The organism is Ensifer sp. Root954 (assembly GCF_001429005.1).
Classification (GTDB): domain Bacteria; phylum Pseudomonadota; class Alphaproteobacteria; order Rhizobiales; family Rhizobiaceae; genus Ensifer; species Ensifer adhaerens.
In genome coordinates, this window is sequence record NZ_LMJM01000001.1 from 281,748 (window position 1) to 324,486 (window position 42,739).

The 42,739-nt window shown below is 63.5% G+C and carries 39 protein-coding genes; 22 read left to right on the plus strand and 17 right to left on the minus strand.

Going from position 1 to position 42,739, the window contains the following annotated elements:
- Positions 1–168 precede the first annotated feature (168 nt).
- Both ASE71_RS01160 and ASE71_RS01165 read left to right on the plus strand, forming a co-directional pair.
- Positions 169–879: a GntR family transcriptional regulator gene (locus tag ASE71_RS01160; RefSeq protein WP_034798498.1), complete on the plus strand. Its 711-nt coding sequence runs from the start codon at positions 169–171 to the stop codon at positions 877–879.
- A gap of 113 nt (positions 880–992) precedes the next feature.
- Complete coding sequence (locus ASE71_RS01165) at positions 993–1,955, plus strand: dihydrodipicolinate synthase family protein (protein WP_034798428.1); 963 nt, start codon at positions 993–995, stop codon at positions 1,953–1,955.
- Between the two features lie 102 nt (positions 1,956–2,057).
- Here the strand turns inward: ASE71_RS01165 and ASE71_RS01170 are convergent, their stop codons facing one another.
- Positions 2,058–3,095 (minus strand): Ldh family oxidoreductase, encoded by a 1,038-nt coding sequence (locus tag ASE71_RS01170; protein ID WP_034798426.1) that lies wholly within the window; start codon positions 3,093–3,095, stop codon positions 2,058–2,060.
- Positions 3,096–3,251: 156 nt separating this feature from the next.
- Here ASE71_RS01170 and ASE71_RS01175 point away from each other — a divergent pair, with 156 nt between their 5' ends.
- From ASE71_RS01175 to ASE71_RS01225, 12 genes are all read left to right on the plus strand, one after another.
- Entirely contained in the window at positions 3,252–4,769 is a 1,518-nt protein-coding gene (locus ASE71_RS01175; RefSeq protein WP_060521883.1) for an aldehyde dehydrogenase (NADP(+)), read from the plus strand.
- 223 nt (positions 4,770–4,992) lie between these two features.
- Positions 4,993–5,799, plus strand: coding sequence for a transporter substrate-binding domain-containing protein (locus ASE71_RS01180; protein ID WP_034798420.1), 807 nt, complete (start codon positions 4,993–4,995; stop codon positions 5,797–5,799).
- A gap of 71 nt (positions 5,800–5,870) precedes the next feature.
- Entirely contained in the window at positions 5,871–6,536 is a 666-nt protein-coding gene (locus ASE71_RS01185; RefSeq protein WP_034798417.1) for an amino acid ABC transporter permease, read from the plus strand.
- 13 nt (positions 6,537–6,549) lie between these two features.
- Positions 6,550–7,200 carry an amino acid ABC transporter permease gene (locus ASE71_RS01190; RefSeq protein ID WP_060521882.1) on the plus strand — a complete coding sequence of 217 codons (651 nt, stop codon included), beginning with the start codon at positions 6,550–6,552 and terminating at the stop codon, positions 7,198–7,200.
- On the plus strand, positions 7,193–7,915 hold the full coding sequence (locus ASE71_RS01195) for an amino acid ABC transporter ATP-binding protein (RefSeq protein ID WP_034798411.1): 723 nt from the start codon (positions 7,193–7,195) through the stop codon (positions 7,913–7,915). Before ASE71_RS01190 ends, ASE71_RS01195 begins: the two co-directional genes overlap by 8 nt.
- 7 nt (positions 7,916–7,922) lie before the next feature.
- Positions 7,923–9,170 carry an NAD(P)/FAD-dependent oxidoreductase gene (locus tag ASE71_RS01200; protein ID WP_060521881.1) on the plus strand — a complete coding sequence of 416 codons (1,248 nt, stop codon included), beginning with the start codon at positions 7,923–7,925 and terminating at the stop codon, positions 9,168–9,170.
- Between the two features lie 13 nt (positions 9,171–9,183).
- Entirely contained in the window at positions 9,184–10,185 is a 1,002-nt protein-coding gene (locus tag ASE71_RS01205) for a 4-hydroxyproline epimerase (RefSeq protein WP_060521880.1), read from the plus strand.
- Positions 10,182–11,873 (plus strand): aconitase X, encoded by a 1,692-nt coding sequence (locus tag ASE71_RS01210; protein WP_060521879.1) that lies wholly within the window; start codon positions 10,182–10,184, stop codon positions 11,871–11,873. Before ASE71_RS01205 ends, ASE71_RS01210 begins: the two co-directional genes overlap by 4 nt.
- A gap of 85 nt (positions 11,874–11,958) precedes the next feature.
- A complete protein-coding gene (locus ASE71_RS35535; RefSeq protein ID WP_034798404.1) occupies positions 11,959–12,162 on the plus strand; it encodes a hypothetical protein in 204 nt (67 codons plus the stop codon).
- Positions 12,163–12,431: 269 nt separating this feature from the next.
- Complete coding sequence (locus ASE71_RS01215) at positions 12,432–14,381, plus strand: PrkA family serine protein kinase (protein ID WP_034798403.1); 1,950 nt, start codon at positions 12,432–12,434, stop codon at positions 14,379–14,381.
- Between the two features lie 25 nt (positions 14,382–14,406).
- On the plus strand, positions 14,407–15,726 hold the full coding sequence (locus ASE71_RS01220; RefSeq protein WP_060521878.1) for a YeaH/YhbH family protein: 1,320 nt from the start codon (positions 14,407–14,409) through the stop codon (positions 15,724–15,726).
- A 12-nt stretch (positions 15,727–15,738) separates the two neighbouring features.
- Positions 15,739–17,286 carry a SpoVR family protein gene (locus tag ASE71_RS01225; protein ID WP_034798401.1) on the plus strand — a complete coding sequence of 516 codons (1,548 nt, stop codon included), beginning with the start codon at positions 15,739–15,741 and terminating at the stop codon, positions 17,284–17,286.
- 132 nt (positions 17,287–17,418) lie between these two features.
- Here the strand turns inward: ASE71_RS01225 and ASE71_RS01230 are convergent, their stop codons facing one another.
- Positions 17,419–18,336: a LysR family transcriptional regulator gene (locus tag ASE71_RS01230; RefSeq protein ID WP_051659435.1), complete on the minus strand. Its 918-nt coding sequence runs from the start codon at positions 18,334–18,336 to the stop codon at positions 17,419–17,421.
- A gap of 322 nt (positions 18,337–18,658) precedes the next feature.
- Between ASE71_RS01230 and ASE71_RS01235 the strand changes: the two genes are divergently transcribed.
- Positions 18,659–21,115 (plus strand): penicillin-binding protein 1A, encoded by a 2,457-nt coding sequence (locus ASE71_RS01235; RefSeq protein ID WP_060521877.1) that lies wholly within the window; start codon positions 18,659–18,661, stop codon positions 21,113–21,115.
- Between the two features lies 1 nt (position 21,116).
- On the plus strand, positions 21,117–22,853 hold the full coding sequence (locus ASE71_RS01240) for a peptidoglycan D,D-transpeptidase FtsI family protein (RefSeq protein WP_051659434.1): 1,737 nt from the start codon (positions 21,117–21,119) through the stop codon (positions 22,851–22,853).
- Positions 22,854–22,905: 52 nt separating this feature from the next.
- Here the strand turns inward: ASE71_RS01240 and ASE71_RS01245 are convergent, their stop codons facing one another.
- A complete protein-coding gene (locus ASE71_RS01245) occupies positions 22,906–23,592 on the minus strand; it encodes a TetR/AcrR family transcriptional regulator (RefSeq protein ID WP_034798399.1) in 687 nt (228 codons plus the stop codon).
- 144 nt (positions 23,593–23,736) lie between these two features.
- Between ASE71_RS01245 and ASE71_RS01250 the strand changes: the two genes are divergently transcribed.
- The 3 genes from ASE71_RS01250 to ASE71_RS01260 are packed head-to-tail and all read left to right on the plus strand — an operon-like array spanning position 23,737 to position 26,715.
- Positions 23,737–24,747 (plus strand): efflux RND transporter periplasmic adaptor subunit, encoded by a 1,011-nt coding sequence (locus ASE71_RS01250; RefSeq protein ID WP_034798492.1) that lies wholly within the window; start codon positions 23,737–23,739, stop codon positions 24,745–24,747.
- A gap of 7 nt (positions 24,748–24,754) precedes the next feature.
- Entirely contained in the window at positions 24,755–25,996 is a 1,242-nt protein-coding gene (locus ASE71_RS01255) for an ABC transporter permease (protein ID WP_034798398.1), read from the plus strand.
- Entirely contained in the window at positions 25,993–26,715 is a 723-nt protein-coding gene (locus ASE71_RS01260) for an ABC transporter ATP-binding protein (protein ID WP_060521876.1), read from the plus strand. Before ASE71_RS01255 ends, ASE71_RS01260 begins: the two co-directional genes overlap by 4 nt.
- Before the next feature lie 11 nt (positions 26,716–26,726).
- Here the strand turns inward: ASE71_RS01260 and ASE71_RS01265 are convergent, their stop codons facing one another.
- The 4 genes from ASE71_RS01265 to ASE71_RS01285 form a co-directional block, all read right to left on the minus strand.
- A complete protein-coding gene (locus ASE71_RS01265) occupies positions 26,727–28,775 on the minus strand; it encodes a calcium-binding protein (RefSeq protein WP_060521875.1) in 2,049 nt (682 codons plus the stop codon).
- 311 nt (positions 28,776–29,086) lie between these two features.
- A complete protein-coding gene (locus ASE71_RS01270; RefSeq protein WP_034798394.1) occupies positions 29,087–29,482 on the minus strand; it encodes a cupin domain-containing protein in 396 nt (131 codons plus the stop codon).
- Between the two features lie 187 nt (positions 29,483–29,669).
- Positions 29,670–30,074 (minus strand): DUF1236 domain-containing protein, encoded by a 405-nt coding sequence (locus tag ASE71_RS01275; protein WP_060521874.1) that lies wholly within the window; start codon positions 30,072–30,074, stop codon positions 29,670–29,672.
- A gap of 607 nt (positions 30,075–30,681) precedes the next feature.
- Positions 30,682–30,867, minus strand: coding sequence for a hypothetical protein (locus ASE71_RS01285; protein WP_034798488.1), 186 nt, complete (start codon positions 30,865–30,867; stop codon positions 30,682–30,684).
- A 328-nt stretch (positions 30,868–31,195) separates the two neighbouring features.
- Between ASE71_RS01285 and minC the strand changes: the two genes are divergently transcribed.
- The 3 genes from minC to minE all read left to right on the plus strand — a co-directional run bounded on the left by minC (position 31,196) and on the right by minE (position 33,136).
- Complete coding sequence (gene minC, locus ASE71_RS01290) at positions 31,196–31,948, plus strand: septum site-determining protein MinC (protein ID WP_060521873.1); 753 nt, start codon at positions 31,196–31,198, stop codon at positions 31,946–31,948.
- Between the two features lie 115 nt (positions 31,949–32,063).
- Positions 32,064–32,879, plus strand: coding sequence for a septum site-determining protein MinD (gene minD / locus ASE71_RS01295; RefSeq protein ID WP_034798389.1), 816 nt, complete (start codon positions 32,064–32,066; stop codon positions 32,877–32,879).
- Entirely contained in the window at positions 32,876–33,136 is a 261-nt protein-coding gene (gene minE, locus ASE71_RS01300) for a cell division topological specificity factor MinE (RefSeq protein WP_034798387.1), read from the plus strand. Before minD ends, minE begins: the two co-directional genes overlap by 4 nt.
- A 100-nt stretch (positions 33,137–33,236) precedes the next feature.
- Here the strand turns inward: minE and ASE71_RS01305 are convergent, their stop codons facing one another.
- From ASE71_RS01305 to ASE71_RS01350, 10 genes are all read right to left on the minus strand, one after another.
- Complete coding sequence (locus tag ASE71_RS01305) at positions 33,237–34,088, minus strand: cupin domain-containing protein (RefSeq protein WP_060521872.1); 852 nt, start codon at positions 34,086–34,088, stop codon at positions 33,237–33,239.
- Between the two features lie 68 nt (positions 34,089–34,156).
- Complete coding sequence (locus tag ASE71_RS01310) at positions 34,157–34,723, minus strand: TetR/AcrR family transcriptional regulator (RefSeq protein ID WP_043618747.1); 567 nt, start codon at positions 34,721–34,723, stop codon at positions 34,157–34,159.
- Positions 34,724–34,757: 34 nt separating this feature from the next.
- Positions 34,758–35,843 carry a Gfo/Idh/MocA family protein gene (locus ASE71_RS01315; RefSeq protein ID WP_060521871.1) on the minus strand — a complete coding sequence of 362 codons (1,086 nt, stop codon included), beginning with the start codon at positions 35,841–35,843 and terminating at the stop codon, positions 34,758–34,760.
- 34 nt (positions 35,844–35,877) lie between these two features.
- Positions 35,878–36,717 (minus strand): carbohydrate ABC transporter permease, encoded by an 840-nt coding sequence (locus ASE71_RS01320; RefSeq protein ID WP_060521870.1) that lies wholly within the window; start codon positions 36,715–36,717, stop codon positions 35,878–35,880.
- Position 36,718: 1 nt separating this feature from the next.
- On the minus strand, positions 36,719–37,624 hold the full coding sequence (locus ASE71_RS01325) for a carbohydrate ABC transporter permease (protein ID WP_113544750.1): 906 nt from the start codon (positions 37,622–37,624) through the stop codon (positions 36,719–36,721).
- 7 nt (positions 37,625–37,631) lie between these two features.
- Complete coding sequence (locus tag ASE71_RS01330) at positions 37,632–38,705, minus strand: ABC transporter ATP-binding protein (protein WP_060521868.1); 1,074 nt, start codon at positions 38,703–38,705, stop codon at positions 37,632–37,634.
- Positions 38,702–39,628 carry an ROK family protein gene (locus ASE71_RS01335; protein ID WP_060521867.1) on the minus strand — a complete coding sequence of 309 codons (927 nt, stop codon included), beginning with the start codon at positions 39,626–39,628 and terminating at the stop codon, positions 38,702–38,704. Before ASE71_RS01335 ends, ASE71_RS01330 begins: the two co-directional genes overlap by 4 nt.
- A complete protein-coding gene (locus ASE71_RS01340) occupies positions 39,628–40,425 on the minus strand; it encodes a 6-phosphogluconolactonase (protein ID WP_060521866.1) in 798 nt (265 codons plus the stop codon). The genes ASE71_RS01335 and ASE71_RS01340 overlap by 1 nt, the downstream gene beginning before the upstream one ends.
- Positions 40,422–41,297: a sugar phosphate isomerase/epimerase family protein gene (locus ASE71_RS01345; RefSeq protein WP_060521865.1), complete on the minus strand. Its 876-nt coding sequence runs from the start codon at positions 41,295–41,297 to the stop codon at positions 40,422–40,424. The genes ASE71_RS01340 and ASE71_RS01345 overlap by 4 nt, the downstream gene beginning before the upstream one ends.
- A gap of 66 nt (positions 41,298–41,363) precedes the next feature.
- The gene (locus ASE71_RS01350) at positions 41,364–42,623 is read right to left on the minus strand and encodes an ABC transporter substrate-binding protein (protein ID WP_060522064.1); all 1,260 of its coding nucleotides are present in this window, start codon (positions 42,621–42,623) and stop codon (positions 41,364–41,366) included.
- Positions 42,624–42,739 lie beyond the last annotated feature (116 nt).

Consider the following 42,739-nt stretch of genomic DNA (forward strand, 5'->3'; position numbering starts at 1 on the left):
GTAAGTTGCAGCGCTCAAAACTCAGCGCTCCCATGTGGGAAATGCATGGGTCGCCACAACAACCTGTGCACGCAGATGCGGATAACAGCTTCGCGCAATGACAGCAGCGGAAACTGTTGATCCCGGCGACAGAGACAAGTATTTCTTTTGTCGACAAAGGAATCTGACATGACCGATATCGACACCGACAACAGCCCCATCCCCGAGCGCAAGCGCGGCTCCGGCGTAAAGATGGTCTATGACCTCTTGCGCGACGAGATCCTCGACCTGGTGCTGCCGCCGGGCAGCCCGATCGACGAAGTGCAGCTTGCCGAGCGGCTGAAGATGTCGCGCACGCCGATCCGCGAGGCGCTGGTGCGTCTTGCCGGCGAAGGGCTGATCGACACGCTGCCGAACCGCTCGACGATGGTGGCGAACATCGACTTCCTCAATCTCAATCCGTTCTTCGACGCGCTGGTGCTGATGTACCGCGTCACCACGCGGCTTGCGGCGCAGAACCACCGCCCGGAAGACCTGGCGATCATTCGCGGCTTCCACGAAGACTATGCGGCAGCCGTGCAGACGCGCGACCCGCTCACGATGATCGCCACCAACGCCGCCTTCCATGCGGCAATCGCGGAAAGCGGACGCAACCCCTATTTCACCAGCCTGTTCCGCCGGCTGCTGGACGAAGGGCGGCGCATTCTCCGTCTCTATTATCAGTCCTATGACGAGCAGTTCCCCCAGCGCTTCGTCGACGAGCATGCGGCCATGATCGCCGCGATCGCCGCGCGCGACGTCGAGGCTGCGGATCGGCTGGGCAAGGCGCATGCGGAGCAGATCGTCGAGCAGGTGCAGAAGCTTTTTGCCCGCAACAACAAGCTCGATATCGCTTTGTAGCGACCTTTGTATTTTTCTTGTCGACAAATAAAATACAAACAGCTATTGTCTGGATCAAAGGCGAGGGCGCAGGTGCGCCGCTGCCCTGAAGACAAAGCCGAGAGGAGTTTCAGATGAAGGCTCAGATTTTCACCGGCGTCATCCCGGCGCTGATGACCCCCTGCAAGGAAGACCGCACCCCAGATTTCGACGCGCTGGTGCGCAAGGGCAAGGAGCTGATCGCTCAAGGCATGTCCGCCGTCGTCTACTGCGGCTCGATGGGTGACTGGCCGCTCCTGACCGACGAACAGCGCATGGAAGGCGTCGAGCGCCTCGTCAAGGCCGGCATTCCGGTTATCGTCGGCACCGGCGCCGTCAACACCGCTTCGGCCGTCGCTCACGCGGCACATGCCGAGAAGGTCGGCGCCCAGGGCCTGATGGTCATCCCCCGCGTGCTTTCGCGCGGCTCGGTTGTCGCTGCCCAGAAGAACCACTTCAAGGCCATTCTCTCGGCCGCCCCGAGCCTGCCGGCTGTCATCTACAACAGCCCGTACTACGGCTTCGCCACCCGCGCCGACCTGTTCTTCGCGCTGCGCGCCGAACATCCGAACCTCGTCGGCTTCAAGGAGTTCGGCGGCGCTGCCGACATGCGCTATGCGGCCGAGAACATCACCAGCCGTGACGATGGCGTCTCGCTGATGATCGGTGTCGACACGGCCGTTTTCCACGGCTTCGTCAACTGCGGCGCAACCGGTGCCATCACCGGCATCGGCTGCGTTCTGCCGAAGGAAGTCATCCACATGTGCAACCTGTCGCGTGCCGCCGCCGAAGGCGACGTCGACGCACGTCTGCGCGCACTGGAACTGGAACAGGCGCTCGCCGTTCTCTCGTCCTTCGACGAAGGTCCGGACCTCGTTCTCTACTTCAAGCATATGATGGTGCTGAAGGGCGACAAGGAATACACGCTGCACTTCAACGAGAGCGACGTTCTCTCCGACAGCCAGCGCGGCTACGTCGAAGCCCAGTTCAAGCTGTTCAACAGCTGGTACGCCGAGTGGAGCAAGCTCCCGGGCGCGGTGCAGAAGTACAAGGCCTGATCGCTCGATCGGCACTCAAATAGAAAAGGCCCTCCGGTTGGAGGGCCTTTTTCGTTTGGCAGTCTCGACGGGTCGATGACCGACGAAAAGGTTAGCCGTCGCTTACGCGACGGCGTCCAGTCCAAGAGCAAGCAGCCGCTCGAGCTGCTCGATTTCAGCCGTGTTGAGAACGACACCTTCGACTTCCGACTTGGCGCGCGCCACGAAGCGACGCTGCGACGGCAGGCGGGCGCCCTGGCCGACGATCGCCTCAAACAGCACTTCCGCACGGGCGAAGGGATTGCCCGGGCGTCCGGCTGCAAATTTCTCCGGCGAGAAGGCGACGATCAGTTCGCCGTGGAACGGTGCAAGCGTCGTGGTGCCGAGATAGTCGAGCACTTCCGGGCTCGTCAGGTCGCCGATCATGATGCCGGCAAGAAGCTCGACCATGGTGCCGATCGCCGAACCCTTGTGGCCGCCGAAGGGCAGCATGGCGCCGGCAAGCGCTGCTTCCGGATCGGTCGTCGGATTGCCTTCGGCATCGATCGCCCAGCCCTCCGGCAAGGGCTTGCCGGCACGGCGGTGCAGTTCGATCTCACCGCGGGCGGCAACCGAGGTGGCGAAGTCGAAGACGTAAGGCGGCTTGTTTTCGCGCGGCCAGCCGAAGGCGAAGGGGTTGGTGCCGAGCAGCGGCTTGTTGCCGCCGGTCGGCGCAACGGTCGCATAGCTCGGGCACATCACGAGGCCGGCAAGTCCCTCGCCGGTCAGGCCTTCGACCTCAGGCCAGAGCGCCGAAAAATGGGTGCAATCATTGATGACGAGCGCGGCGATGCCCAGCGAGCGAGCGCGTTCGGCGAGAACCGGCAGGCCGAGCTCGAAGGCGGGATTGGCAAAACCGCCCTTGGCGTTGACCTTGACGATAGCGGAACCTTCGCCCGCTTCGAGCTCCGGTGTTGCATCCGGCTTCACCTTGCCCGCCTTGACGGTGCGAAGCGCTCCTTCGATGCGGTAGATGCCATGCGACTTGCAGGCATCCCGCTCGCCGGCGACGATCACGCGGGCCAGTGCACCGGCCTGAATGGCGTTGAGCCCCGCCTTCAGGAAGATCGCCTCAACGCGCTCGAAAAGTGCTGCGATCGTCAGGGTGTTGGTTTCGCTCATCTCTCTCCCTCTCAAATGCTGCGCCTGATCCGGAAGGGCCAGTCAGGCGATTGATGTTCTGCATACATATAGTATACAAAGATCCGACAAGTGCAATTCAGCCATGATCCCCTCTGCTAGAAAAGGCAATCCGGGATCGAACGAAAGGATCGGCAGATGGCCTTCACCCCCAAAGGAAAACACCTTGTCGCCGGCGAATGGCTCGACGGCGCGGGCACCTTCGCATCGGCACCCGCCCACGGTCCGGTCCATCAGTTCGCCACCGGCACCGTGGAACTGGTCAACCGCGCGGCTGAAGCCGCCGAAGAAGCCTTCCTGAGCTATGGCTATTCGACCCGGACCGAGCGCGCCGCCTTCCTGCGCGCCATCGCCGACGAGATCGAGGCACGCGCGGAGGCCATTACCGAGATCGGCACCCAGGAAACCGGCCTGCCGGAAGCGCGCCTGCAGGGCGAACGCGGCCGCACCACCGGCCAGCTCCGTCTCTTTGCCGACCACATCGAAAAGGGTGAATATCTCGACCGCCGTTTCGATGCGGCCCTGCCCGAGCGTCAGCCAGCGCCGCGCCCGGAAATCCGCCTTATCCAGCGCCCGATCGGCCCGGTCGCAGTCTTCGGCGCCTCGAACTTCCCGCTGGCCTTCTCGACCGCCGGCGGCGACACGGCTGCCGCCCTTGCTGCCGGCTGCCCCGTGGTCGTCAAGGGCCACTCGGCCCATCCGGGCACCGGTGAGATCGTTGCGCAGGCCGTCGAGGCCGCGATCCGCAAGACCGGCGTTCACCCGGGCGTCTTCTCGCTGATCCAGGGCGGCAACCGCCAGGTCGGCGAAGCACTTGTCCAGCATCCGCTGATCAAGGCCGTCGGCTTCACCGGTTCGCTCGCCGGTGGCCGCGCGCTCTTCAATCTCTGCGCCGCACGTCCGGAGCCGATCCCGTTCTTCGGCGAGCTCGGCTCGGTCAATCCGATGTTCCTGCTGCCGGAAGCACTGAAGGCACGCGCCGAGACACTCGGCCAGGGTTGGGCCGGTTCGCTGACCATGGGTGCCGGCCAGTTCTGCACCAACCCCGGCATCGCCGTGGTTGTCGAAGGTGCTGACGCCGATCGCTTCACCACGGCCGCCGTCGAAGCGCTCGGCAAGGTCGCGCCGCAGACGATGCTGACGGACGGCATCGCCAAGGCCTATCACGACGGCCAGGCGCGCTTTGAAAGCCGCAACACGGTGAAGCCGCTTCTGACGACCGAATCGTCCGGCCGTTCGGTCTCGCCGAACCTGTTCGAAACGACCGGCGACCAGTTCCTGGCCGACCATGCGCTCGGCGAAGAGGTGTTCGGTCCGCTCGGCCTCGTCGTTCGCGTCGGTTCGACCTCTGAAATGGAACAGCTTGCCCGCGGCTTCGAGGGACAGCTGACCACCACCATCCACATGGAGGCGGCCGATCTCGAGACCGCCCGTCGTCTGCGCCCGATCCTTGAGCGCAAGGCAGGCCGGGTGCTCGTCAACGGCTTCCCGACCGGCGTCGAGGTGGTGGATTCGATGGTGCATGGCGGGCCCTATCCGGCCTCGACCAACTTCGGCGCAACCAGCGTCGGCACCCTGTCGATCCGCCGTTTCCTGCGCCCGGTCGCCTACCAGAACATGCCGGAAGGCCTGCTGCCCGAGGACTTCCAGGGCTAAGGCACTCGCCGACAGCTGCGGGCGCCTGCCGCCCGCAGCCGCAAGACACGACAGATCGCTGCGCAGGCATCCCATTTGACGAAACAAATGGGATGCCTGCGCGCGTTCTGCGTTACGAACTTATACTTTTTGTATACTAATTGTATTTTTCTATTGATTTGTGCTGTCTAAAACGGAATAGTGCCTCAGCCGTCAAACGGCACTCATTTCAGGGAGAGAGAAAATGAAGACTTCGGTGCTCGCGCTCGGCCTCGTTGCGGCCGCTGCTCTGACCAGCCAGGCCCATGCCGACAAGCTGGATGACGTCATCGGCTCGGGTACGCTGCGTTGCGCAGTCGTGCTCGACTTCCCGCCGATGGGTTCTCGCGACGAGAACAACAACCCGATCGGTTTTGACGTCGACTACTGCAACGACCTCGCAAAGGCACTCGGCGTCACCGCCGAAATCGTCGAGACCCCGTTCCCGGAGCGCATTCCCGCTCTGATGTCGGGCCGCGTCGACGTCGGCGTTGCCTCGACCTCCGACACGCTTGAGCGCGCCAAGACCGTCGGCATGACGATCCCCTACTTCGCCTTCGAAATGGCCGTCACTGCCAACGAGAAGTCGGGCGTCAAGTCCTTCGAAGACATGAAGGGCAAGGTTGTCGGCGCGACCGCCGGCACGTTCGAAGCGATCGCTCTCGAAAAGCAGGTCAAGGAATGGGGCGCCGGTGAGTTCCGTCCGTACCAGACCCAGGCAGACGTCTTCCTCGCGCTCAGCCAGGGCCAGATCGACGCTACGGTTTCGACCTCGACCGTCGCCCAGGCCAACGTGAAGGGCGGCAAGTTCGCCGGCATCTCCGTCGTTGGCAAGGCTCCGTTCGACACCGACTACGTCGCGCTCTTCACCAACCGCGAAGAATACGGCTTCATCAACTTCCTCAACCTCTTCATCAACCAGCAGGTCCGCACCGGCCGCTACGCTGAACTTTACGAAAAGTGGGTCGGCGGCGAACTTCCGGACCTTACGGCTAAGGGCGTTTACCGCTAATATGCCGTTTATCTGGCGGCGCGAAGTTTAGCTTCGCGCCGCTATTCGTTTCCGAAGAGGTGAGACGAAACATGTTCAGCTATACCTTTCATTGGAACCAGGCGCTGAAAGCCCTGCCACAGATGCTCGATGGAGCGCTGGTCACCCTGCAGGTGGCTCTGCTCTCGATGGTCATCGGCCTGGCACTGGCGCTCGCGCTGACGGCTTGCCGCCTGTCGGGCAATCGCATCCTCGGTGGTTTTGCCACCGCCTGGGTCGAAATCGCCCGCAACACGCCGGCGCTGTTCCAGATCTACATGGCCCATTTCGGCCTCGGCAATTTCGGTATCCACCTGAGCCCCTATACGGCGCTGCTCGCGGGGATCGCCTTCAACAATGCCGGTTATCTCGCGGAAAACTTCCGCGGCGCCCTCAAGGCCATTCCCGATACCCAGGCGCGGGCCGGCCGCTCGCTCGGCATGACCCCGGTGCAGGCCTTCCGCTACATCGTGCTGCCGCAGATGCTGCGCATCGCCTTCCTGCCCGTCACCAACCAGATGGTCTGGGCGATCCTGATGACCTCGCTTGGCGTTACCGTCGGCATGAACACCGACCTTGCCGGCATCACCCAGGAACTGAACGCCCGTTCGTTCCGCACCTTCGAATTCTTCGCGATCGCGGCGATCATCTACTACCTGATCGCCAAGGCCGTGACGCTGGGCGCGCGCCTGCTCGCCGCGCGCATGTTCCGCTACTAAGGAGAGGTGAGAGATGTTCAATACCGCCCTCACCCTCGCTGATCTCGGCTTCCTGCTGCAGGGCGCCTTGATGACGCTCGCGGTCACCGCCGTCTCGGTTACCGCCGGCACCGTGCTCGGCATCATCTTCGGCGTCGTGCGCAACCAGGTCGGCCCCTATTGGGCCTCCCCGCTCACCTTCGTGCTCGACATCTTCCGTTCGGTGCCGCTGCTGATCCAGCTGGTTCTTGCCAATGCCTTCCAGGCGATCGCCAAGCTCGGCTGGGCACCGTTCACGACCTCCTGCGTGGTGCTGTCGCTCTATACGGCCGCCTATTGCACTGAGATCGTTCGTGGCGGCATCTCTTCCGTGCCACCGACGACGCGCCGCGCCGCCCGCTCGCTCGGCATGACCTGGTGGCAGGACATGCGCTACATCGTGGCGCCGCTTGCGACCCGCGTTTCGCTGCCGTCCTGGATCGGCCTGACGCTCGGCGTCATGAAGGACTCCGCACTCGTCCTCTGGCTCGGCCTGATCGAACTCTTGCGCGCCTCGCAGGTGCTCGTCACCCGCCTGCAGGAACCGCTGCTGATCCTTCTGATCTGCGGCGCCATCTACTTCCTTATCAGCTTCCCGATCGCCCGGCTCGGCGGTTACCTTGAAAAACGGTGGTCCAATGATTGAGATCCAGAACGTTCGCAAATCCTTCGGCTCGCTGGAGGTTCTCAAAGGCATCGACCTCACCGTCAACAAGGGCGAGGTGCTGACCATCATTGGCGGCTCCGGTTCCGGCAAGTCGACCCTGCTGACCTGCATCAACGGTCTCGAGCCGATCGATGCCGGCCGCATCCTCGTCGACGGCACCGAGGTCCACGCGAAATCAACAAACCTCAACAAGCTGCGCAGCAAGCTCGGCATCGTTTTCCAGCAGTTCAATGCTTTCCCGCACCTGACCGTGCTTGAAAACGTCATGCTGGCGCCGCGCAAGGTGCTCGGCCTCTCCAAGGAAAAGGCCGAGGAGAACGCCGTCAAGCAGCTCACGCACGTCGGCCTCGGCGAGAAGCTCGGCGTCTATCCAACCCGCATGTCGGGCGGCCAGCAGCAGCGCATGGCGATCGCCCGCGCACTCGCAATGTCGCCGGAATACATGCTGTTTGACGAAGTGACCTCGGCGCTCGATCCGCAGCTCGTCGGCGAAGTGCTCGACACGCTGCGCATGCTGGCCTCCGAGGGCATGACGATGATCTGCGTCACCCATGAAATGAAGTTTGCCCGCGAAGTTTCCGACCGCGTCGCCTTCTTCCACAAGGGCGTGATGGCGGAAATCGCCGCACCGGAAGCGCTCTTCGGCGCGCCGAAGGATCCGGAACTCCAAAAGTTCCTCGCAGCGACGCACTGAGCCGATCATGAAGGATGCAGTTCAGCCTGACGTCATCGTCATCGGCGCCGGCGTTGTCGGCCTTTCTGCGGCGATCGCCGCCCAGGCACGGGGACTTTCCGTCACCGTGCTCGACCGGGAAGGCCCGGCAGCAGGTGCCTCGGCGGGCAATGCCGGGGCCTTCGCCTTCACCGACATCCTGCCGCTCGCGTCACCCGGCATCCTGAAGAAGGCGCCGAAGTGGCTGCTCGACCCGCTTGGGCCCTTGAGCGTGCCACCGGCCTATGCGGCACAGATCGCGCCGTGGATGTTCCGCTTCTGGCGCGCCTGCTCGGCAAGCCGCGTGGCCCATTCGACGACCGCCCAGACGGCGATGATGGACCTCTCCAAGGCCGAGCTCGAACCTTTCCTCGCCGAGACCGGCACCCTGCCGATGCTGCGCAAGGAAGGCAATCTGCAGGTCTATGAAAGCGAAGCCGAGCTGAAGGCCTCTCTTCCCGGCTGGACCGCGCGAGCCGAACACGGCATCGAGTTCCGACACATGGGCGCGGCCGAGATGGCCGAGATCCAGCCTGGTCTCGCATCGCGCTTCACCCATGGCACCTTTACCCCCGGCTGGTATTCCATCGCCGATCCCAAGCTCTACACGCTGGCGCTGGCAGACCATTTCCGCGCCAAGGGAGGTGTGATCGAGCGTGCCGAAGTTACGGCGCTGAAGCCGATCGAAGGTGGCGTCGAACTGACGGCCGACGGCAAGACGCGGCGGGCAGAACAGGTCGTGCTTTCAGCCGGCGCGTTCTCGCACCAGGTCGCCCGTACGCTCGGCGAGCGTATCCCGCTCGAAACCGAGCGCGGCTACAACACCACGCTGCCGCAGGATGCCTTCGATCTGCGCACCCAGGTAACCTTCGGCGGACACGGCTTCGTCGTCACCAGGCTTTCGACCGGTATCCGCGTCGGCGGCGCCGTCGAACTCGGCGGGCTGAAGCTGCCGCCGAACTTCCGCCGCTCGGAAGCCATGCTGAGGAAGGCGCAAGCCTTCCTGCCGGGCTTCAAGAGCGAGGGCGGCGTGCAATGGATGGGCTTCCGCCCGTCGCTGCCCGACAGCCTTCCGGCGATCGGCCGCGCCCGCGCCACCGGCCGCGTCGTCTACGCCTTCGGCCACGGCCATCTCGGTCTCACGCAATCGGCCGGCACCGCACGGCTCGTGGCCGACCTGCTCACCGGCCGGCGGCCGGCGATCGATATCAGTTCCTTCTCGCCCCAACGTTTCTGACAGAGTTTAGACCATGGCCAACCACACCTTCTCCTGCATCGACGGCCACACCTGCGGCAATCCGGTCCGCCTCGTTTCCGGCGGCGGGCCAAGACTCGAAGGCGCTAACATGCTGGAGAAGCGGGCCCATTTCCTGCGCGAGTTCGACTGGATCCGCACTGGCCTGATGTTCGAGCCGCGCGGCCACGACATGATGTCGGGCTCTATCCTCTATCCGCCGACCCGGGCCGACTGCGATGTCGCCGTGCTCTTCATCGAAACGTCGGGCTGCCTGCCAATGTGCGGCCACGGCACGATCGGAACCATCACCATGGCGATCGAAAACGGCCTGATCACGCCGCGTGAACCGGGCAAGCTTTCAATCGACGCGCCGGCCGGCAAGGTCGACATCACCTATCGCCAGGAAGGCCGCTTTGTCGAAGAAGTGCGCCTCACCAACGTTCCGGGCTTCCTCTACGCCGAGGGGCTGACGGCTGAAGTCGAGGGTCTTGGCGAGATCGTCGTCGACGTCGCCTATGGCGGCAACTTCTACGCCATCGTCGAACCGCAGAAGAATTTTCGCGACATGGCCGACCATACGGCCGGCGAACTCGTCGGCTGGAGCCCGAAGCTCCGCGCGGCGCTCAACGCCAAATACGAGTTCGTGCATCCGGAGCACCCGGAAATCAAGGGCCTCAGCCACATCCAGTGGACCGGCAAGCCAACACAGGCAGAAGCGCATGCGCGCAACGCCGTCTTTTACGGCGAAAAGGCGATCGACCGCTCGCCCTGCGGCACCGGCACGTCGGCGCGCATGGCCCAGCTTGCCGCCAAGGGCAAGCTCAAGGTCGGTGACGAGTTCGTGCATGAATCGATCATCGGTTCGCTGTTCAAGGGCCGTGTCGAGGCGGCGACCAAGGTCGCCGACCGCGACGCCATCATCCCGTCGATTGCCGGCTGGGCCCGCATGACCGGCATCAACACGATCTTCATCGATGACCGCGACCCCTTTGCTCATGGATTTGTCGTAAAATGACCCAATCGATCTCCGCCCGCAGCATTCTTTCCGGCTCCGCCGATGGCCCCATCATCGCCACGGAGGAGGCGCTGAGCTTCTGGGGCGGGGTCGATCCGGCAACGGGTCGGGTGATCGACGTGCACCATCCGCTGCACGGCCTCTGTCTGACCGACGGCATCCTGATGATGCCGTCGAGCCGCGGCTCCTGCACCGGTTCGGGCGTGCTGCTCGACATGGCGCTGACCGGCCGTGCGCCGGCGGCCCTGGTCTTCTCGGAAGCGGAAGACGTGCTGACGCTCGGCGCGCTGATCACGGCCGAAATGTTCGGAAAATCCCTGCCGGTGCTTCGGCTTTCGCGCGACGCCTTCAAGGCGCTGGCGCAAGCAAAGACCGCGCGCATCAGCGATACGGCAATCGAAGCCGATGGCCTGACAATTCCGGTCGCTCCGCCGGCAATGACGGCGCTTGATCTCACCGACGACGATCGCGCCATGCTCGACGGTCGTGACGGCATCGCCGTGCAACAGGCGATGCGCATCATCGCGGCGATGGCGGCGCAGCAGGGTGCGGAAAAGCTCATCGACGTGGTCCAGGGCCATATCGACGGCTGCATCTATGCGAGCCCGGCAAACCTCACCTTCGCCGAGAAGATGGCGGACATGGGGGCCAAGGTTCGCGTGCCGACGACCATGAACGCGATCTCGGTCGACCGTGCCAACTGGCAGGCGCAGGGCGTGCCGGAGAGCTTCGGCGATCCGGCAGCAAGGCTTGCCGACGCCTATGTGCGCATGGGCTGCCGCCCGACCTTCACCTGCTCGCCCTATCTGCTCGACAGCGCGCCGAAATCCGGCGAAGCCATCGCCTGGGCGGAATCGAACGCCGTCATATTCGCCAACACGGTGCTCGGCGCGCGCACGGCCAAACACCCCGACTTTCTCGATCTCTGCATTGCGCTCACCGGTCGTGCACCGCTCTCGGGCGTCTATCTCGACGCGCCGCGCAAGGCGACGCGCGTCATCGACGTGGAACTGCCTGAGAATATCGACGATGCCTTCTGGCCGCTGATCGGTTATCTCGCCGGCAAGGCAGCACCCGACCGCATCCCGCTTTTGCGTGGTCTTGCATCGGCAAAGCCCTCGCGCGACGACCTCAAGGCGCTTTGCGCCGCCTTCGGCACCACGTCCGCATCCCCGATGCTGCATGTGGAGGGCGTGACCCCGGAAGCGGAAGGTGCCGCCGCCAAGGATGCCGACCACACGACGATCACGCGCGCCGACATGGCCGCGGCCTGGTCGCTCCTGAACGACGGTCCGGCGGAGGTCGAGCTTGTCGCCATCGGCAGCCCGCATGCGTCGCTCGAGGAGTGCCGCGCGCTGGCCACAGCCTTCGACGGCCGCAAGCGCGATAGCAACGTCGCCGTGATCGTCACCGCCGGGCGAGACGCGATAGCCGCAGCACGGGACGAAGGTCTGCTTGCCCGCCTTGAAGAGAGCGGCATCCAGGTCCTGCCGGATCTTTGCTGGTGCTCGATCTCCGAACCGGTCTTTCCGACCAAGACCCGGGCGCTGATGACCAATTCCGGTAAATACGCCCATTACGGTCCCGGTCTTTCCGGCCGCGCCGTGCGCTTCAGCAACCTCGCCGACTGCGTCGAGGCGGCGCTCACCGGCCGCGTTTCGGTGCGCCTGCCAGCCTGGCTCGCCTAAAGGCTCGTTCCTTCTCTCCGGCGTCGCCGCGTGGCGGCGCTGTCGAGGCGCCGAGCTCGTCGCCTCCCGACCCCAACTGATCTGCGTGGGGCTCGATGATTCCCTGACGCCGCCTCAAGCGGTGGAGCGCACCTGTGACGAGACGCAGGCTGCCTATCGGGCGGCCGCCGTCGAAGACGACTTATCTTTGGTTGCAGCGCCGGGCATCGGCCATGTCGAGACAGCGACCATGCGAGACGCGGTTCTGGCCCTTCTTTTCCACCACCTCGGCGGACCCGGCGGCGGCTGACGCAACCGAACATGGCGCTCGCACAGAAAACGCCTGGGCGCATGCGGCGCCAATCGCGCACGCCCTGCGTTCAACGCCTTATGACCACCGCTTCGATCAGGTTTTCGTGATGCCACAGTCACGATTTTTCATTCATTGAAACAACCCCTTCGAGAATCACGAGAAAGCGAGTACTCTGAAGGAACATTGCGCATGGGACGCCGTTTATTCGAATGAGCGAGCCGATAAGCAGCGATCCCCGTCTCAGCCAGCGGCCGCGGGAGAGCATGATGCAAAAGAGCGAATGCGACGTCTTTGATCTCTTCTCGGAGATCTATACAAGTGCAGCGCAAGAAGAAATCAGTCTTCAGGAATACCTTCTGGCATGTCGCGACGACAAAAGCATGTATGCCACCGCACAGGAGCGGATGGTTACAGCCATAGGTAATCCAACCCTCATCGATACCAGCGCGGACGAACGTCTCGGCCGCATCTTCTCAAACCGGACCGTCAAGATCTATCCATCCTTCGCCGACTTCTACGGCATGGAAGATACGATCGAGCGCATCGTCGGCTACTTCCGCTATGCCGCGCAGGGGCTGGAGGAGCGCAAGCAGATCCTCTACCTGCTCGGCCCGGTCGGCGGCGGCAAGTCGTCGCTCGCCGAGCGCCTGAAAAAATTGATGGAACTTCAGCCGATCTACACGCTGGCGGTCGGCGGCAAGGTCAGTCCCGTCTTTGAATCACCGCTTGGCCTCTTCCATCCCGACCGCATGGCCGACCTGCTCGAAGACAAATACGGCATCGGCCGACGCCGGCTGACCGGCTTGATCTCACCCTGGGCGACGAAGCGCCTCGACGAAGTCGATGGTGACATCTCCAAATTCAGCGTCGTCAAGCTGATGCCGTCGCGCCTGCGCCAGGTGGCGATCGCCAAGACCGAGCCCGGGGACGAGAACAATCAGGACGTTTCCTCGCTGGTCGGCAAGGTCGACATCCGCCAGCTCGAAAACTACAGCCAGGCCGATCCCGATGCCTATTCCTATAGCGGCGGCCTCAACCGCACGACGCAAGGCTTGCTCGAATTCGTCGAGATGTTCAAGGCGCCGATCAAGGTGCTGCATCCGCTTTTGACCGCAACCCAGGAAGGCAACTACAACGGCACCGAAAGCTTCGGAGGTTTCCCCTATCAGGGCATCGTTGTTGCGCACTCGAACGAGTCCGAATGGCTGCAGTTCAAGAACAACAAGAACAACGAGGCCTTCCTCGACCGCATCCTCGTGGTAAAGGTGCCTTACTGCCTGCGCGTCACCGAAGAGCGGCAGATCTACGAGAAGCTGCTGCGCGAAAGCGAACTGACCAAGAGCCCCTGCGCGCCGGAAGTGCTGGAAAGCCTCAGCCGCTTCACCGTCTCCACCCGCCTTGCCCGTCACGAGAACTCGCCGCTCTACACCAAGATGCGGGTCTATGACGGCGAGAACCTGAAGGACACCGATCCCAAGGCGAAGTCCGTTCAGGAATATCGCGACGCCGCCGGCGTCGACGAGGGTATGACCGGCATCAGCACCCGCTTTGCCTTCAAGGTTCTGTCGGAAACCTTCAACTACGACACCAAGGAGGTCGCGGCCGATCCCGTGCACCTCATGTACATTCTGGAACAGGCGATCCGCCGCGAACAGTTCCCGAAGGAGACCGAAGCGAGCTACCTCGACTTCATCAAGTCCGAGCTGGCATCGCGCTATGCCGAATTCATCGGCCACGAAATCCAGAAGGCCTATCTCGAATCCTACAGCGAATACGGCCAGAACCTGTTCGACCGTTACATCGCCTATGCCGACGCCTGGCTCGAAGATCAGGACTTCAAGGACCCGGATACCGGACAAATCCTCAACCGGGAGATCCTCGACAGCGAACTGTCGCAGATCGAAAAGCCGGCCGGCATCGCCAATCCCAAGGACTTCCGCAACGAGGTCGTCAAGTTCACCCTGCGCGCCCGCGCCAAGAACCATGGGCGCAACCCCTCCTGGACGAGCTACGAAAAGCTTCGCGACGTGATCGAGAAGCGCATGTTCGGCCAGGTCGAAGACCTGCTTCCGGTCATCAGCTTCGGCTCGAAGAAGGACAGCGCATCCGAGAAGCAACACGCCGAGTTCGTCCAACGCATGACGGAACGCGGCTATACGGAGCGTCAGGTCCGGCGGCTGGTCGACTGGTATATGCGGGTCAACAAGGCGGGCTGACGATGCCGAAGCAGGGGATTGGTATATGCCGAATTTCATCGACCGGCGGCTCAATCCGAAGGATAAGAGCCTCGGCAATCGACAACGCTTTCTGAAGCGGGCCCGCGAAGAGCTCAAGCGGGTCATCAAGGATCAGGTCAAGTCGGACAGGATCATCGACGTCGACGCCGCGCATGGCGTGCCGATGCCGACTGATGGTGCCAGCGAGCCCACGTTCCAGCCGTCCCGCGGCTCCGGCGAACGCAACTACGTGCTTCCCGGCAACAAGGAGTTTTCGGCAGGCGACCGCCTGCCGAAACCGGAAGCGGGCGGCGGTGGCGGCGGCAAGGGCAAGCCCGGAACCGGCGAAAGCGACGATGATTTCCAATTCATCCTGTCGCGCGAGGAAGTACTGGACCTGTTTTTCGAGGATCTGGAGCTCCCCGACATGGTCAAGCTCAGCCTCAAGGAAACGGTCACCTTCAAGCCCCGCCGCGCCGGCTTCGCCACGGCGGGAACGCCGACGAACATCAATGTCGGGCGCACGATGCGCAACAGTTTTGGCCGGCGCCTGGCGCTGCACCGGCCGAAGGAGAAGGAACTGACCGCGGTCACCGACGAGATCGCGCAACTGGAAGTGGAGCCGGAGCCGACGGCGAAGAGCCGACAGAGGCTCAAGGAACTGCGGGTCGAGCTGGAAAGGATCGAGAAGAAGCGGCGGCGCATCCCTTACGTCGATCCGGTCGACATCCGCTTCAACCGCTTCGAGCAGCAGCCGCTGCCGAACGCCAACGCCGTCATGTTCTGCCTGATGGACGTCTCGGCCTCCATGGGCGAGCGCGAGAAGGACCTCGCCAAACGCTTCTTCGTGCTTCTGCACCTGTTTTTGAAACGGCGCTACGAACGCATCGACATCGTCTTCATCCGCCATACGGACGAGGCGCGCGAAGTCGACGAGGAGACCTTCTTCTACAGCACCCAGAGCGGCGGCACGATCGTATCGACCGCGCTCGAAGAGATGATCAGGATCGTCGAGGACCGCTACCCCTCGCAGATCTGGAACATCTATGCGGCCCAGGCCTCCGACGGCGACAACATCATCGGCGACAGCGAACATTGTGCGGCACTGCTGCGGGAAAAACTCACGAAGCTCTGCCAGTACTATGCCTATGTCGAGATCATCGACGAGCGCGAGACGGAAATCTTCGGCTCGACGGACAACGGCACCGCGCTCTGGCGCGCCTATCGCACGGTGGACGGCGAGAAGTCGAATTTCCAGATGACCCGGATCGCCAAGCCCGCCGACATCTACCCGGTCTTCCGCAGGCTTTTTGCCCGGCAGCCGGCCGCACGCACCCGGAAGTGAGGGGGAGACCGGATGGCACGACGCACGACCTCAGGTCTCCTGTTCCAGGGGTCCGATTGGAATTTTGCGACGCTGTCGCGTGCTTACGACGCGATCGAGCAAGTCGCGCTCGAAGAAATGGGCCTCAGCGTCTACCCGAACCAGCTGGAGATCATCACTTCCGAACAGATGCTCGACGCCTATTCCTCGGTCGGCATGCCGCTCATGTACCAGCACTGGTCCTTCGGCAAGCGCTTTGCCTATGAGGAGCATCACTACCGTAAGGGCCACCGCGGTCTTGCCTATGAGCTGGTGATCAATTCCAATCCCTGCATCACCTATCTCATGGAAGAAAACACCATGGCGATGCAGGCGCTGGTGACCGCGCATGCCGCTTTCGGCCATAACCACTTCTTCAAGAACAACTATCTCTTTCGCCAGTGGACCGATGCCGGCGCGATCCTGAGCTATATGGATTTCGCCAAGAAATACGTGACCAAATGCGAGGAGCGGCACGGCACTGCCGCCGTCGAAGCCATTCTCGACTCCGCCCATGCGCTGATGGACCAGGGCGTCTTCCGCTACCGCCGCCCGCCACGCCTCTCCTCTGAAAAGGTGCGCGAAAGGGCGCGCGAGCGGCTGGAATATGAGGAGCAGACCTATAGCGACCTCTGGCGGACCCTGCCGCAGGTCGCCGAGAGCCGTGATCCGGCCGAGGCCGAGCGCGACGCTTCGGAGCGCAAGAAGGTGCTCAACCTGCCGGAGGAAAACCTGCTCTATTTCCTCGAAAAACACAGCCTGATCCTGGAGCCCTGGCAGCGCGAGCTGCTCAGGATCGTGCGTGTCATCGCGCAATATTTTTCACCGCAGCGCCAGACGAAGGTCATGAACGAGGGCTGCGCCACCTTCGTGCATTACACCATCATCAACCGCCTCTACGACCAGGGCAGGATTGGCGAAGGTCACATGCTGGAACTGTTGCAGAGCCATTCCAACGTCGTATTCCAGCCGGATTTCAACGACCGGCGCTACCCGGGCATCAACCCCTACGCGCTCGGCTTTGCGATGATGCAGGATATCCAGCGGATTGCCACCGAACCGACGGAGGAAGACCGCGACTGGTTCCCGTCTTTCGCCGGCAACGGCGACTGGATGGAAACGCTGCGTGACGCCTGGGCGAACCATCGCGACGAGTCCTTCATCCTGCAGTATCTGAGCCCGGCGGTGATGCGCAAGTTCCGGCTGTTCCAGCTCTCCGATCGCTCGTCGGATCGTTTCGTCGAGGTTGCCTCGATCCACAACGAGCGCGGCTATTCCGCGGTCCGTTCGGCGCTCGCCAACAGCTACGACGTTGCTGCCAACCAGCCGGACATCCAGGTGATGGACGTCGATCTGCTCGGTGACCGGCAATTGCGGCTGCAGCACAATGTCAAGCACGGTATCCTGCTCGACGAGGGCAGCCGCGACGCGACGATGCGCCATATCCGCCATCTCTGGGGCTATGAGGTGAGCCTCGCCGGCGTCGATGCCCAAAGCGGGCGCACGGTGTACGAGTGCTCGACGGCAAAATCGTCCGAGTGAACGGATAAAAGCCGTGGGTCGTGGCCATCATTAGAATTGGTGGCAGGCATTAGAATTATTTGGTCATCAAGACGCGCCGCCGCGGGACCCGGTTGAGGCGCAGCTTGCGCTGCACGGCCCTGTGGCGGACGTTCAGCCTGCGATAACGTCGGGCGTGGCCGGCAAGGCCGCTGCCTCCTGCTCGGCCGCCGCAGCGAGCCAATCGTGGAAGGCGGTCATCGCCGGCGTGACGGGACGCGATTTCAGCCGCGTCAGCCAGTAGCTTCCCATCGAGGTGTGAACGTCGAAGGGCTGGCGCATCGTGCCGTTCGACAGCAGCCGCGAGAACATCAGTGGTGGCGCCAGCGCCACGCCGATCCCCTGGGCCGCTGCCTCCATCATCGCCAGCGAACTATCGAAGACGATGCCCTTGAGCAGGGGCGCCGGATAGGCGATGCCGGCTGCATCGAACCAGGTCACCCACTCGTCGGCCCGATAGGACCGGAGCAGCGTTTCGTCGAGCAGATCGGCCGGCGTCTTCAGCCGCTCGGCGATCTCGGGGATGCAAAGCACGGATAGCGGCGCCTCGAAGAGCCGCGTCGCCTCGATATTGTGCCAGGAGCCGCCGCCGAAGCGGATAGCGAAATCCAGCCCCTCGGCCGCCATGTCGACGCGGTTGTTGTTGGTGGAGAGGCGAACGTCGACAAAGGGATATTTCGCCTGGAAATCCGCGAGCCGCGGCAGCAGCCAACCGACCGCAAACGTGCCGACGGCGCCGATCATCAGCACTTCGCGAATATGCCCCGCCTCGAAGCGGTCGAGCATGTCCGCCATCCGGTCGAAGCTATCGCGCAGAACCGGCAGCAACGCCTCGCCCTCCGCCGTGATCATCAGTCCGCGCGGCAGCCGCTTGAACAGGGTCACGTTCAGGCGGTTTTCGAGAAGCTTGACCTGATGGCTGACCGCGGCTTGCGTAACGCAGAGCTCGATTGCCGCGCGCGTAAAGCTCAGATGCCGCGCTGAGGCTTCGAAAGCGCGCAGCGCATTGAGCGGAAGATATGGCCTGACCATGAATGCCCTAACTCACCTAATGGGTCTCGCAAATAAACGTGGTTTGTTGCGTAAGCACAATCCCTCTACGGTGAACTTTATCGGCGGTGCGTGCCGTTGCCCGGAAGTCGCCAACTCAGGAAAGGCGCGGTCAGCCGCACCGCTTTCGGAGACCTGATCCATGCGCCGTTTCATCTGGCCCTAGCGGCCGCAGGCACCGTCACCGAGCCAACGTCCGCGGACGTAGGCGCATCCCAATACTCCGCTCCGCATGCGCTGCCCGCCACACGAACACCTGTGTCGGCGACGCTGCCTGCTGCCATGAAGGTCCGCTCTGCCCGTTATGAAGCTCCTCGTAAATCTGCTCGGCACATGCCTCAATCTTACTGTCGTCGTCGCGCTGGCCGCCGCCTCGCTCGTCGCAGCCCTGACGCGACACCTGCCCGATCACCGCACGCTCGCCAACTGGGAGCCGGCGGTGACCAGCCGCCTCTATGCCGCCGACGGCACGATGGTCGCGGAGCTCGCGCGGGAACGCCGGCTGTTCCTGCCCATCGCCACCATCCCCGCACGCGTGCGCCAGGCGTTCCTCTCCGCCGAGGACAAGAACTTCTACACCCATCCCGGCATCGACGTTGCGAGCATCGGCACGGCGCTCTTTGCCAATCTCGCCAACTACGGCTCCGGTCGCCGCATGATCGGCGGCTCGACGATCACGCAGCAGATCGCCAAGAATTTCCTGCTGACGTCGGACCGGACTGTGGAGCGCAAGCTGCGCGAGGCGATCCTTTCGCTGCGGATCGACCAGACCTATTCCAAGGACCGCATCCTCGAACTCTATCTCAACGACATCTATCTCGGGCGCGGTGCCTATGGCGTGGCGCAGGCAGCGCTCACCTATTTCGACAAGCCGGTCAGCGAGCTCTCGGTCGCGGAGGCAGCCTTCCTCGCAGCCCTGCCGAAGGCGCCCAACAATTACGACCCGGACCGCCAGGCGGAGCGGGCAACCGGCCGCCGCAACTGGGTGATCGACCAGATGCGGCAGAACGGCGTCATCGACACCGCCGCCGCCGCAAAGGCATCCGCTTCCTCGCTCGGCGTCAGGCAACGCCAACAATCGCCCGCGGTCGCCAGTTCCGACTATTTCACCGAGGACGTCCGCCGCCAGCTCAACGCCCGATACGGCGATGCTGCCCTTTATACGGCCGGCTTCTCCGTGCGCACGACGCTCGATCCGCGATTGCAGGTCGCCGCCATGACGGCGTTGCGCAAAGGCCTCGTCGCCTATGACCAGGCAAAGGGCTACCGCGGCCCCGTCGCCAGGCTCCCTTCGACTGGAAACTGGGCGCCGGCGCTTGCCAGGCTCCAGCCGCTCGCCGACGTGCCGGAATGGCGGCTCGGCGTGGTGCTGGCGACCGACAAGGATGGAGCAGAGATCGGGCTAAGGCCGACGGTCGCGGAACGAAGCGGTGCTCTTGGCACCAACGAGACGATCCGCCTTGGCCGGGCGGGCATGGCCTGGGCGCTCTGCCGCTCGGCCAAGGCAAAGCGGGGCTGCGCCGCGGGACCCGACGGGGCTCTGGCGCCCGGCGACGTCGTCTATGTGGAAAAGGCGGGCGACGGCTACTTGCTCCGGCAGCCGCCGCTCGTGCAGGGCGCGCTCGTTTCCATGGATCCGAACACCGGCCGGGTGCTGGCGGTCGCCGGTGGTTTTTCCTATGCCCAGTCGGAATTCAACCGCGCAACCCAGGCCTATCGCCAGCCGGGCTCGTCGTTCAAGCCCTTCGTCTATGCCGCCGCCCTCGACAACGGCTATGCGCCGACGACGCTGGTGATGGATGCGCCGATCGCCCTTGCCGACGGCGCCGGGCGAATGTGGAAACCGAAGAACTACGACGGTCGCTTCAGCGGTCCATCGACGCTGCGCGTCGGGCTCGAAAACAGCCGCAACCTGATGACCGTGCGCCTTGCCCGCCATCTCGGCATGGATCTGGTCGCCGACTACGGCAAGCGTTTCGGCATCTATGACGAGCTGAAGCCTTACCTGCCGATGTCGCTCGGCGCCGGCGAAACGACGCTGCTCAGGCTGGTCTCGGCCTATGCGGTCATCGCCAATGGCGGCAGGGCCGTCACGCCTTCGATGGTCGATCGCGTCCAGGATCGTTACGGCCGCACGATCTTTCGCCACGACCAGCGCAAGTGCGACGCTTGCAACGCCTCCGACTGGACCGGCCAGGAAGAGCCCATGCCCGTGGACGACCGCGACTACGTGCTCGATCCGATGACAGCCTATCAGGTCACTTCGATGCTGCGCGGCGTTGTCGAACGTGGCACCGCTCGAAATGTCGGCTCGCTCGGCGTGCCGATCGCCGGCAAGACCGGCACCACCAATGACGAGAAGGACGTCTGGTTCGTCGGCTACACGCCCGATATCGTCACCGGTGTCTTCCTCGGCTACGACACGCCGAAGCCCATGGGCTACGGCGAAACCGGCGGCGGCCTCGCCGCACCCATTTTCATCGATTTCATGAAGGTGGCTCTTGCGGGGCGGGCCGCGGCCGATTTCCACGCGCCAACAGGCATGATGGTCGAGGCGATCGACCGGAAGAGCGGCCAGCCGGTCCCGGCGGGCACGCCGGGTGCCATTCTCGAATCCTTCAAGCCGGGCACTGCCCCTTGCGCCGGCGGCTGCCCGGTCATCGACGGCTTCGAGACGGCGAGCACATCGGCCACGGCCGATGCGGACCTTACGCCCGAACAGCGGGCGAAGCTTCTTACCAACAGCAACGGACTTTATTGAGATGGCACGCAAGGCTCAGCTCCGGCCGGATCCCCGCGGCCGCCTTCTCCTCGTCATCGGCGCCTTCGCGCTCGTCTTCGGCCTCATGCTCGCGCGTCTCGTCCAGCTCGGCGCCGCCGACTACGAGCGCACCGGCTACATACCGCCGCCGCCGTCGCTCGGCCGTCCCTCGATCCTTGACCGCAACGGCAATCTGCTGGCGATCGACGTGCCGAGTTCCGGGCTTTACGCCGAGCCTCGACTGATCGTCGATGTGGACGAAGCAGTCGAGAAACTGACAGCGATCTTCCCTGATCTCGACGGGCGCGACCTCTATCGTCGGCTGAAGAGCGGTGCGGCGTTTGCCTGGATCAAGCGGCAAGTGACGCCGGCCGAAGAGCAGGCCGTCTGGAACGCCGGCCTTCCAGCGATCGGCTTCCAGCGCGAGAAACAGCGCTTCTATCCCAACGGCACGCTTGCCGCCCACGTGCTCGGCGCGGTCGATATCGACAATATTGGCATCGCCGGCATCGAGCGCTGGATCGAGGGCCAGGGGCTGGAGGTGCTTCGCCAGAGCGGCATGGATCTCTCCCATCGCAACCTCGAGCCGGTGAGCACGACGCTCGATATCCGCATCCAGCATGCGCTCGAGGTCGAGTTGCGCAAGGCGATCGCCAAGTTCAGCGCCAAGGCCGGGGCCGGCCTGGTGCTCGACGTCACCAATGGCGAGATCCTGGCGCTCGTTTCTTACCCGGATTTCGACCCGAACCTGCCCGTGGACGCGCTGAAGCCCGACCGTATCAACCGCATCGCCGCCGCCACCTTCGAGATGGGCTCGACCTTCAAGGCACTGACGACGGCCATGGCGCTCGATTCCGGCCAGTTCACGCTCCGCTCCGTCATCGACGCCAGCAAGCCGCTCGCCTTCGGCCGCTTCCGCATCAACGACTACCGCGGCCAGCATCGACCGCTGACGGTGCCGGAGGCCTTCATCTATTCGTCAAACATCTCGATGGCGAAAATGGCGATATCCGTCGGCCCGGAGAACCTGCAGGCATTCCTGACGCGCTTCGGGCAGATGTCGCGGCTGACGACGGAACTGCCCGAAAGCGCCCATCCACAATTGCCGCGACGCTGGGGCGAGATCGAAACGGCGACCGCCTCCTACGGCCACGGCATCGCCGTGACGCCGCTGCAGGCGAGCATCGCGGTGGCGGCGCTCGTCAACGGTGGGCGCCTTATAAGGCCAACTCTGATCAAGGGTGCGGCGCTCGACGAACGCATCATCGCGCGCAATCTGATCAAGCCGGAGACCGGCGAGGCGCTGCGCTATCTGCTGCGGCTCAACGCCAAGACCGGCTCGGCAAAGAAGGCGGAGGTCAAAGGCTATTTCATAGGCGGCAAGACCGGCACCGCCGAAAAGGTGGTCAGCGGGCGCTACTCGAAGGAGCTGAACATCACATCCTTCATGGGCGTCGTTCCCGTCGACAATCCGCGCTATCTGCTTCTCACTTTGCTCGACGAGCCCAAGGGTCTGAAGGAGACCTATGGCTTCCGCACCTCCGGCTGGAATGCAGCACCGCTGGGCGGCGCGGTTTTCGAACGGATCTTGCCGATGCTTGCGCTCATGCCCGATTTCGAAATCGCAGACGTCAGCTTCCCCGAGATCAGCAGCCAGGGCGCCTTTGGCTCCCAGCTCTTTCCGTCTCCGACGAACACAGGCGAGCGCAACAGCGGCGCGATCGACGGAGCGCTTTGATCCCTGCCGCCGCGGCAGGCAATGACGCGCGAGCCGGCAACCGAACCGTCGGCTATGCTTCAAGGAAAGCGCGGGAGAAACCCGGTTCGGTCACTTCGATCGTTCCATCCGGGAGCTTCAGAAAGCGCTCGATGGCGGTGCCGTAGGTTCGCATCCAGCCGTCGAGCATCGCAGCCGCGCCGTCGAGGTCGCCGGCCTCCTGTCGCTGCAAGGCCTTGTGCATCACTTTGGCGACACTCAGCCGCAGTTGCAGCAACATCAGGGCGGAAGCTTCCGGATCGGGCGCATCGAGCGTTCCGTCCGCGTGCCCACGCCGCAGCATTTCGGCGACCAGCGGCAGGCTGACGGCCATCAGCGCCTCGTCGATACGATGATAGAGCGCGACATTTTCGGGCTTGAAGAGGGCGTTGAAGCTGTTCTTCAGCTGCGGCGCCATGTCGAGCTTCAGCCGCCGCGAGCCGGCGAAAAGCGCATTCAGCTGGCCGACTGCATCGAGCGACGGATCTTCGAAAAGCGGCTGCAATTCCTTCAGGTTCCGCTCAGCCAGGCGGGTCGCGACCGCCTCCAGCAAGGCCTCCTTCGAGACGAAATAGTGGTAGAAGGCGCCCTTGGATAGATTGGCCTCGCGGATGACGTCGTTGACCGTCGTATTCTCGTAGCCGTGCAGAAAGAACAAGCGCTCGGCGCAATCGATCAACTCGTTCGATCGGACTTCCGGCGATTTCTTCGTTCTGACCATGAGCGCTCCCAGGACGGCGGCTTAGCACGGGTTTGCGGCGCGGTCCACGACGCTCCTGAAGGTCGAGGAAATCGGCAGCCTTGAAACAAACCGACCGTCGGTCTATTTATACAGAACGGATTGGAAGCGTTCAAGGAGCGTCTCGTGCGGCTCACTCGTTATGCAATCGGAGCGGCCGTTGTCGTTGCCGTCGGTGCGGCAAGCGCCTGGTATTTTCTTCGCCCGGTTCCCGTCTCCGTCATTTCGCCGAAACGCGGCGATGCGGCGGAGATCATCTATGCGGATGGCGTGGTGGAGCCGCGCACCTGGGCGAAAGTCACCCCGACGGTCGCCGAGCGCATCGTCGAGCAGTGCAATTGCGAGGGACAGCGTGTCGCCAAGGGTGACGTGCTCGCCCGCCTCGACGACACCGAGGCACGGGCGGCGCTTGGCGAACTACAGGCGCGGCTGACGCTGGCGCAGGAGGAATATCGGCGCAAGCTGGCGCTCGCCGAACGCAGCACGATCAGCGAACAGGAAGTCGACCGGGCGCGCAGCGAACTCGGCCAGCTCGAAGCGCTCGTCGCCGGCCGCCAGGCGCGGCTCGCGACCTATGTGCTGCGCGCACCGAGCGCCGGCCAGGTACTCAGGCAGGACGGCGAGATCGGCGAGGTCGCGGATCTCGGCACGGTGCTCTTCTGGGTCGGAGAGCCGAAACCGCTGATCGTCACCGCCGACGTCAACGAAGAGGATATCCCGCGCGTCGAAGTCGGCCAGAAGGCGCTGCTCCGATCGGATGCCTTCCCCGACCGCAAGCTGGAAGCGACGGTCGACAGCATCACGCCCAAGGGTGATCCGGTAACGAAGACCTATCGCGTGCGCTTTCGGCTGCCCGACGACACGCCGCTTCGGATCGGCATGTCGACCGACGTCAACATCATCGTGCGGGTCGCCAATGGCGCCTTGATCATCCCGACCGTGGCGCTGGAAGGAGCGAAGGCCGCCGTGATCGACGGCAATCGCGCACGGATCCGAGAACTGAAAACGGGCATCCGCGGCGCCGACGGCGTCGAAGTCCTCTCCGGCCTCAAAGACGACGCGCGCGTCGTCTCGCCCTTCCCGACCGGTCTTGCCGATGGCACGCGGGTGAAGGCCACCCCTTCGCCGGAGAAATGAGCCCGCCATGCGCCTCATCCTCGACATCGCACTGACGCACATCACCGGCCGAGGCCGACAGACGATCGTCGCGATGCTGGGCGTGGCGGTCGGCGTCGGCTTCTCCATCGCCATGGCAGCGCTGATGCAGGGCGGCCAGGACGACTTCGTTCGCCAGCTCGTCGACACGATGCCCCATGTGCAGGTGACCGACGAGCAACGCACGGCGCGCCGCCAGCCGGCGGAAGACCTGTTTAGTGCCGCGGCCATTTCCGGCCTCAGGCCACGCGACGACCGCCGCGGCATCATCAACCCAACGGCAGCGCTCTCCTGGCTCGACGGCTGGATCCCCGGCCGCTTTGCCGCCACCCTCAGGGCGCAGGGCGTCCTTCGCTATTCCGGTCAGGAGGTCGGCGCCGCCGTCATCGGCATCGATCCGCAGGCGGAGCCGCGGGTCTCGCCGATCATCGGAGATTTCAGGGCGGGCAGCTTCGCCGCCCTTGCCGCCGGCGGCAACAATGTGGTGATCGGCGATACCATGGCCTCCCGGCTCGGTGCCAAGATCGGCGACACGATCACCGCCGTCTCTTCGGAAGGGCTCAGCCGCCGCTTCAAGATCGTCGGCCTCTTCCACACCGGCACGACGGCGCGCGACGAGGGCGAGGCCTATGTGCTGCAGAAAAACGCCCAAATCCTCTCAGCCCGGCCCAACGCGATCAACGTGATCAACATCAAGCTCGACGATCCGAACGCCGCCCCGACCGTCGCCCGGCGTATCGAGGCGGAACTCGGCTACAAGGCGATCGCCTGGCAGGAGGCCAACGAGTCGATCCTCGAGGCGCTCGTCGTGCGCAACGTCATCATGTACACGGTCGTCGCTGCGATCATGCTGGTCGCCGGCTTCGGTATCTTCAACATCATCTCGACGATCACGCACGAGAAGGCGCGCGACATCGCCATCATGAAATCGCTCGGCTTCACCGAGACCGACATGCGCATCCTCTTCGTGCTCGAAGGCGTGGCGATCGCGACAGTCGGCACGCTTGTCGGCTGGGCGTTCGGCTTGGCAATGATCTATGGCCTTTCGCTCGTCCGCTTCGAGCTCGCCGCCACCGGCCAGGAGATGACCCGGCTACCGATCGCCTGGAGCATGTTGCACTATCTGATCGCCGCCGCTTTCGCGCTCGGATCGGCAGCGGTTGCCGGCTACCTGCCGGCGCGGCGCGCGGCCCGGGCAAATCCCGTCGATATCATCCGGGGCGCGACATGAGCACGCTGATCGAAACCAAGGATTTGACGCGGATCCTCAGGGAGACCGTACCTGTCACGCTGGTGAAGGACATATCGCTCACCATCGGCGAGCGGGAATTCGTCGCTGTCACCGGCCCCTCCGGTTCCGGCAAGTCGTCGCTCCTCTATCTGCTCGGCCTGCTCGACCGGCCGACGGGTGGCACGCTTATGATCCGCGGTCGCGACACGGAGCGAATGGACGAGAACGAACGGGCAGCCACGCGGCTCGCCAATATCGGATTCGTCTTCCAGTTCCACTTCCTGTTGCCCGAATTTACCGCCCGCGAGAACGTCGAAATTCCCATGCGCAAGCTCGGCCGCCTCGGCCGGAGCGAGATGCGTGGGAAGGCAAGCGAGCTGCTTGCGGCACTCGGGCTTGCCGATCACCTCGACAAGCGGCCCGATCAGCTCTCGGGCGGCCAGCGCCAGCGCGTGGCGGTCGCCCGTGCACTCGCCAACGACCCGCCGCTGATCCTCGCCGACGAACCGACCGGCAGTCTCGACAGCACGAGCTCCGAGCAGGTCTTCAGGATCCTGGAAACGCTGGTGCGCGAAGAGGGCAAGACCGTGGTCGCGGTCACTCATGACCTGGATATGGCCGCGCGCATGGACCGGCGCCTTCATCTCATCGATGGGCACCTGACCACGGAGACGATCAATGCCGCGCGCCAAGACGAAGGCGCAGCTCCGGAGGCCTGACGAACGAGGCCTCAGCCGAAGACGAGATCGCTTTCGGAGAGAACCGAGAGCGAGCTATCCTCGATCAGAATGCCTTCGGTTTCCGAGCCATTGAAGGAGACGAACACGCCATCGGCCGTGTCGCGCGCTGCGGCAAGGAAATCCGCATAGCTGTGAATACCCGTTGTGTCCTGGGCCTCGTGGGAAAAGGCGATGCGGTCACCCTGCCGGCCATCGAAATCGAGAATGCGATCGAGGCCCACCTCGCCGGAGGTTTCCGACGACCAGTAAAAGGTGTCCGCGCCGCGGCCACCCGTCAGCACATCACTGCCGTTACCGCCGCTCAATAGGTCGTTCTCGGACCCTCCATCGAGGAAATCCGCCCCGTCGCCGCCGAAGAGCTGGTCGTTTTCCGACGCGCCCGTCAGCTTGTCATCCCCGCCGCGCCCCTCGAGGATATCGTTGCCGCTCGAGGCGTAAAAAGTGTCGTTGTCGTCGCCGCCGCGCAGTACGTCGTCGTAGCCCCCGCTCGAAACGTTGAAATATTCGATACCGGTGAACGTCAGGCCGGTATGGGTGACACCCCGTGCCGCGTCGAAGTCCATCGCCTCCGGCAGGCCGCCATAGTTGAGGTTCAGGAGGTCCCGGCCTTCACCGCCATCGACCTCGCCGACGTAGCGGGCATTGATCGTGTCGTTGCCCGCGCCGCCGCGCAGGATCGACGCAACACCGAGGCTGCCACCGCCGGGGAAGGTGTCCTGCAGCCAGTCGTCTCCGGCGCCGCCATCGAGCACGTCGCTGCCGCCGGTATTGGCTAGCGTGTCCATTCCGTCGCCGCCATAGGCCACATCGTCACCGGCGCCCGTGACGATCGAGTCGTTTCCGGCACCCCCGTGAATGTAATCATTGCCGTCTTCGCCATAGAGCGCATCCCCTCCGGCGCCGCCCTCGAGGTGATCGTTTCCAGCGCCGGCCTCGACCACGAGATAGGTCAGATCGCCGGCGATCACCCGATCGTTGCCGCTGCCGAGCATGAGGCTCGCCTCCTCGATGCCGCTAATGACGGTGCCGGTCGAGGCCCCTCCGGCGGAGAAGTCGACCGTCAGGTCGCTCGTGCGCTGCGTTTCCTTGATCCATAACCAGTCCTGGCCCGCCCCACCGTCGATTTCTGCCGAATACAGCGTCGAGGTGATCTGATCGCGGCCGTCACCGCCAAACAGGCGATTGGCGCCGAGCCCGTCGATGATCGTATCGTCGCCGACACCCGCGTCGACGAAGTCGTTGCCGCCGCCGGTCTGGATGACATCGGAAAGCGTACTCCCCAGGATCCGGTCGTTGCCGCTTCCCGTCGTCACTTCGATCTTTTCGATGCCGTCATAGGTGACGAAGATATGGCGCTCGCCCGATGTCTGATGACCGATGATGCCGTGGCCGTTTTGCAGGTTGAAGACGACGGGGGCTTTGGCGGCGACGAGATCGATAGCCAGCGTATCGGTGCCGCTGCCGCCGGAGACGGTGCTGCCGGTACCGATGAGAACGAAGCGGTCGTTGCCGGCGCCGCCATTGAGACGATCGTGACCGCCGCTGTTGGTTATGAGATCGTTTCCGCCACCGGCGTAGACGACATCGTTGCCGGCGCCCGTCGAGATGTTGTCGCCTGAGGCGGTGCCGGCGATCCGGTCGTCGCCGCTGCCGGCAAGCACCCGCAACCACTCGATATCGTGGAAGAAGACGTGGCGCCCGGCGAGCGCAGGATCTCCGACATAACCGTGGCCGGACCCGCCGTTGAACACCATGCGCTCGGAGGTTTGTGAGAAATCGACCACGAGACCATCATAGCCGGCCCCTCCGGTGACCGCACCGCCGGTCCCGTTCAGCACGATCTGGTCGTCGTCGGCACCGCCGTCGAGCCGATCGTAGCCGCTCGAGCTTATCAGGGTATCGCGCCCGCCGCCGCCGCTGACGAAATCATCGCCAGCGCCGCCGTCGATCGTGTCGGCGCCGAAAAGCCCCCAGATGCGGTCGCTTTCCGCGGTACCCTTCAAAACGTCGTTCCCATAGGAACCTACGATCCTCGCCATGCGATCACTCCCCTTCAAACAATTTTCAAGAATACTTTGCCACGGAAATATCGACACTTCTATGCGGACTGTATTTATATAAACTCGTAAAGCAATACCGAATAAATACTCGAAATACTGGCAATATAATTCGAGATTTATATTAGTTGTTTCGCGCGTATATTTTCATCCTCGGCGCCGTGCGTCCCTCGGCGTGAGAAACACGCGTGCGAGCTTTTCGGGAAAGAAGGCCACGAGCCTCGATAGCCGGTCGCTGCCGGACACGACGGCTTTGCCCGAAGTTCGGGTGGTGGCTTATGGGAGGTGCCGACCTATCCCTGCACCGGCGCGGCTGCCCAGCGCCTGGTCGCTTCCGCTGCATCGTCAAAGCTTGCCTCGAAGGCTGCGGATGCGAGCACAGCGCGAATGTGGAGCGTTTCGCCGCCGACATTTGCAAACCCGTGCCGACGCAATTTCGGCACGATCAGCGATTGATTGCTGGTGAGGATGAAACGTTCGTCGTCGATCCACATTTCCGCCTGCCCCGCCACCACCGTCAGCACCTCTTCGACGGGATGGCTATGGGTGGGCGCGCCGGCGCCGGGCGCGATCCATTGTTCGAACAGGCACAATCCGGAAGCGCCATTGAGCGCGGAGATGAGCATGCGGGTCTCAACCCCCGGGCGCCACATCTCGATCGGCCAGTCTTCATGCGCGACAGCTCCCATGACGTGCTCCCCGCCGATGAAATCCGGCCAGCAGTTTATCAGGTTGAACCAATCGACACGACCGATCCCGCTGTATGAAGCGCTCAAGGGCACTTGATGCCTCGCCTTACGATAGCTGGGCAAAAGCAAGGGGCGGCGCGGAACGCCACCCCTCCCTGAGAGACTACGGTATGAAGACCGCCTACGGTCAGTTGATGACCTGGACCACCGTTCTCGACTGCGGCTCGACGATCACGCGGTGCTCGTTTACGACCGCATAGGCGTAGCGCGGATTATCGGGTACGGGCGTCAGGACGACGGCTTGCGGGATGGGTTTACCGATCACCACCTGCTCCTGCACGACGACCGAAGGCGGTGCGGGTTGCTGTTCGACATAGGTGATGACTTCCGGCGGCGGCGGCGTCAGCGCTCCACCGAGCGCGCCACCGACCACGGCACCCACACCGGCACCGATCGGCCCGCCGACGACGGCACCCGCCGTCGCGCCGCCAACGATACCTGCGGCCGTGCCGGCTTTCTGGTTGGCATCCTCAGCAAATGCGGATCCTGCCATCAAAGAAACAACAGCCGCGGCGATTATAAGCTTCTTCATGATCTAGTCCTTTCGTTTGATCACCACATCAACGAAAGGAATAATAATTTGTTCCGAATCCACGCTAATTTCAGCGCATCACGCTTGATAAATTTCATTAACAATCAATATATGATCGACATCAACGCCATGCAAATCCACGACGTATCGACCAATACCGATTCTATACTACAAAGAACGGAGATTCACCCTCTATGTGACTAAGAGCGCACTTCGTGCACTCACGGCAAACCCATCTGCCCCCGCCACGCTTTCTGCCCGCACCACCATTAGTCCCGGGGCAACCGGCCAAGAAGCAGTTTGTTCCCTTCCCTGTTGCCGCAGCGTACGCATTTCAGCGCCGGCCCGATGGAATTGAGAGAGACGCCCCATCCGCGCCTGTTTGCAACAAGCCGGCGATCGATCCGCCCCTGGTGGCGGCATTTCCCGCATTTCGCCACGAGCACGTACCATTCCGGCAAGAGTTCCAGGGTCGCCCCGTCATCGGCGGCGTCTTGGCGCGGCATCAGGTCGATGGTTCGACGATGCCTCATGTTCATTCCTCTCGAAGCTTCGACTCGCTTCGCCCGTCATCCAGCTGCCGGGCCTTGAGCGGCCCGCTCCTTCGTCAGCGTGCGGAACCGTCGAGCCGAAGCGAAAGCTGGACACCGCCACGCTTCAGCCGCGGCAACGGCGGCGCCATGTCGATGCGGCCGAAGGTGCGCTTGCGCCATTCGGCCTCGCGTTCCCGCTTCTTTCGGGCGGCCGCAACGGCGGCCATGGCGCGTTCGATCACTTCTTCCGTGTGGGTCATGGTCTCCATCCGACTCATGGGAACCTCCGCTTTGTTCTTGTTATGTTCTTATTTTAGCGTTCCAATGTCAACTCCCCTCATGAGCCCGGACGAATCGCTCTTGCCGTATCGAGGCTTTCTGCGTCGCTCGGCGCCGGGCGCAGGGTCTGATCGGCCGAAGCCAAGGCGACGATGGGCAAAAGAGCGGCTTTTTCGGCCACCCGATTTTCCTTGTTTTCCAGCGGCCGGCTACCGGTCCTCAGCGCCGCCTCATTAACCTTCGCATTGCCGAATTAACCATTTGTTAACCATTTGATCGATACACCGAAGCAACGGAAAATTTACCAAGATGAATGATGTGTTAACCGAATCCCGGCCGATCCGCCTCAAGGGGCGATCCTTCCTTGCGCTAGCGCTGACCCCCGAGCTTCCGCTCGAGGATTGGCTCACCCGCCTCGACCATCTCGCCTCCCGCTCCGCCGGTTTCTTCCTGCGGCGCCCGGTCGTGCTTGATGTCGACGGCCTAGATATCGACCGGTCGCAACTGCGCGAACTCGTCGACCAGCTCGGCAAGCGCAATGTGCGCATCATGGGCATCGAAGGCGCGCGCCAGTCTCTGCTCGGCGCCGACCTTCCTCCCGCGATGACCGACGGTCGCCCGGCGGCGGACTACGAAGCCAAGATGGCGGAACAGGCCGAAAAGAGCGAGACGCCGGAAGCGGAAGCCGCCGCGGAAACCGTGATCACGGCAGAACCGCTTGCCACCAAGGCGACGCCGTCGATCGTCGTCACCCAGCCGGTGCGCTCCGGCCAGTCGCTGTTCTTCCCCGAAGGGGACGTGACGATCATCGGCTCGGTCGCCTCGGGCGCCGAAGTCGTCGCCGGCGGCTCGATCCACATTTACGGCGCGCTGCGCGGCCGGGCGATGGCCGGCACCACGGGCAATGCTTCGGCGCGGATCTTCTGCCGCAAGCTCGAAGCGGAACTGATTGCGATCGACGGCTTCTACAAGACGGCCGACGACATGGAGCAGAACCTGCGTGGCAAGGCCGTGCAGATCTGGCTCGACGGCGAAGAGCTGAAGGCGGGAACGCTCGGTTAGGCCGAGGCAAGGAAAGGTGTGGATGCTTGCCATCCGCATCTGGTGATTCAGGTCGATCCGGCCGGGGTCACGAGGACGTAGGCGAAGGCGAATTCTTAGATACTTGGAGAGACGAATGGGCAAGGTAGTCGTAGTTACATCGGGCAAGGGCGGCGTCGGCAAGACGACGTCCAGCGCCGCACTGGGCGCCGCACTCGCTCAGAACGGCGAGAAAGTCGTCGTCGTGGACTTTGACGTCGGTCTGCGCAATCTCGACCTCGTCATGGGCGCGGAACGCCGCGTCGTCTATGACCTGGTCAACGTGATCCAGGGCGAGGCCAAGCTGTCGCAGGCGCTGATCCGCGACAAGCGCTTGGAAACGCTCTATCTGCTGCCGGCCTCCCAGACCCGCGACAAGGACAACCTGACGCCGGAAGGTGTCGAGAAGGTCATCGCCGCCCTTCAGAGCGCCTTCGACTGGGTCATCTGCGATAGCCCCGCCGGCATCGAGCGCGGCGCGACGCTGGCCATGCGCCATGCCGACATCGCGATTGTCGTGACCAATCCGGAAGTCTCGTCGGTGCGCGATTCCGATCGCATCATCGGCCTGCTCGATTCCAAGACGCTCAAGGCGGAAAACGGCGAGCGCATGGAAAAGCACCTGCTGCTCACCCGCTACGACCCGGTACGCGCCGAGCGCGGCGACATGCTGAAGGTCGACGACGTGCTCGAAATCCTGTCGATCCCGCTGATGGGCATCATCCCGGAAAGCGCCGACGTGCTGCGCGCGTCCAACGTCGGCTCGCCGGTCACGCTGGCCGACACCCGCTCGGCCCCGGCGCTCGCCTATTTCGAGGCGGCTCGCCGACTGAAGGGCGAGGCCCTGCCGATCAACATCCCCGGCGAGAAGCGCAGCTTCCTCGGCAAGATCTTCGGAAGGAAAGCGGCATGAACCTTTTCCGTTTCTTCTCCCGCACACAGTCAGCGCCGGCGGCCCGCGAACGGCTGCAGGTACTGCTCGCCCATGAGCGCGCATCCGCCGGCGATAGCGATCTCGTCACCAAACTGCGCGACGAAATCCTCCAGGCGATCTCCAAGCACATGCAGATCGACGACGACAAGGTCCGCGTAACGATGGAGCGCGGTCCCCAGGTCTCGACGCTCGCCGTCGATATCGAGATCCCCTTCGACGCAAAGAAGGCGGCCTAAGGGCCGCCAACTTGTTTGGGAAGCAACGTTCCTCTCGGCCGACTTCCTGTTTTCAGATACGGCAGCATCCAGCGGGTACTGCCGTATTTTTTGTCTGAGATCAGTACTCCGGGGCGACACCGAAGACGAACTCCACCTTGTCGCCCGTCATGTTGAAATACTGGTGATCGAAACCCGCCGGAATATAGAAGCCGTCGCGCGGGTTGAGCTCGAACCAGACCTGGCCTTCGGCATCGGGCACATGGATGTTCAAGATACCCGACACCACGTAGAGGCATTCGTCCCCCTTGTGGCGCTCCATGCCGGTGCGTTTTCCCGAAAGCAGCGTCGTCTTGCCGACGGTGAGCTGATCGGTCGCGCAATAGAGGCCGGTATAGGCGCCCTGCGTTTGCCGATCGAGGCTTAAGAGCAGATCGGCATCGCGCATCGGATGGATTGTCCTGGCCTTCCGCTGGGCGTCGGCGTCCATCGGCCAGCGACCGATGAACTCGCTCTGGCCATAGCGCGATTGCTCGATCTCGATATAGGGTTTGGTGCGCGCATAGGGGCCCGACGTGCCCTTGGCCGGCGGCGGCGCGAAGAACTCCAGCACGCGGACCTGCTCGTTGCCAAGGTTGAAACCGTGGTGCCAGGTGTCCTTGCGGAAGAACAGCGCCTCGCCTTCCTTCGCGACGCAGAATTCACCCGTCTCGGGGTTGGCAAGGCCGAGTGTACCACTCAGCACGTAGAGAACCTCGTCCGCCCCGAAGATCGTGCGGAAGGCCTCCGTATGCTTGAAGCAGCCGCCGGGCTGCATGCCGAAGACAATCTGGTGAATGCTTTCCGTCGAGGCGTAGATCCAGTCGTCGACGAGACCGGCATTTTCCTCGCCCCAGAGATGCCGCGTGACGCCGGCATAGGGGATGTGGCTAGGACGATCGAAGACAGGACGGGGAGACGGCTTGTATCCCATCGGAAACTCCTTGGTTCTGGGCGCGAAGCGGCGCGCCGATGTGGGGGGATGTCAGCGCGCGATGCGCGCTATTTCGGCGGCGCTTGCGCGTGCGTCCGCTCCAAAAGCCGGGCGGTGACGGCGCGCTTCATCTCGGGGTCGAGGTGCATGACGTTGAAGACTTCCGCAAGCCACATGCCCTCGACCGCCAGTCGCGTGATCGTCGCCTCGACAGGGTCGAGGCCGTCATTTTCGACGGATGCCTGGCAGCGGATGTTCTGCTGGCGCACGATCTCCAGAAGGTCGGGGAAGTTCGACAGCGCCGCGGTGATGCTGGCACCGAGGCGGTCGTACTGATCGCCGGTGCTTGTGGCCTCGCCGAGCGTGGCGCGCACATAGGCGCGTGTATAGCGGCCATGCGGGTCCTCGTCCTCGGTTTCGAGGCCGGAGAGACCGGTCTCAAAACGGTAGACGAAACGTTCGACCATCGCCCGCACCAGCGCGTCTTTGCTGGCGAAATGGTAGAGGATGCCGCCCTTGCTGAGGCCGGTCTGCTCCGCCACTTCGTCGAAGGTGAGGGACGACACGCCCTTGCCGACGACGATCGCTTCGGCGGCGGTGAGGATACGGTCACGTGCGGTTTCGCGTTTTGCCATGTCGATACAACTCAAGTGTGTGAAACGTGTCCTGCTATAGCCCCGAACTCTCGCGCAGGCGACCGACGATCTCGGCCATCAGCGCCAGATCCTGACGCGAATCCGAGAGTGTCGTCTTCGGCTTGGTGCCGTTGACGAGATGGTCGTGGAAGGCGCGCAGCTCCAGGGCGAAGGGGTCGGTGTAATCAGGGCCGAAGGTGCGCGTTTCGGTCTCGGTGTCGGTGCTGTCGATCACTTCGAGCGCAGTCGGCAGGTTGCGGATATAGGGCGTGTCGTAGCTGACGCGCAGCTGCCGGCGATCGGAAAGCACCTCTATTCGGGCATCGAAACGGGCGACGTTGTCGATCATGGCTTCGTAGATCGCGGTGAAGTGGCCGTAGTCGAACAGAGCGACAATGGATTCGCCGTTGCATTTGTGATGCGCAGCAATGACCCGCTTCGGCAGGCCGATCAGTTCGCGCATCGCCGAAAGGCTGTGCGACGAAAGCCCTGTCAGCACCTGATAGGCACGCATCAGATCGGCGGGCGCATCCTCGCCAACCACCTGCTTCAAAAGCGCCGTCGTCTGGGCGCGCGATTCCGCCAGGAACGCCTGGTCGAGATCCGTGGGGTAGAAGATATTGCGGGTCTGGCGGATGAAGAAGGGACCTTCGCAGATGATGTCGCGGACGCGGACGTAACGCACATCGCTCTCAGCCGGCATCATCGCCTTGGCGCGCAGGAAGCTTGGCGAATAGCGGCGCATATAGGCGACGAAGAGGAGCCGGTCCGTGGCGTCGGCCAGCGGCGCGACCGCGTCGATTTCGCCGAGCGTCAGGCAGGCGGGCTTTTCCAGGAAGACGTGTTTCTTCGCCTTCAGCGCCATAGCCAGATAGAAGCTGTGCGTCTGGTCCGGCGTCAGGATGAAGACGGCATCGATATCAGGCGCGGAGACGAGCGCTTCCGCGGTTTCATACGTCTTCGCCCCCGGATAACGGGCCGAACAATAGGCCGTCAGGCTCGGCGACACGTCATAGACGCCGGCGATTTCGAACAGATGGCGATGATCGGCCAGGATCGGCAGATGCATGAGCTGGCTGACTTCGCCAAGCCCGATCAAACCAACACGAACGACACGCATGTGAGTACCCTTTCCGCCTCGAATGGAGGCCATTTCAACCCTTGACCGCACCGGCCGTCAGGCCGGAGACGATATGTTTCTGGAATATCAGCGCGAGAATGATCAGCGGCACCGTGACGATGGTCGAGGCGGCCATGATCGCCCCATAGGGGAATTCGTAGCGGCTCGACCCGGAGATCAGCGCGATCGCCACCGGCACGGTGCGGTTCTCGTCGGTGAGGATGAAGGTCAGCGCGAACATGAACTCGTTCCACGAAGCGATGAAGGCAAGCAGCCCGGTCGAGATCAGCGCCGGCCCCATCATCGGCAGGAAGATGCAGCGCACGATCCGCAGCGGCGAGCAACCGTCCATGATCGCCGCCTCCTCGATCTGTTTCGGCAGGTCGCGCATGAAGGTCGTCAGCACCCAGATGTTGAAGGGCAGCGTGAAGATCATATAGGCGAAAATCAGAGAGCCGATCGTGTTGTAGAGCCCGAGCCAGCGGATCATCTCGAAGAGGCCGGAGAGCAACGCGATCTGCGGAAACATCGAAACGGCCAGCACGAGCAGCATGATCGGCGAGCGGCCACGGAAATCGATGCGGCCGAGCGCGTAGGCCGCACCGACCGCCAGCATCAGCGACAGCGCCACGACCGAGAAGGCGACGATCAGCGAATTGAGCAGCGAGCGCAGGAAGACGCCGTCCGAAAGGATCGCCGCGTAATTGTTGAACTTCAGGTCGGGCAAGAAGGTCACGTCGAAGATCGCTTGGCCCGACTTCATCGACGAGGCGATCATCCAGTAGAACGGGAACAGCGTATAGAGCGCGACGATCCCGAAGAGGGAGTAGATCGCTATTCTGTGCAGGCGTTTGCCGGTGTTGCTCCTGACCATGTCAAACTCCCATGAGGCGGCGATTGAGACGGAAGACAGTGACGTAGATGGCGGTCACCAGCGCGATCATCAGGAAGACGGCGGTGCTGGCGGCCGAGCCGACGCCCATGTCCTGGAAGTTGACGAGCACTTCGCGGGCGTAGATCGAGACCGTCTTGGTGTCGTCGCTGTTGGAGGAGAGCACATAGCTCAGGTCGAACATGCGCAGCGCGTCGAGCAGGCGGAAGAGCACAGCGACCGCGATGCTGGGGGCAAGCAGCGGCAGGGTCAGTGAGGTGAACTGCTTCCATGCCGGCACGCCATCGATCGACGCTGCCTCGTAGATGCCGCGCGGCAGCATCGACAGCCCCGCGAGAATGAGGAGCACCATGAAGGGCGTGGTGATCCAGACGTCGACGGCGATGATCACGGGCATCACCAGCGCCGAATTGGCAGTCCACGCAACCCCACTTTCAATCACGCCGGCAAGCTTCAAAGCGTGGTTCACGATGCCGAACTGGTCGTGCAGCATCCATTGCCACATGCGCGCGCTGACGACGACCGGGATCGACCAGGGGATCAGGATAATCGCTCGCATCATGCCGCGCCCGGCAATATGGGAATTGAGGAGCAGCGCGATCGTCAGGCCAAGTACCGTCTCGATCGAAACGGAAATGACGGTGAAATAGAGCGTGTTGCGCACCGACTGCCACCAGAGCGGATCCTCGAACAGCGCATAGTAGTTGTCGAAGCCGACATAGCTATAGAAGTCCGGCTCGGTGAGCAGGGCGTCGGTGAAGGAAAAGAGGAAGGTGCGGCCGAGCGGCCAGAGCGCCACACCGGTCAGGACGAGCAGGCTTGGCGCGAGAAAGAGCCAGGCGGTGCGAACCCGCGCCTGCCGCAGTCCTGTTGATCGTGAACCCGCCATCATGGCCTCACGCTCCCTTGGCCGAGAGCGCCATGTCGTCGGCACCGAAAATATGCGCCTTCGACGTCAGCCAACCGACGGTGACGTCGGCATTCGGCTTCAGATCGGGTTTGCCCTGCGCCTTGACGACCAGCGACTGGCCGTTGCCGAGACGCGCGTGAACCAGCGCCTCGCCGCCCAGCGGCTCGACAAGCTGCACGGTCGCCGGCAGGCGGACATCGCCGCCGCCGAGGATCAAGTCTTCGGGCCGGATGCCGACGCTGACTTCGCCTTCATAGCCAAGGTGCCCAAGCCCATGGCGGGCGTCGAGCACGTCGAGGCGGCTTCCCCCGGCGTCATTGGCAAGCGTCCCGGCAAGAAAATTCATGCGCGGCGCGCCAATGAAGCTGGCAACGAACTTGTTGGCCGGCCGCTCGTAAAGTTCCATTGGCGTGCCGACCTGCGAGATGCGACCGTCCTTCAGGACGACGATGCGGTCCGCCAGCGTCATCGCTTCGAGCTGGTCGTGGGTGACGTAGACGGTGGTGGCTTTGAGCTCGCGATGGATGCGAGCGATCTCCACCCGCATCTCCATGCGCAGATCGGCATCGAGATTGGACAGCGGCTCATCGAACAGGAACAGCTTTTGCGAGCGGACGAGCGCGCGGCCGATGGCGACGCGCTGCTGCTGGCCGCCCGAAAGTTGCGCCGGACGACGCGCGAGCAGATGTTCGATCTTGAGGAACCGGGCAACCTTCGCTACCCGCTCCTTGATTTCGCCGCCGGCAAGCCGCGCCGTTTCCAACGCGAAGCCGAGATTGCGCTCGACGCTCATATGCGGATAGAGCGCGTAGGACTGGAACACCATGGCGATGCCGCGACGTGCCGGCGCCGTCTCGTTCATGCGCGCGCCGCCGATCTGCAACTCGCCGTCGGTAATTTCCTCGAGCCCAGCGATCATGCGCAAAAGCGTCGACTTCCCGCATCCGGAGGGACCGACGAAGACGACGAACTCGCCTTCTGCGACCGAAAGGTTGACCTTGTCGATCACGGTCAGCGCACCAAAACGCTTGACGACATTGGTAAGGGCAATTCCACTCATTGGCGCACCGTCTGGTTGGCAGTCCTGTTTGCAAGCGCAGCCACGCCGATGGCGCAGGCCGCATCACCGAGGAGGCTTGGAACGATCGGCATGTCGCGCGCGCCATCGGCCCAGATGAATGGCCGCGTCAGCGTGGCGAGCCGCGCATTGACCGACGGGTCGCCGCCGATGCCGCCGCCGAGAATGAGCACGGCCGGATCGAGCGTGTTGACGAGCTGGCCAAGATAGGAGGCGAGCGACAGGAGGCCGTCGGCCACCATCTGTGCGGCCCGCGGGTCCTGAGCTTCGGCTTCGAAGAGCTGCAGCGCGCTTGCGTCCGGTCGGCCAATCATACGGCCATAACGCTCGCCCAAGGCCTTGCCGCTCGCAAAAAGCTCGAGGTTGTGGCGAACCGCCTGGTCCTGCCCTTCGCCCGAGAAGGCGACGAGATCGCTGCCCGAGAAATGGATGGCGAAGCCACGGGCTCCTGCATAGGGCGCGCCGCCGATCACCAGCGAATGGGAAAGCCCGGTGGAGATGGTCACGTAGACGAACGGATCGATACCGCGGCCTGCGCCAATCCAGCCTTCGGCGAAGGCGGCGGCGCGCACGTCGCTGTCGATATGCAGCCGCCCGAAACCGCTGAGACGACCGTGATAGTCGAGGCCGCGCCAGTCGAAGTTCCAGGCGGAGGCCGGCTCGCCGGCGCCGGTCACCAGTTCCGGCAAGCAGACGCCGAGACCGGTCGTCTCGACGCCAAGCGCTTCGCCTTCGTGGCGAATGGTCTCGGCGAGCGCGGCCACCAGTTCCAGCACGGCAGCACCGCCCTCCTGGCAGCGGGTCGGCTCGGTGCGCTCGGCGATCACGGCGCCGTCGGCGAGACGAACAAGGCAGGCCTTGGTCTTCGTTCCCCCGACATCGATGCCGATGGCATGCTGGCCCATCACCGCGCTCCCCACTCACCGGCAGCGTCGGCATCGGCGTAGAGTTCGGCGCTCCGGCATTCGACGGCGATGGTGGCCGGCCAGCTTGGATCGTAGGCACGCGCACTGGTCAGGCGATAGAAGGCGTGGCGCTTTCCTTGACCCCAGACGATCATCGCGACGGCATTCGACTGTTCGGCGATCGAGCCGATGCCGATCGTCACGCCATGGGAGGGCACGTCGTCGATGCCTGAAAAATCCGGGAAGGTCGCGAGATTGTCGCGCCGCGTCTGTTCGGCAAGGGCAACGATGCGGGTGCCGCTGTCGCGGGCAGAGCCCGGCGGGTTGAAGGCGATATGACCATCACCGGCGCCGGAGGCGAGCAGGAAAAGATCGATACCGCCGGCGGCAGCGATGCGCTGATCGTAGCCGCCAGGTGCCGCGATATCCGGCATCCAGAAGTTTTCGGATGGAATGCGGAAGTGGTCCGGCAGGGACGCATTGATGCGGCCGACGATCTCGCGTTCGCCGAAGCCACGGCAGGAGTAATGCGCCTCCGACGGCGGCGGAGCGAAACTGCCACCCTCTGCGGGGCGGAGATATTCGTCCATCATGACGATGATCAGCCGCGAGCAATCGACGGGCTCGCCGGCAAGACGGCGTCCGAGCGCCTCATAGATCGGCAGCGGACTGCGCCCACCCGGGCAGCCGAGAACGTAGCTTCGTCCCGCAACACTCGCTTGCCGGATACCGGCAATGATCCGCTCCGCAAGGCGATCGCCGATGGCAGCGGGCGTATCGTGGATTTCGACCTTCATGCGCCGGCCCCGTTCACAAGAAGATTCGAGACGAAGTCATGGTTGCGCCGGGCGATCGTTTCCGGCGTATCGGGATGGTTCAGTGCCAGATCCTGCTCGACCACCAGCGGGCCGTCGTATCCGGTCTCGCGCAACACCGACAGGAAGGCGACGATATCGACGACGCCGCGATCGAGATCGGTCATTATGCCCTCTTCGAAGGCGCGGTCCGAGTGGATGCCTTCGGAAAGCACGCGCTCGCGGAAGGCACCGTCGACATTCTTTAGATGCACCGAATTGATGCGGTCGCGGTGGCGTCGATAGAAGGCGATCGGGTCGGCCTTCCAATAGGCGTGATGGCCGGTATCGAGGCAGAGCCCGACGAGATCGGGATCAGTATCGGCAAGCAGCCGCTCGATCTGCTCCTCTAGCTCGACACAGGTGCCGACATGCGGGTGGAAGCTGAACTGCAGCCCGTGGCTGCGGGCGATCTCAGCCGCCCGGTTCGTCTGGTCGATCATCGCGCGCCAGCCGGCCCCGTCGACGACCCCCATGCGATCCTTCCGATAGAACTCCGATTCGTCCATCAGGATGAAATGCGTGCCGCCGTTTTCGGCGAGCAACTTGCAGATCGCCTGCGCCTTTTCCTCAAGCACCGGCCAGGTGGATGCATCGGCAAGCGTATGCACATGCGCGGCCGCGACGACCTTGAGGTCGCGGCGCGCCAGCTCAGACGAAAGCACCTTGGCATCCGTGGAGAAGTAGCCGTAAGGGCCGAGTTCGGTGTGCCGGTAGCCGGCCGCATGGATGCGGTCGAGATAATCGGTCCAGCCGAGATCATTCCCCTGGGGCCAGTAGATGCCCCAGCAGCACGGTGCGATCGCAATATTCACGTTAGTTTCCTCAGATCCTGTGGTGGCGGGGTCCGTCACGCCGGACCCCGTATCGTCGAGGCGGGCTTACCAGCCCCGCGCCTTCAGCCGCTCCAGATCGCTGCTGACCTTGACGAGTGCATCCGCAGCACTTTCCTTGCCGCTCAGCACATTGTGCACGCCATTGAAGATCCGCTGCGAAACGCGGTTGTAGGAAGCGCCGGTCACCTGTGACGGCCGGGAGGCGCTTTCGGCATAGGCCTTTTCGGCAAACGCGAGCGACGGATTGGCGGCGAGGATGTCCTTGTCCTCGTAAAGCGCCTTCAAGGTCGGGCTATAGGCCTGAAGCGCGCGGCGCTTCTGTTCTTTCGCGCCAGTCAGGTAACGCACCAGGCTGACAGCCGCATCGACATCGTCGGCATATTTGGAAACGCCAAGCAGGCCGGCACCGTAGCAGCCACTCGACTTCTGGCCTTCCGCCCCGACCGGCAGCGCCATGACGCCGATCTTGCCGCGCAGCGAGGAGTCCTCAGCCTGGGTCGTGCCCCAGACATAGCTCCAGTTACGGTGGAAGACGGAATTGCCAGCCTCAAAGACGCCGCGCGAGCCTTCCTCGTCATAGTTCAGCACGCCCTCAGGGCTGATGTTGCCGATCCAGGAACGGGCGAGATCAAGCGCCTTGACGGCCTCGGGATTGTTCGCGGTGATGGTGCCGTCCGGCGAGATGAAGTTGCCGCCGCCGAAGGAAGCGACCCATTCGAGCGCGTCGCAGGTCAACCCCTCATAGGCGCGGCCCTGCCAGACATAGCCCCACATATCGGGGCTACCGCCGGCGCGTTCCTTGTCCTGGATGAACTTCGCCGTCTCGGTCAATTCCTGCCAGGTCTTCGGTTCGCCCTTGCCGTACTTTTCAAGCAGATCCTTGCGGTAGAACATCAGGCCGGCATCGACGAACCAGGGCATTGCCAGAAGCTTGCCGCCAATGGTGGCGTCGGCGAGCGAGGATTCGAAATGGGCGGAGACTTCGTCGGCCGGAACCTTTTCGCGCAGGTCGACCAGATGCGGCGCCAGCGTTCCGACCCAGATGTTGTCGAGCGTGAGAACGTCGACGTCGCCGGACTTGCCGGCGAGCAGCTGCTGGTAGAGCGGCAGCGCCTCGCCCCAGTTGGCTGGCATCTTGTTGATCTTGACGGTGTTGCCGGTTTCCTTGGCCCAGGCCTCGGAGGCCGACTGGCAAAGCTCGAGCTCGGCGCCGGCCGAGCTGCAGAAAATCGAGACTTCGGCCGCAGCCGCCGGCATGGCGGCAAAAGCGACACCGGCCATGGCGGCCGCCTTGAAGCACTTCATCCAACGCATTCTCGTCTCCTCCCCAGAAAACGTGTTGTTGCGATCAGCGATGATTGATTTACTATACCGTCCGGACGGTACAGTAAAGCGAAAAAACATGGAGGCGAGCAGGAGGG

Coding starts and splice junctions, on each gene's coding strand:
- ASE71_RS01160 (WP_034798498.1), top strand. CDS start 169: ATGACCGATATCGACACCGACAACAGCCCCATCCCCGAGCGCAAGCGC.
- ASE71_RS01305 (WP_060521872.1), bottom strand. CDS start 34,088: ATGGGATACAAGCCGTCTCCCCGTCCTGTCTTCGATCGTCCTAGCCAC.
- ASE71_RS01205 (WP_060521880.1), top strand. CDS start 9,184: ATGGCCAACCACACCTTCTCCTGCATCGACGGCCACACCTGCGGCAAT.
- ASE71_RS01210 (WP_060521879.1), top strand. CDS start 10,182: ATGACCCAATCGATCTCCGCCCGCAGCATTCTTTCCGGCTCCGCCGAT.
- ASE71_RS01245 (WP_034798399.1), bottom strand. CDS start 23,592: ATGGTCAGAACGAAGAAATCGCCGGAAGTCCGATCGAACGAGTTGATC.
- ASE71_RS01180 (WP_034798420.1), top strand. CDS start 4,993: ATGAAGACTTCGGTGCTCGCGCTCGGCCTCGTTGCGGCCGCTGCTCTG.
- ASE71_RS01285 (WP_034798488.1), bottom strand. CDS start 30,867: ATGACCCACACGGAAGAAGTGATCGAACGCGCCATGGCCGCCGTTGCG.
- ASE71_RS01270 (WP_034798394.1), bottom strand. CDS start 29,482: ATGGGAGCTGTCGCGCATGAAGACTGGCCGATCGAGATGTGGCGCCCG.
- ASE71_RS01225 (WP_034798401.1), top strand. CDS start 15,739: ATGGCACGACGCACGACCTCAGGTCTCCTGTTCCAGGGGTCCGATTGG.
- ASE71_RS01165 (WP_034798428.1), top strand. CDS start 993: ATGAAGGCTCAGATTTTCACCGGCGTCATCCCGGCGCTGATGACCCCC.
- ASE71_RS01315 (WP_060521871.1), bottom strand. CDS start 35,843: ATGCGTGTCGTTCGTGTTGGTTTGATCGGGCTTGGCGAAGTCAGCCAG.
- ASE71_RS01320 (WP_060521870.1), bottom strand. CDS start 36,717: ATGGTCAGGAGCAACACCGGCAAACGCCTGCACAGAATAGCGATCTAC.
- ASE71_RS01215 (WP_034798403.1), top strand. CDS start 12,432: ATGCAAAAGAGCGAATGCGACGTCTTTGATCTCTTCTCGGAGATCTAT.
- ASE71_RS01230 (WP_051659435.1), bottom strand. CDS start 18,336: ATGGTCAGGCCATATCTTCCGCTCAATGCGCTGCGCGCTTTCGAAGCC.
- ASE71_RS01235 (WP_060521877.1), top strand. CDS start 18,659: ATGAAGCTCCTCGTAAATCTGCTCGGCACATGCCTCAATCTTACTGTC.
- ASE71_RS01190 (WP_060521882.1), top strand. CDS start 6,550: ATGTTCAATACCGCCCTCACCCTCGCTGATCTCGGCTTCCTGCTGCAG.
- ASE71_RS01310 (WP_043618747.1), bottom strand. CDS start 34,723: ATGGCAAAACGCGAAACCGCACGTGACCGTATCCTCACCGCCGCCGAA.
- ASE71_RS01260 (WP_060521876.1), top strand. CDS start 25,993: ATGAGCACGCTGATCGAAACCAAGGATTTGACGCGGATCCTCAGGGAG.
- ASE71_RS01265 (WP_060521875.1), bottom strand. CDS start 28,775: ATGGCGAGGATCGTAGGTTCCTATGGGAACGACGTTTTGAAGGGTACC.
- ASE71_RS01240 (WP_051659434.1), top strand. CDS start 21,117: ATGGCACGCAAGGCTCAGCTCCGGCCGGATCCCCGCGGCCGCCTTCTC.
- ASE71_RS01255 (WP_034798398.1), top strand. CDS start 24,755: ATGCGCCTCATCCTCGACATCGCACTGACGCACATCACCGGCCGAGGC.
- ASE71_RS01350 (WP_060522064.1), bottom strand. CDS start 42,623: ATGAAGTGCTTCAAGGCGGCCGCCATGGCCGGTGTCGCTTTTGCCGCC.
- ASE71_RS01335 (WP_060521867.1), bottom strand. CDS start 39,628: ATGGGCCAGCATGCCATCGGCATCGATGTCGGGGGAACGAAGACCAAG.
- ASE71_RS01330 (WP_060521868.1), bottom strand. CDS start 38,705: ATGAGTGGAATTGCCCTTACCAATGTCGTCAAGCGTTTTGGTGCGCTG.
- ASE71_RS01170 (WP_034798426.1), bottom strand. CDS start 3,095: ATGAGCGAAACCAACACCCTGACGATCGCAGCACTTTTCGAGCGCGTT.
- ASE71_RS01340 (WP_060521866.1), bottom strand. CDS start 40,425: ATGAAGGTCGAAATCCACGATACGCCCGCTGCCATCGGCGATCGCCTT.
- ASE71_RS01175 (WP_060521883.1), top strand. CDS start 3,252: ATGGCCTTCACCCCCAAAGGAAAACACCTTGTCGCCGGCGAATGGCTC.
- ASE71_RS01325 (WP_113544750.1), bottom strand. CDS start 37,624: ATGGCGGGTTCACGATCAACAGGACTGCGGCAGGCGCGGGTTCGCACC.
- minD (WP_034798389.1), top strand. CDS start 32,064: ATGGGCAAGGTAGTCGTAGTTACATCGGGCAAGGGCGGCGTCGGCAAG.
- ASE71_RS01195 (WP_034798411.1), top strand. CDS start 7,193: ATGATTGAGATCCAGAACGTTCGCAAATCCTTCGGCTCGCTGGAGGTT.
- ASE71_RS01275 (WP_060521874.1), bottom strand. CDS start 30,074: ATGAAGAAGCTTATAATCGCCGCGGCTGTTGTTTCTTTGATGGCAGGA.
- ASE71_RS01185 (WP_034798417.1), top strand. CDS start 5,871: ATGTTCAGCTATACCTTTCATTGGAACCAGGCGCTGAAAGCCCTGCCA.
- minE (WP_034798387.1), top strand. CDS start 32,876: ATGAACCTTTTCCGTTTCTTCTCCCGCACACAGTCAGCGCCGGCGGCC.
- ASE71_RS01200 (WP_060521881.1), top strand. CDS start 7,923: ATGAAGGATGCAGTTCAGCCTGACGTCATCGTCATCGGCGCCGGCGTT.
- minC (WP_060521873.1), top strand. CDS start 31,196: ATGAATGATGTGTTAACCGAATCCCGGCCGATCCGCCTCAAGGGGCGA.
- ASE71_RS01220 (WP_060521878.1), top strand. CDS start 14,407: ATGCCGAATTTCATCGACCGGCGGCTCAATCCGAAGGATAAGAGCCTC.